The following is a 51,709-nucleotide window of genomic DNA, read 5'->3' as shown; positions in this document are numbered from 1 at the left end:
CATCCATAATACATCCCAAACACCCCCCCCCCCCCCCCCCCCCCGGGGGGGGGGGGCCCCCCCCCCCCCCCCCCCCACCCCCGAAGTGCTTGTATCAGATCATTCGCCGCCGTCTTTCACGCGGAAGCCATTGGTCCAGTGCTCGGAGTCCAGGGTGTACTCGTGGATGGCGAACCCGTCGGGAGCCAGGCTGAATCCGGGAAGTCGCAGCGCGCTCTCGATGCGCTGTTCGGCCAGTTCCCTGCTGGAATAGAGCCCCATAATCATGTAGCTGTCATCGCGGTCGTCCCAGAAGAGCGGTTCCCCGTCCTCCATGAAGTCGGCGGTGACCTGGCCGTCTTCCGAGAGATGATGCCTGTGGACCAGGAGATGTACGGTCTTTTCCATGCCAACCTCTTACCAGCGTGCGGTCCGGACGATTCAGGGGATCAGTCTTCCACCGGGTCACCCGGGCGCTCGGTGAAGTACCCGTCGGTCCACAGGTCCTCATCGATCTCCAGGGGCGCTATGGTGAAACAGTTCGGCTCTTCACAGAACCCCGGAAGCCGCCTCGCTCTTTCAAGGTGGGCCTCGGCCGCCTCCCGGCGTGAATAGATGCCGAGAATCCTCCACTCCTCCTCGTCCAGGTGCAGGCTTCCGTCCGCGTCCCGGTGGATGATCCGGCCGTCCTCCTCCACTGCGAGGTGGCGGGCATGCCACAGGACATGCGTCTCGATTCCGCTCATCAGCTCACGTCCGCTTGTTCTTCTGTTGTGCGTCGGCTTGGTCTTTGAATGCCCAGGGTCTCCGTGCACCCGAAGCCGAATCTTCCCAGGTACCGATCTTCCGGGGCAACCGCGGCCACGCTTTTCACAGAAGCCAGCGGCCGTCGCGCATGAGGTCGCGTCCCCGCAGCTCGTTCGCCTCACGCCAGGCCTGGATGCGCCGCGGCCGGATCAGGAAGTACTGGTAGGGCTCGTCGAGTTCACGCGGGTCGAAACCGGTCTTCGCCGCGAAGGCGTCGCCCGCCTCGGTGCCGAGGCCGGCGATGTCCACCGGCTCGGCGATGCCCTCGACGACAACGACATCGCGGGTCCGCCCGAGGCCGAGCCGCACCCGGCCGTCGGCCAGCAGGTTGCGGCCGGTGACCGAGGCGCGCGGCGTCGAAACGAGGAACGCGGTCCCGTCCCAGAGAAATGAGAGCGGGATGAGGTGGACACCGCCCGGGGAGCCCGACGTCGCCACCCAGAGGTCGACGTCGCTCTCCAGCCTCGCGCGGGTGTCCCGCATCCTCTCCTCAAGTCCACGCGGCGGCGCGCCCGTCATGCCTCCTCCACCGTGGACACCGGCGACATGGCCTCCCACGCGAACCCGTCCGGATCCGTGAACGATCCGGCGTCGCCGCCGATCACGAGCCGGCGCGAACCGGAGCCGTCGGGAGAGACCCCGACGTCCTTGGCCAGGGCACGACGCCGGTACAGGGCCAGCTTGACGGGACCCGGCCCGGCGGCGAACTCGGCGTACACCCGGCCGAAGCTCTTCGTCACGGCAAGGCCCTGGCCGGCGTAGAACCGCTTGCTCGCGGCCACGTCAGCGACTCCCAGCAGCAGCACGATCTCATCGATCTGCCGGCTCGCCGGGCGGGTGTCCTTCTTCGCCGAGGTCGCGACCTTCCAGATCGTCCCGTCCGGGGCCTTGACGACCCCGCCGTAGCCCCAGAGCGACTTCGTGGCGGGCTTCAGCGAGGTGGCGCCCGCGTCGAGGGCGGCCTCGATGAGACTGTCGACGTCGGCCGGCTGGGACACCGTGAGACCCAGGATGAATCCCCGGAAGCCGGTCGTGGGCGCGTTTGAGACCCGCAGCCGTATCTGCGTGTCCAGACCGAAGGCGGCGCTGTGGAACCGGTGGGCGGCCGCGGGGTCGGCCACCTCGAGGGTGACGGATGCGATGGATGCCATGCCCCTCACGCTAGGCGCGGCCCACCGACAGGCGCTTCTCGAATCCTGACCGGTCCTGTCACGCCCGTTGATCACGCCGTGCGCGCGTGCCGGGCGGGGCTTGCGTGGCGGGGGTGGTGGGCGGATAGTCCGATGTATGGACGCGCGTGAGGCTGCGCTGCGGCAGGCGTATGAGCATGCCGTCCGCTGGCTGGCGAGTCTGTCCGAGCGTCGGGTTCCCGCCGGCGCTTCGGTCGACGAGGTCGTGCGTGCGCTCGGCGACGATCTGCCGGACGGGCCGAGTGCGCCCGCCGATGTCGTCGATCTGATGGTCACGGCCTGTGAGCCGGGGCTCACCGCGTTCCCCAGCGGTCGCTTCTACGGGTTCGTGGTCGGTGGCACCGAGCCGGCCGCGCTGGCCGCGGACTGGCTGGTCAGCGCCTGGGACCAGAACTGTGTGATGCGCGCCGTGTCGCCCGCCTACACCGCGGCGGAGGACATCGCGAGCGCCTGGCTGCTCGATCTGCTCGGCCTGCCGGACGGCAGCGCCGTCGGCTTCACCACGGGTGCCACGATGGCGAACTTCACCTGCCTCGCCGCCGGGCGGGACGCGATACTGCGCCGCGCAGGCTGGGACATCGGCCGTGATGGGCTCGCAGGCGGCCCGGCCGTGCGCGTCGTCGTGGGCGAGAACCGACACATGGCCATCGATCTGGCGCTGCGCTACCTGGGGCTCGGCAGACCCGAGCTGGTGAAGGCGGACGACCAGGGACGTATCGTGCCCGAGGCCCTGCGGCACACCCTCGCGGCCGACGGGCAGCAGCCCACGCTCGTGATCCTTCAGGCCGGCGACATCCATTCCGGCGCCTTCGACCCCTTCGTCGAGACGATCCGGGCCGCTCGCGAGGCGGGCGCGTGGGTGCACATCGACGGCGCGTTCGGACTGTGGGCGGCCGTGTCCCCGAAGCACGCACACCTGACGGCGGGCTGCGCGGACGCCGACTCCTGGGCGACGGACGCCCACAAGACCCTGAATGTCCCGTACGACTGCGGCCTCGCCATCGTGCGCGATCCGCTCGCGGTCCGCGCGGCGATGGGCCTGCAGGGCGAGTACCTCATCCACCACGAGCACGGCGACCCCATCGACAAGGTCCCCGAACTCTCCCGGCGCGGCAGGGCCTTCACCGTGTGGGCCGCGCTGAGGTCCCTCGGCCGGTCAGGGGTCGCCGATCTCGTCGAGCGGCTGTGCCGGCATGCTTCCACGTTCGCCGCCGGCATCGCCGGGATCGACGGCGCGAGGGTTCTCAACGACGTGGTGTTCACCCAGGTCTGCGCCGAGTTCGGCGACGACGACCGCACGGAACGGGTCCTCGCGCGGCTTCTCGACGACGGCACGACATGGATCAGCGGCTCCACCTGGCACGGCCGGCGCGTCATGCGGATCTCGGTGAGCAACTGGTCGACGACCGACGAGGACGTGACCCGGGCACTCGACGCGATCCGGCGCGCCTGCAGCAGCGCTTGAGGTCATCACCGCCGAGGCCGAACTCCCAGTCGTGGACCTCGGTCGGCGGTTGCCCTCAAGTGCGCTCCAACTCCTAGGGTCCTGACCATGAGCAACCCGAACGAACGACCCGACGAGCGACCCGACGAGCGACCCGACATGAACGACAGCACCACCCGTGAGGAGCGTTTCGCGCACGGAATGGAGGTCCTGGACAAGGTCGACGGCGAGGCCGGGCGGCGGGTCCTCGACGCGCTGGCCGACATCAACCCCGAACTCGGGCATCAGGTCGTCGCCTGGGCCTTCGGCGAGATCTACGACCGTCCCGGACTCGCCCCGCGCGACCGCCAGTTGGTCACCCTCGGCATGCTCACAGCTCTCGGCGGCTGCGAGGCCCAGCTCGACGTGCATGTGAACGCTGCGCTGAACGTGGGCCTCACCCCCGAGCAGATAGTCGAGGCCCTCACGCACTCCGCGGTGTACTGCGGCATGCCGAGGGCGCTGAACGCCACCCTCGCCGCGAAGAAGGTCTTCGCCGAGCGCCGGCTGCTGCCGCTGGGAGGATAGGTAGGGGCAGGAACCCTGGGCGAGTCGGCCGGCGGCAACCGGTTGCCATGACGGGAGGGACGGAATGGGCGAGTTCTGGCCGGTGCCGGACGTTCTGAAGTACCTCGCCGGCCGGTGGAGCGTGGAGCGCACCGTGCGCGATCGGTCGAGCGGAGACGGAGGCCGTTTCGAGGGGGTCACCGTGTTCCGCGCGCTGGACGGCGGAGGACTGCTCCACCAGGAGTCCGGCACCTTCCTCTGGCAGGGCGTCCCCCGCCCCGCCGAGCGGACACTGCGCTTCCTGCCGGGGAGCTCACCGGGGACGGCGGACGTGCGCTTCGCGGACGGACGGCCCTTCCACGGCCTGGACCTGACCTCCGGGCACCATGTCGCCGCGCATCCCTGCGCGGCGGACCTCTACCGGGGCGAGTTCACCGTCCGGGACCGGGACCACTGGCGGACCGTGTGGCGCGTGGGCGGTCCCGCCAAGGACCTCGTCCTGACCACCGACTACGCCCGCAAGGGCTGAGCGGGTATCCCGTCGCAGCGGAGGTGCCAGCGGCCGCCACGGCCCGAGACGGTGGTCGCCGACAGCGGGCGCACGTCGATGTTCCAGAAGGTCGAGGGCGGCGCCTTCAGGGCGTACACCAGGGCCGCGCGGATCACGGACGGCTCCGCCACGGCGACGACGGTGCATCCGTCCTCGACGGGCCGGGTGTCCAGCCAGCCGCCGACCCGGGAGATGAACGCGAGCAGCGACTCACCGCCGTGCGGTGTGGAACGCGGGTCGGCGAGCCAGGCGTCCACCGCCTGCGGCTCGCGGGCCATCGCCTCCCCGAGGGTCAGCCCGCGCCATCTGCCCATGGCGCAGTCCCGCAGGGCGAGCTGTACGAGCGGCGCATAGCCGAGGGCGTCCCCCGTGGCACGGCTGCGCGGGGTCGGTGAGCAGTAGCGCAACTCGGAGGCCGCGAGCGGCACCAGGTCGTGGGCGGCGCGCAGCGCCTCGTCCCAGCCGGCCTGGTCCAGCGGACGGGCGTCCTCGAAGCGCTCCGCGAGCAGCGAGGAGCTGCGTGCGGCGGCGACGAAAGTGACCCGAAGTGGCATGCCGCGATCGTGGGCGGCAAAAGTTCGCAGGTCAAGGGATGTTGTCTGGGATTTACCCAGGGTGTGCGAAACCTTACGTCAGGGTCAGGATCTGACGGACAACTCACCCGAAATGGAGCGCCATCCACCGATCGGGCTTCGCAAGGGCCGCGAACCCGACCTTCTCGTACACGCCGTGAGCGTCGTGGGTGGCGAGCAGAATGCGTCGCAGCCCGTACGGCCGCAGGTGCTCGCGCACGGCCTCGACCAGCGCCGTACCGATCCCCTTCCCGCGCACGGCCGGATCGACGTACACGTCACACAGCCAGGCGAACGTCGCCCGGTCGGTCACAACCCGGGCATATGCCACCTGCTCCCCCGAAACAGTGTTATACACCCCGAAGTTGAGCGACCCCTCGATCGCCCGCTCCTGCTTCTCCCGGACCCGGTCCATCGCCCAGTACGCGTCGGTCGACAGCCAGCGATGCACCCGCTCGACGTCGATACGACCGGAATCGGCGGATGTCTCATAACCCTCGGGCAGGCGCGCGGTGTCTGTCATGCCGCGAGATTCCCAGCACACAGCCACGCAAGTCGAACGGTTTTCACCACCGGACGGGGGCGTGGTCGGTGGCGGGGGCATTGTCAGTGGCGGGTGCGATGCTGCACACATGACTGGGACGACGACGGCCGCGGACTACGCGTGGCTCGAAGAGCGGTACGAGGACTTCATGGAGGCGTTCTGCGTCACCCTGGTCCGGGGCCTGTCCCCTGAGGAACTGCTCGGGGAACTGGGGGCCGGAGGCTACGTCCGGACAACCGGCGTGGACGGACTGTACGAGCCGTCGTTCGCCGTGAGCGAGCCCAACCGGACGTTCGTCGGGGCCGTATCGCTGGGCGAATGGACGCTGCTGGCCGAGCACAACGGCCTCCTCGGCATCACGCACGAGGCCATGCTCCCCCTCTCGCGCGGCCGCACCGTGGTCTCCCACTTCCGCAACGTCAACGCGGTGGACCACTTCTGCTGGTACGAGGACGGCGAGCTGCGACTCCACTTCGAGCCCCTGTTCGTGTACCACCGCGACGGCACGCATCCCGATGAACTGCTCGTCGAGATGCGTGAGTCGGGCTTCGACCTGAGCAAGGACGACGACCGGGACTACACCCACCACACCGAAGCGGCGTTCGCGCTCGCCCACCGCATCACCGGCGTTCGCCTGACCCCGGAGCTGTTCGCCTCGGGCGAGTTCCTCTGCGGCCTTGCGCGGGAGCCCCGTGACTAGAGCACCTCCTCGCAGGCCGTGCGCAGGCGACGTACGCCCTCCGAGATTTCTCCCGGTCCGGCGACCGCCGCGAAGCTCAGGCGGGTGTGGGGGGCGGGGGGTTCGGCGCTGAAGTAGGGGCGGCCCGGAGTGATGGCGACGCCTGCGCGCAGGGCGGCCACGGTGAGTGTCTGCTCGTCCGTGCCGTCCGGCAGGCGCAGCCACAGGTGGTAGCCGCCGGACGGGATGTGCGGAAGGGTGAGTTCGGGGAGGTCCCTGCTCAGCGCTGCGGTCATGGTGTCCCGGCGGGCCTTCAACTCGGCGGAGATCGTGCGCAGATGGCGCGGCCATGCCGGGGAGCCGACCAGTTCGAGCGCCGCCTCCTGCAGGGGCCGGGGCACGAAGAACGTGTCCACGACCTGGATGGCGCGCAGCCGTTCCAGCACGGGCCCGTGGGCGGCCAGTGCGCTCACCCGGAAGCTGGGCGAGGTCGCCTTGGTGAGCGAGCAGACATGGACGACGACTCCGTCGGGGTCCTCGGCGGCGAGCGGACGCGGCAGCGGCCCGGCGTCCTCGTGCACGAGCCGACGTACGAAGTCGTCCTCCACGACGAACGCACCGGCCCCGCGCGCGATGCTCAGCACCTCGCCCCGGCGTGCGGCGGCGAGCACGGCCCCGGTCGGGTTCTGGAACAGCGGCTGGCAGACGAAGACTCGGGCACCGCTCGCCCGGAAGGCGTCCGCGAGCAGGGCGGGCTTCACGCCGTCCGCGTCCACCGGTACGGGAACCGGGCGCAGGCCCGCGGCCCGGGCGATCGCCAGCATGCCCGGGTAGGTGGGCGACTCCACGAGCACCGGCGCCCCGGGCGGGGCGAGCGCCCGCAGGGCCGTGGTCAGTGCGGACTGGCCGCCCGCCGTGATCAGCACCTCCGCGGCCGTGACGGTCCCGCCGGGTCCGCCGATGCTCCGCGCGAACCACTCCCGCAGCTCGGGCAGTCCCTCCATGGGCGGCCGCCCCCAGGCGCCGGGGCGGCGTCCCGCCCGGGACAGGGCCGCCGCCATCGCCCGCTCCGGCTGCAACGAGGGGTGCAGATAGCCGCCGTTGAACTCGATGACACCGGGCGGCGGAGCCGCGAGCGAGACCAGCACGCCGGAGGCGTCCACGGAGCGCGGTACGAGGTCGGCGGCGCCGTCCGCGCTGAGCGCGACCTCCTGCCAGGAGGTGTCGCCGACGGGAGCGCCCGTGGCACGCGGCTCGGCACGGAACGCGCCGGCGCCGGGCCGGGTCACCACCAGACCCTCGGCGGCCAGCTGCGCGAGGGCCCGTGAGACGGTCACGGGGCTGACCCGGAACCGTTCGACGAGCGCACGGCTCGACGGGAGCTTTCCACCCGGCGAGTAGCGGTCCAGCTCTCTCCGCAGCCTGCCCGCCAGATCGCCTACGCTGCTACTCTCTTGCATGAGAGCACAGAGTAGCGCTACCGCACCAAGCCGGGTAGCGGTGGCCGCCCCCGCCACGACGACCACGACGGCCGCGACGACCAGGACGACCGGCACCCTCCAGGCCGCCCTCGGCGTCACCGCCTTCTCCCTCACCTTCCCCGCCACCGCCTGGGGCCTGGAGGGCTTCGGGCCGTGGTCGCTGGTGGCCGTGCGCAGCGTCCTCGCGGCCCTGATCGCGGGCAGCTGTCTGCTGGCCGTGCGCATCCCGTTCCCCGGCCGCCGCCACTGGCCGGGGCTCGCAGTCGTCGCCGCCGGCGTCGTCGTCGGCTTCCCCCTGCTGACGACCCTCGCCCTGGAGACCTCGACGACCGCGCACGCCGCCGTCGTCGTCGGCCTCCTCCCCCTGACCACCGCGCTGTTCTCCGCCCTGCGCACGGGCACCCGCCCCTCCCGCACCTTCTGGACGGCGGCCCTCGCGGGCGCGGCGGCGGTGCTCGTCTTCACGGCGCAGCAGAGCGGCGGCGCCCTCACCTCCGCCGACCTGTACCTGTTCGCCGCGCTGCTGGTGTGCGCCGCCGGCTACACCGAGGGCGGCCGGCTGGCCCGGGTCATGCCGGGCTGGCAGGTCATCGGCTGGGCGCTGGTGCTGTGTCTGCCGCTGAGCCTGCCGGCCGCCGTGCTCGCGCTGTCGTACGAGCCCGTGCAGCCGACCGCGCACAGCGTGACCGGGCTGCTCTGGGTCGCGGCCGGCTCTCAGTTCCTCGGCCTGGTCGTCTGGTACCGGGGCATGGCCGCCATCGGCATCCCCAGGGCCAGCCAGTTGCAGTTGGCTCAGCCCCTGCTCACACTGGTGTGGTCGGTGCTGCTGCTGGGCGAGCACCTGACGGTGGCCGCTCCGCTGACGGCTGCGGCGGTGCTCGTGTGCATCGCCGTCACACAGCGGGCGCGGGGCTGAGCGGCGTACCCGAGACGGGTTCCAACAAACGTGCGGCGCCGTAGACTCAGAGCCACGGACCGCTGCTCCCGCACTTGGTGAGGAGGCCCAACAGATGCGTGCAACCGTGGGCGACCAGCTTGTCCAGCACGGCAGGGTGGTCGGACAGCACGACAAGGTCGGCGAGATCGTCGAAGTGATGGGGCAGGAGGGCAATCCCCCGTACCGCGTCCGCTTCGAGGACGGGCACGAGGGCGTGTGCTCACCCGGCCCCGACACCGAAATCCGCCACAAGAACGCCGCACACTAGTCCTCGCACAGGGGATCAGCGCGGGGGTTTCGCCGGCTGCCCGTAGTGGTCGGCGACCACCCGCGCCATGCTGCCGATTCGGTCGACGGCCACGTCCTCGGCGGAGAAGAACACGTGCCCGCGCGCCTCGGGGTACTTCCTGGCCCGTGCGAGATGCCGGGACAGCTCGGCCGGGTCCTGCCAGGCGGCGGGCTGCGCCGGATCGCCGGCCTTGTACAGCGCCTCCCCCAGGTACAGCGTCGTCCGCGTGCCCCGCGCCACCTCCGCCCACCACGGCAGCAGTACGGCGTAGTCGGCGGCGGGGAAGCCGATGTTCCAGTAGAGCTGCGGGCAGATGTAGTCGATCCAGTTCTCGCGGACCCAGCGGCGCGTGTCCGCGTGCAGATCGTCGTACGTCTGCACACCCGCCCGGGTCTGCGAGCCGAGCGGGTCGGTGCCCGCGTTGCGCCACACCCCGAAGGGGCTGACACCGAAACGCGCGGCCGGGCGGGTCTGCTTGATACGGGCCGCCATCTCCCGCACCAGCCTGTCGATGTTGTCGCGGCGCCAGGCGGCCCGGTTCGGGAAGGCTGCGCCGTGGCGGTCGTAGGCCGCATCGTCGTCGAAGGTCTGGCCGGCCACCGGATAGGGATAGAAGTAGTCGTCGAAGTGCACGGCGTCGACCGGGTACTTGCGCACCGCGTCGAGCATGGCGTCCTGGACGAAGGCACGGACCTCGGGCAGCCCGGGGTTGTAGTAGAGCTTGCCGCCGTACGTGACCACCCAGTCCGGGTGCCTGCGGGCGGGGTGGGAGGCGACGAGTCTCTTCGGGTCCGCGTGCAGGGCGATCCGGTACGGGTTGAACCAGGCGTGCAGCTGCAGTCCGCGGGCGTGTGCCTCCGTGACGGCCGTGCCCAGCGGGTCCCAGCCCGGCGCCCGGCCCTGGGTGCCGGTGAGGTACTCGGACCACGGCTCGTGGGGCGAGGGCCACAGGGCGTCGGCCGTGGGCCGCACCTGGAAGACGACCGTGTTGAGGCGGTTGCGGACGGCCCCATCGAGGTGGGCGATCAGTTCGGCGCGCTGCTGGGCCGCGGTCAGGCCCGGGCCGGAGGGCCAGTCCCGGTTGGCCACGGTGGCCAGCCACATGCCCCGCATCTCGGAGGTCGCCCGCCGGGGCCCGGGGACGCCCGAGGCGCCGTCACGCGGCGCGGGCCCGGGCGAGGCGCCCGTACGCGGCCCCGGTACGGCCGAGGCTCCCGACCCCGTCGCAAGCGTCGCCAGCGCGGCCGTCGCGAACGCCCGGCGTGTGACCCGGCCCATGCGCACACCCCCCTCGCCCCGGATCCGCGCCCTCACGGATCCTTTTCCGCGCCCAGGATGCCCCACCCCGGCGATCGATCATCGATACTTCGGAGTAACGTGCACGAATGGAGCAGGCACCGAACCACGGCGAACCTGCCACCCAGCCGTACCTGAGCGAAAGGGACGATGTGACGGACATCGCAGCGGGCGAGATCACGCGCGTCGGAGTGGTGGGCTGCGGCCAGATGGGAGCGGGCATCGCCGAGGTGTGCGCCCGCGCCGGTCTGGACGTGAAGGTCGCCGAGACCACCGGCGAAGCCCTGGAGATCGGCCGGACCCGGCTGTTCGGCTCCCTGTCCAAGGCCGCGGGACGCGGCAAGATCACGGAGGAGGAGCTGGCGGCCACACAGGCGCGGCTCGGCTTCACCACCGACCTCGGCGAGTTCGCGGACCGCGATCTGGTGATCGAGGCCGTCGTCGAGAACGAGCAGGTCAAGACCGAGATCTTCCAGGTGCTCGACCAGGTCGTGACGCGCGCCGACGCGATCCTCGCCTCCAACACCTCCTCGATCCCGCTGGTGAGGCTGGCGGTCGCCACCTCGCGGCCCGACCAGGTCATCGGCATCCACTTCTTCAATCCGGCCCCGGTGCAGCAGCTCGTCGAGCTGATCCCGGCGCTCACCACCTCCGAGGGCACGATCGCCCGCGCCCAGTCCTTTGCCGAGAAGCTGCTGGGCAAGCACGCCATCCGCGCCCAGGACCGGTCCGGGTTCGTGGTCAACGCATTGCTGATCCCCTATCTGCTCTCCGCGATCCGGATGTTCGAGTCGGGCATCGCCAGCCGCGAGGACATCGACAACGGCATGGAGATGGGCTGCGCCCACCCCATGGGCCCGCTGAAGCTGTCCGACCTGATCGGCCTGGACACGGTCGCTTCGGTGGCGCACAGCATGTACGACGAGTTCAAGGAGCCGCTGTACGCCGCTCCCCCGCTGCTCCAGCGCATGGTCGACGCGGGCCGGCTCGGCCGGAAGACCGGTTCCGGCTTCTACACCTACGGCTGATGACGAACCGTGAGCGGTACGGGCCCGGCACGCATGCGTGTGCCGGGCCCACCGCATTCACACACCGTGTGCGCACCGGGCTCGCATATGCCCCTCGCACACTCTCCCCACGTGTCAGCCTGGCGAGTTGACTCCTCATGCGTATGCAAGGGATGTGTCGACTACGGAAAGGAGCGACACGTGACCGCCGACCCCGAGCATCCCGTGGTCCATGGAGAACTCGCAGAGTTACGCCGACGCCTCGATGTGGCCTACGCCCGCGTCGAGGGAGGGCTGGCTCTGCTCAGCCATCGCACCGAGGAGACCGACAAGGAAGTGGACGACCTGAGCGCCCGGATCGTCGCGCTGGAGCATTCCCGCTGGCCGCTGCCGGCAGTCGCCGCCCTCACCGCCGTGGGCGCACTCGTCGTGGCCGTCTGGCAGGCCCTGGGGCGCTGAGGCCTCGCCGGGGGGCGCCGTGGGGGATCAGGCGTCCTGACCGAGCCTCAGATGGTGCAGGAGCAGCAGTGCGGCCGCCATGTTGGCGGCCGGGACCTCGCCGCGGGTGACCATGTCGGGGACGAGCTTGAGGGGGACCCATTCCCGGCGGTCCGACTCGAAGTCGTCCACGGGATGTCCGGTGTACTCGCCCTCGTCGGACCAGTAGATGTGGTGCCGGGCGTCGGTGAGCCCGTTGGACGGCTCCACGCTCATGAGGTGGTGCAGGGGCCCTGGCCGCCATCCGGTCTCCTCCTCCAGTTCCCTGGCGGCGGCGGACGCGATGTCCTCGCCGTCCTCGACGATGCCCGCCGCGAGTTCCCACCCCCAGCTGTCGGTGATGAAACGGTGGCGCCACAGGAGGAGGACTTCATTGGCCTCGTTCACCACCGTGGCCACGGCGACGGGCCGCAGCCGTATCAGGAAGTGGTCGAGGTGCCGGCCGTCCGGCAGCTCGACATCCGCGAGATTGACGCTGAACCAGCGGTTTACATAGACAGTTTGTTCGTTCTGTTTCGTCCACTGCACGGTTCTGCCACCTTCCGCCGAGTAAGTGGCAATATCGCAGCAGGAGCGGTGGGACAGCAGGCGCACAGCGATCCACTCGCGGCGCAGCGCAGTGATGTCGACGGGTTCGTGCGCGGGGCCTAGAGCGGTACGCGCAGGGCCCCGTCGATCAGTTCGGCGGCCTCGGCCGTACCGGCACAACCGCTGCGCACCAGATGCTCGCGGACCGCGCGGAGTCTGTCCCGAAGGCGCTGGGACTCCATCCCCCGGGCCTGCTCGGCCATCTGCACCGCTGTGGCCACGGCCTTGTCGGCGTTGCCCTGCCGCAGTTCGATCGTGCTGAGCATGGCGAGCCGGTGCACCCGGCCCCGGTCGTGCGCCGGATTGCCGACGGCGGCCGTCGCGTGCTCCCCGGCCGCCGCCAGCTCGCCGAGGCTGAGCAGCGCCTCCGCCACCTGGACGTTGACCAGTCCCGGCTGGACATAGCCGGTCTCGTCGGGCTCGTATCCGCGCCGGATGCGTTCGGCGGCCTGCTCGGCACGCCGGATGCAGGACAGCGCGCTCGTGCCGTCGCCCAGGTGTGCGTACGCCTTCGCCTGCATCGCGTACAGGTCGGAGGCGAGCGCCGGGGTGATGTGCCGGCCGGCGGCGCGCAGCGCGGCCTCCGCGAACGCGACGGCCTGGCGATGCTCCCGCATGAACAGCGCCTGGTTGACGAGGAGCGCGATCACATAGGCGCCCAGTCCCCGGTCACCGCTGGCCTTGGCGAGCCTGAGGGCCTGGTGGAAGTAGCGCTGGGCGAGGCCGTGTGCGTCGGAGTCGTATGCGCAGATGCCGGCGATCGCCACCAATCCGCCGGTGGCGCGGTGGAGTTGGCGGCCGGTCGCGTCGGTGTAACTGCCCCGCAGCAGCGGGGCGGCCTCGGCGTTGAGGAAGCCCACGATCCGGGTGCGGGTCGCTATGCCGCCGGCCTTGCGGTACATCTGCTCGTAGTGGGTACGCGCCGCACGCAGCATCTCCAGGTCCGCGGCGGTGACCCGGTGCCGCCCACCGCGCGAGACGTCCACGTCCTCCGGCGGGTTCTCCCACTCCCATACGGGCATCACGGCGGGCGTTCCCGTGACGGCGGGCGCGCCCAGGATGTGCGGGCGTTGCTGCTCGTCGGACCGCCACAGGGCGGTGGCACGCTCGACGAAGCCGGACAGTGTCGTACCGTGCGGGGCGGAGGGCTCGCCGGGCACACCGAGCCCGATGTCGTCGAGGGTGACGGGCCGTTGCAGCCGTCCGGCGAGTACCTCGCAGATCAGGTCGGGCACCTGACCGCGGGGCCGCTGCCCCTTCAACCACCGTGCCACGGCGGTGTGTTCGTATCTGAGGGCGAGGCCACGCGCCCGGCCGGCCTGGTTGACGTGCGCGGCCAGCCCCGCGTGTGAGATTCCGGCCTCGTCCAGAATCGCGTCGAGCAGAGTGTTGGGCTGCATGGATGCCCCCCGGGTGGCTCGGTGCCGACAGAGTAGTGCGTCCGCCTTCACACGGGGTGTGAACGAAGTGCTCGAATCCGGGCTGTGTGCGCGCTGTTGCGGAGAGTTTCCAGCCGGTTGACTGAAATGCCTCGTAAGAGGCCGGCCGGGCCGTCGGCTCCCCCTCGTACAGTGCGGCGGCCCGATTCCGCGCCGTCCGCCCAGCTGCCTGCCCGACACTCCGTGGCGGGGCGGACGGCTGCGCCGGCGCTGCGCTTGCAACGCCGGGGACTACAGGTGGTTCGTTGACTGCGGGTGCGTTGTGGCTGAGCGCGCAGTTCCCCGCGCCCCTGAGGTGCGTCTGTCGTTGCGTAGAACCAATAAGGCAACGTCATCCGCAGGTGCCCCGCCCGTGTGGCGCTGAAGGGCGGTGAAGACGGAGCCCAATACCGCCTGGGGTACCAGCGGGTCATCGCGGACGGTCTCTGCCAGCACCTCGCGCAGCGGAAAGAACCTGCCTCGCGCGTCCCTCGCGTCCTCCGCGCCGTCCGTGTGGAGGAACAGGGCCTCGCCCGGCTGCAGGTGGCCGCAGTGCTCGACCGGCAGTTCGGGTGGGAGAGGGAAGGGCCCGAGCGGAGGGAGGGGATCCGCTCGGGCGAGTGGTTCCACGCCCGTCGCGCTCAGCACATACGGCCAGGGATGGCCGCAGTTCAGGGCGCGCACCTCGCCGTCCTGGGGGATCTCCAGCAGCAGTACGGTGACGAAGTCCTCGGCGGCCGGGCCGTCGTCGTGGGTCCGCTCGCGCAGGTGCCGGGCCAGGGCACGGTCCAACCGGCGCAGCACACCGCTGAGTTCGGCCTCGTCGTGCACGGCCTCGCGGAAACTGCCGAGGACGGCGGCGACCGTGGCGACCGCGGTGAGCCCGTGTCCTTTGACGTCGCCCATCACCACGCGTACGCCGTGCTCGGTGGCGATGACCTCGTACAGATCGCCGCCGATCGCGGCGGCGCGGTCGGCGGACAACTGCGCGGCTGCGACGTCCATCCCGTCGATACGCGGGGGCAGCGGCCGCAGCAGCGCGCTCTGGGCGGCGCCCGCGACCCGGCGGACCTGCCGGAGTTCGCTCAGCAGCGCATGGTGGATGTGAAGGATCAGCCCGCTGCCGACGGCGAAGAAGAGGGCTCCGGTCACGGCCCGCGCACCGATGCTCTCCTGCTGGGCCAGCGGGCAGGTCAGTTTGTAGGTGACCCCGACGGCGCCCCAGGCGAGGGGAAGTCCGAGTGAGAGCACTCGACGCAACGGCCGACGGGGAACCCCAGCCTTGATGCGGATCATCCGATGGCCCCCCATTAGGCCCTACAGCGCAATCGGACCGACCCCGAGAGGCCGGTCCGATTCTTTCGACCGCAGGGCCCGGAAGGCCCGGTTCACCAGCAGAACTCACTCCATCGAGTGAGGTGACTGCACGCGGCCCCCAGGGGGCGCGGGGCAGGGGCGCCCTAGCTCCGCAGAACCGCCCCCGTGCGCTCGCCGGCGAGGGCAACCGCCGCGTCCCGGGCCGCCGACGCCTCGTCGACGGTCAGCGTCCGGTCCCCCGCGCGGAAGCGCAGCGCGTACGCCAGCGACTTCTTGCCCTCACCGAGCTGCTCGTCGTTCTCGTACACGTCGAACAGCCGGATGGCCTCCAGCAGGGCACCGGCCCCCTCGCGCAGCGCGGCCTCGACCTCGCTGTGCGGTACGGGCTTGTCGACGACGAGGGCGACGTCCTGTGTGGCGACCGGGAACGTGGAGATGCTCGGCGCCTGCGGGGTGCCGTCGCCGACCTGCTCCAGGACGTCCAGGTTCAGCTCCATCGCGCTGGAGCGCGCGGGCAGCCCCAGGGTCTTCAGGACCCGCGGGTGCAGTTCGCCCGCGTGGCCCACGACCCGCTCGGTGCCGTCGGCGACGACCACGAGCTCGGCGCAGCGGCCCGGGTGCCACGGTCCGTACTGTCCGGCCCGCACGACGAGTTCCGCACCGGTCTCGCGGGCCACGGTCCGCGCGGCCTCGACCGCGTCGGCCCAGTCGGCCGGACGGCCCTTGCCCCACCAGCCGGCCTGCTCGCGGGCCCCCGCGAGGACGACGGCGACATGCCGCGGCTGCTCGGGCAGCGCGGCGTTCAGCCGGGCGATCTCCTCGTCGGTCGGGCGCCGGTCGACCGGCGGCGAGACGGCGACGCGCTGCTCCTCGTGCGGGAGGAAGACGAGGCCGGTCTCGAACAGGGCCAGGTCGTGCGAGCCCCGGCCGTCGTTGCGCCGCAGCGCGCCGAGCAGGCCCGGAAGCAGCGACGTACGCAGCGCCGGCTCCTCGTCGTTGAGCGGGTTGACCAGCTTGACGACGCGGCGGGCCGGGTCGTCGGCCGCGAGGCCGAGCTGGTCGAAGGCATGCTCGCTGATGAAGGGGTAGTTCGGCGCCTCGACGTACCCGGCCCCGGCCAGGGCGCGGCCGACCCGGCGGTGCAGCCGCTGCCGGTGGGTGAGGCCTCGGCCCGAGGGCGGCTTGGGCAGCGTGGAGGGCAGGTTCTCGTAGCCCTCCAGCCGGATGACCTCTTCGGCCAGGTCGTTCGGCTCAAGGAGGTCGGGCCGCCACGACGGCACGGTGACGGTCAGCTCGTCCTGCCCGTAGACGTCGCAGCCGACCTCCTGGAGACGGCGTACGACGGTCTCGCGGCCGTACACGACGCCCGCGACCTTGTCCGGGTGGCCGGCCGGGACGGTGATGGTGTGCGGCGTGGCCGGGGCGCTGGCCTCGGTGACGCCGGCCTCGGCGGTGCCGCCCGCGAGCAGCACCAGCAGGTCGACGGTGCGCTGCGCGGCCGCGGCGGCCGCCTGCGGGTCGACGCCCCGCTCGAAGCGCTTGGACGCCTCGGAGGACAGCTTGTGGCGGCGGGCGGTGCGGGCGATGGTCACCTGGTCGAAGTGGGCCGCCTCGATGACGACGTCCGCGGTCGCGTTCTCGAGATCGTCGTGATCGGCGATCTCGGTGTCGGCGCCGCCCATCACACCGGCGAGGCCGATCGGGCCGCGGTCGTCGGTGATCACCAGGTCCTCGGCGTGCAGCGTGCGCTCCACGCCGTCGAGGGTGACGATCTTCTCGCCCTCCTCGGCCCGGCGCACGCCGATGGTGCCCTGGACCAGCCCGCGGTCGTAGGCGTGCAGCGGCTGGCCGAGCTCCATCATCACGTAGTTGGTGACGTCGACGGCGAGCGAGATCGGGCGCATGCCGACCTTCTGCAGACGGCGCTGGAGCCAGATCGGGGAGCGTGCCTCGGGGCTCAGACCGGTGACGGTGCGCGCGGTGAAGCGGTCGCAGCCGACCGGGTCGGAGACCTGCACCGGGTAGCCGAACTCGTTCGCCGTCGGCACGTCGATCAGGGCGGGGTCGCGCAGCGGCAGGCCGTAGGCGATGGCGGCCTCGCGGGCCACGCCGCGGATCGACAGGCAGTCGCCGCGGTTGGCGGTGACGGCGATGTCGAGGACCTCGTCGACCAGTTCGAGCAGTTCGACGGCGTCCTTGCCGACCTCGGTCTCCGGCGGCAGCACGATGATGCCGTGGGTGCCGTCGTCGCCCATGCCCAGTTCGCCGCTGGAGCAGATCATGCCGTGGGACGTCTTGCCGTAGGTCTTGCGGGCGGAGATCGAGAAACCTCCCGGCAGCGTGGCGCCCGGGAGGACCACGACGACCTTGTCGCCGACGGAGAAGTTGCGGGCGCCGCAGACGATCTCCTGGGGCTCCCCGGTGTCGTTGGCCTGGCCGACGTCGACGGTGCAGAAGCGGATCGGCTTCTTGAACTCCGTCAGCTCCTCGACGGTCAGCACCTGGCCCACGACCAGCGGGCCCTTGAGGTCGGCGCCGAGGTGCTCGACGGTCTCGACCTCAAGGCCGGCGGAAACGAGCTTGGCCTGGACGTCACGGCCGGTTTCGGTCGCCGGCAGGTCGACGTACTCCCGCAGCCAGGAAAGCGGGACCCGCATCAGATCTCCATCCCGAACGGCCGGGTGAACCGGACGTCACCCTCGACCATGTCTCGCATGTCATCGACGTTGTGGCGGAACATCAGCATCCGCTCGATGCCGAACCCGAAGGCGAAGCCGCTGTACTTCTCCGGGTCGACGCCGCAGGCGGTGAGCACCCGCGGGTTGACCATGCCGCAGCCGCCGAGCTCGATCCAGCCCTCGGACGAGCAGGTGCGGCAGGGCCGGTCGGGGTTGCCGACGGACTCGCCGCGGCAGACGTAGCACACCATGTCCATCTCGGCGGACGGCTCGGTGAACGGGAAGAAGTTCGGCCGGAGCCGGGTCTTCATTCCCTCGCCGAACAGCGACTGGACCATGTGGTCGAGGGTTCCCTTGAGGTCGGCCATGGTCAGGCCCTCGTCCACGGCGAGCAGCTCGACCTGGTGGAAGACGGGCGTGTGCGTGGCGTCCAGCTCATCGGTGCGGTACACACGGCCGGGGCAGATCACATACACCGGCAGCTCACGGTCGAGCAGCGAGCGGATCTGCACGGGCGAGGTGTGGGTGCGCAGTACGACGCCGGACTCGGTACCCCCGTCCGGGCCCTGCACGAAGAACGTGTCCGCCTCGCCGCGGGCCGGGTGGTCCGGGCCGATGTTGAGGGCGTCGAAGTTGAACCACTCGGCCTCGACCTGCGGGCCCTCGGCGACCTCGTAGCCCATGGCCACGAAGATGTCCTCGATGCGCTCCGACAGCGTCGTCAGCGGGTGGCGGGCGCCGGCCGGTACCCGGTCGTACGGCAGCGTGACGTCCACCGCCTCCTCGACCAGCACTCGGGTGTCGCGCTCCGCCTCCAGCTCGGCCTGACGGGCGGCGAGGCCCTTGTTCACGGCGCCACGGGCCTGACCGACGCGCTTGCCGGCCTCGGCCTTGGCGTGCGGGGGCAGGGCGCCGATCTCGCGGTTGGCGAGGGCCAGCGGCGAGGTGCCGCCGGTGTGGGCGACCTTGGCCTCCTGGAGCGCGTCGAGGGAGTCCGCGGCGGCGAAGGCGGCGAGCGCCTCGTCCCGCATGCGCTCGATCTCTTCCGGTTTCAACGCCTCGACCTCGACAGGGTCGTACGACTTATTGGGTGCCGACATCTCTTCCCGTGCTTCCGGTTGGCTGGCTGACGTGCCCCGTCTTCGACTCGGAGACGAATCCCTGAGACGGATCGGGAGACGATCCGTCTCTGGTTTTGGGACGCAAAGGTGCCAATGGCCGAGTCTAACGGGGTCGGGGTATGCGAATCGCCCGCGGGCTGCTCAGGCCAGATAGGCGGGAGCGCTCACGGGCAACGTAAATCGGAACTCGGCGCCGCCGACGGGGGCGCGGCCGACCGTGATGGTGCCGCCGTGGGCCTCGACGATGCCCTTGACGATATAGAGCCCGAGGCCCGTGCCACCGCGCTTGCTGCCCCGCCAGAAGCGGGTGAAGACGCGGTTCATGGACTCCTCCGGGATGCCGGGCCCCTCGTCGCTCACCGTGACCGATGTACCGGCGTCGTCCCCTTCGCGCGGGGACGCCGAGGGCGTGATGTCAATCGTGACGGTTCCCTCGCCGTGGCGCACCGCATTTTCCAGCAGGTTGCTCAGCACCTGGTCGACCTTGTCGGGGTCGGCCCACAGGTCGGGCAGCGGCTGCTCGATCCGGAGCAGGAACCGGTCGGCGGGCTGGCCCGCGGCGACGTACGCCTGGATGTGCCGGCCGACGGCCGCGCCGATGTCGACGGGCTGGCGGCGCACCTCCAGCCGCCCGGAGTCGATCCGCGATATGTCGAGCAGCTCGGCGATGAGGCGGGTGACGCGGTCGGCGTCGGCGTCGACCGTCTCCAGCATGAGCCGCTTCTGGTCGTCGGTGAAGCGTTCCCATTTGGCGAGCAGGGTGGCCGTGAAGCCCTTGACCGAGGTGAGCGGCGAGCGCAGCTCGTGGGCGACGGTGGCGATCAGTTCGGCGTGGCTGCGTTCGGTGCGGCGGCGGGCCTCGGTGTCGCGGAGGCAGACGACGACCCGGCGGACGGGTCCGGTGGGTTCGGCGCGGACGTAGCGCGCGGACACGAGGACCTCACGGCCGCCGGGGAGCAGCAGATTGCGCTCGGGCTGGCGGACCCTGATGGCGAGGCCGCCGTACGGGTCGGTCAGCTGCCACCAGCGCCGCCCCTCCAGGTCCTCCAGGGGCAGTGCCTTGTCCAAGTGCCGGCCGAGGGCGTCGGCGGCGGGGACGGCGGTGATGCGCTCGGCGGCGGCGTTGAACGTGACGACCAGGCCGTCCTCGTCGGCGATCACCAGACCGTCGGGCAGTTCGTCGGGGTCGATGCCGCCGGGGTCGCCGTGCCGGGACCGGGCCGGGCCCCGCACGTCCGGTGATCCCGGTGCGCTGCTCGTGCCGACACTCATCCCCGTACCCAACCTCTCAGACGGCGCAGGGCCCCCGAGCTGGTCACCCTACTAGCTCTCGGTGACGGAGCGGCACCCTCCGGAGGCGCGCTGTGCACGGGCTGACGCATAGAGACATACGGCGGCCGCGGTGGCGAGGTTCAGGCTCTCCGCCTTCCCGTGGATCGGGACGCGCACGACGGCGTCCGCGAGTGCGCGCGTCTCCTCCGGGAGCCCCCAGGCCTCGTTCCCGAACACCCAGGCGGTCGGCCCGCCCATGGTGTGCTTGTCGAGCTCGTCGTCGAGGTCGTGCGCGCCGGCTCCGTCGGCGGCGAGGATCCGGACGCCGGCGCCCTTGAGCCCTTCGACGGCCCGCTCGACGGGCACACCGACCGCGACGGGAAGGTGGAAGAGGGAGCCGACGGAGGCCCGTACGGCCTTGGGGTTGTAGAGATCGACGGAGGCATCGGTCAGTACGACGGCCTCGGCGCCGGCGGCGTCGGCGCACCGCAGGACGGTGCCGGCGTTCCCGGGGTCCCGTACATGGGCGAGGACGGCGACGAGCTTGGGCCGCGCCGCGAGGATGTCCTCGAAGGGGGTGTCGAGGAACCGGCACACACCGACGAGGCCCTGCGGGGTGACGGTGGTGGAGATGTCGGCGATGACCTCCTCGGAGGCGAGGTGCACCCGGGCGCCGGCGTCGCGGGCCTCTGCGACGATGTCGGCGTAGCGCTCCGCGGCCTCTACCGTGGCGAACAGCTCGGTCAGCGTGTCCGCGTGCGCGGCGGCCTCCCGCACGGCCTGCGGCCCCTCCGCGAGAAACAGCCGCTCCTTCCCCCGGAAGTTCCGCCTGGCCAGCCGCCGGGCGGCGGAGACGCGGGGGGAACGGGGGGAGATCAGCTCGGGGGTGGCGGGGGGCATGTGCTTCTCACCTTCGGACAGCTTCTCCTGCGCAACGGCGCTCGATCGGTACGGCGGGTTTCGGCGGTCCCGAACCGGGCGGGTCGACGCGCTGTCCTGCTCGCGCCGCAACAGCACGCATGCCCGCAGCCAGGTCGGCTCGACAGCCGCAGCTATGCCGGCGCGACTGCCCGCCGCCGGGAGAACGCGCGCGGACCCGCAGGCTTGCTCAGCCTGCGGGTCCGTTCGGTCACGTCGGCCCGAGGCCGGCGCAGCGTCACGCAGCCTTGGGCGCGTTGACGTCCGCCGGCAGCGCCTTCTGCGCCACCTCGACGAGCGCCGCGAAGGCACCCGCGTCGTTGACGGCCAGCTCGGCCAGGATCTTGCGGTCGACCTCGACGTTCGCGGCCTTCAGACCCTGGATGAAGCGGTTGTAGGTGATGCCGTTGGCGCGGGCAGCGGCGTTGATGCGCTGGATCCACAGCTGGCGGAAGTCACCCTTGCGCTTCTTGCGGTCGTTGTAGTTGTAGACCAGCGAGTGGGTGACCTGCTCCTTGGCCTTGCGGTACAGGCGCGAACGCTGACCGCGGTAGCCGGAGGCCTGCTCGAGGATCGCCCGGCGCTTCTTGTGGGCGTTGACTGCCCGCTTGACGCGTGCCACTTGTTAACTCCTTGTAGCGGGGCCGTGGTTGGACTCACACGGCCCGGAAACGATTGGGTCCCGGTCCTGACTGCGTACGGCGCTCACGCGCCGCCGTGTCACTTGCCGAGAAGCTTCTTGATCTTCGCGGCGTCGCCCGGGGCCATCTCGGCGTTGCCGGTGAGGCGACGCGTCACGCGGGACGACTTGTGCTCGAGCAGGTGGCGCTTGCCGGCGCGCTCACGGAGCACCTTGCCGGAGCCGGTGACCTTGAAGCGCTTGCTGGCACCGCTGTGCGACTTGTTCTTCGGCATAGCGCCGTTCTCTCCTCGTCGGTGGCGCTCCGGTGCCCGGTCGCGAAAACCGGGCACGGTGGAGCGTCGCTCTTGTTTCGGTTACATCCTGGGGACTCGTGTCCCCGGGGATCACGCCTCGGCGGAAGCCTCGGCAGGGGCCTCGGTGTCCACCGCGCTGTCGGCGTCCGCGGCGTTCTGCGAGCGGCCGGGGTTGGCCTTCGCTTCGGCCTTGCGGGCCTCCTGCGCCTGGCGGGCCTCGGCCATCGCCTCGGTCTTCTTCTTGTGCGGACCGAGGACCATGATCATGTTGCGGCCGTCCTGCTTCGGGTTCGATTCGACGAAACCGAGGTCCTGGACGTCTTCCGCAAGGCGCTGCAGCAACCGGTAGCCCAGTTCGGGACGGGACTGCTCGCGACCACGGAACATGATCGTGATCTTGACCTTGTCGCCCTGCTTGAGGAACCGGACGACGTGACCCTTCTTGGTGTCGTAGTCGTGCGGGTCGATCTTCGGCCGGAGCTTCATCTCCTTGATGACCGTGTGCGCCTGGTTCTTGCGCGCCTCACGGGCCTTCATGGCCGACTCGTACTTGAACTTCCCGTAGTCCATGAGCTTGCACACGGGCGGACGGGCGTTCGCCGCGACCTCGACCAGGTCCAGGTCGTACTCCTGCGCAAGCTCCAGGGCCTTGGCAAGCGGCACGATGCCGACCTGCTCGCCGCTGGGACCGACAAGTCGCACCTCGGGAACGCGAATCCGGTCGTTGATGCGGGGCTCGGCGCTGATGGATCCTCCTCGGTAGCACCACACGGCGGTCTGGCGGACAGCCGCGTATGTCTCTGTTCGTAAGACCTAACCGCACCGAAGCACAAAAATGCCCCGGACGATCACAGGCGGGGCTCCCTACACTGCCGGAGCACCGCCGCGATGACCGCGGGGCGCGCTTTCGGGCGACTCCATCGTCCGTACGGAACGATGGTGGCCGCCTGACCGGGGTGACCCGCCGTCCCGGAGGGCGGTCGGGTGGGAGATCGGAGCCTCCACTTGTGGGCCGGGCACTGTGGTCCGGCCGGTCGTCACACAAGGCTAGCAGCTCGGACCGGGAACGGCTAACCGAGGCCGACTGGGGCCGTCCGCCCCGTGGCACCTATCGTGTCCTGCATGAGTGAGACCTCCCCCTCGGGCACCCCCGAGTCTCCCGACTTCGACGACATGACCCGCGACATCGCCGAGGTCCCCGCCGTCGAGGTGATCGTGACGGTCGCCGTCAACCTGATGAGCGCGGCCGCCGTGAAGCTCGGTCTGACGGAGGAGGGCGACAAGTACAAGGACCTGGACGAGGCCCGCAAGCTGGTGCACGCCCTGGCCGGGCTGCTGGACGCGAGCGGGACCGAGATCAGCTCCTTCCACGCGGCGCCCCTGCGCGACGGTCTGAAGTCGCTCCAGCTGGCGTTCCGCGAGGCGTCGCTCGTCCCGGACGAGGCGGGCCAGGGACCGGGCGAGAAGTACACCGGCCCCCTCTACGGCTAGGACTCGGCCAGGACTCCTGGTTCAACCGCGTACGTACAGGGGCTCGCCCGGTGGTGTCGCCTCGGCCGACAGCAGTGCCAGGTCGAGGCCGCGCACCAGGCGGGCCCTCAGTGTGTCGTCGGCGGCCAGGCGCTGCGCCACCGCGCCGGCGGCCTCGGCCGGGGACGCGGCCGGGTCCAGGACGAGGGCGAGGGTCCCGTCGGCCTGTCCGGGCCCGAGATGGGCGCGCAGCACGGCGGGTTCCGCGGCCAGCGCGGCCCGTACGGCGTCGAGCACGGCCGGATCGGCCAGCGGGTCGGTCGTGGTGCGCCCCTCCGCGAGCGCCAGCAGCGCGGGCCCCGTCAGCTCGTAGGGCACCGGCCCGGACATGTCCAGCACGATGGTGTCCGCCTTCTCGTGCGCAGCGGCCCGCAGGGCCTGGTGCAGCGGTACGGCGACGGGGCGGGCCCCCGGGTCCCACAGGGCCAGCGAGTCCGTTGACGTGAACGCGGGCAGAGCGGTGCGGCCGCCGGCCTTCAGGGTGGGGACGGCCATGTCGCTGGTCTTCTCGCGGCGCAGCCCGTTCGCGTCCTCCTCGACCTCGCCGAGCACGGCGACGACGGGGACGAGCAGCCGTGCGTCCCTGAGCGCCTCCAGGACGGGTCCCTCGGCGGTGCGGTCCTCGGCCCAGGCGGCGAGCGCGGCGCTCAGCCGGGGGTCGGCGGAGCCGTCGTCGTCGCGGAAGCCGGGGTCGGGAATGTTCTTGTTCGCCACGGTCACCGACCCTATCGAGGGGATTCCGCCGCCCTTGTGCGGGGGCCGAAACCGGGCCGTCACCGCATTCACGGGTTTCTCAGAGTTTCCTGACGCGGATCTCACGTCCGTGCAACGGCGCGCACAGTCGCCGCCCCGACGATCGCGGGCATGGAGTCGTCCGAGTCGTCCGGAGCCCGCCGCGTCCGCCGTGGCCGTAGCGCGCGCACCGCCCGTCGTCGCGCTCGCCCGGTCTCTCGCGGACGTCCCCTGCTGTGTGCCGCCTTTGCCTCCGTGGCCGTCGTGGGTGCCACGGCCGCGGGGACCGTCTACGTGAAGGCGCAGGCGCACACCGGGAAGGGAGCCCTATCGTCGTCGGCGACGCCGTCGGCGAGCAGGGAGGCATCGGTGGAGACCGTGGCGGAGCCGACGGTGGACTACGACGTCCTGCTGGCCGAGGCCATGCAGTCCATGGGCGTCGAGGACGGTACGGAGGTGTCGGTGTCGGTGCTGGACCCGGCATCCGGCGACAGCGCCTCGTACGGGGAAGGCGCGTTCGTCACGGCGAGCATCGTCAAGGTCGACATCCTGGCGACGCTGCTGCTCCAGGCGCAGGACGCGGACCGGCACCTCACGGCGGCCGAGAAGACGTACGCCACCGCGATGATCGAGAACAGCGACAACGCCTCCGCGTCCGCGCTGTGGCGGATCATCGGCGAGGCGGACGGCCTCGACGCCGCGAACGAGCGCTTCGGGCTCAAGGAGACCGAGGGCGGCGACGGCCTGCTGTGGGGGCTGACCCGGACCACGGCGGCCGACCAGCTCACCCTCCTTCAGCAGGTGTTCGGGGACGACACGGAACTGAGCGAGGCCTCACGGACGTATCTGCGCGGGCTGATGGGGCAGGTCGCCGCTGACCAGCACTGGGGTGTGTCGGCGGCGGCGGACGGCTCCGGGTGGGCCCTGAAGAACGGCTGGCTGCCGCGCAGCACCACCGGGCTGTGGGTCATCAACAGCATCGGGCGCGTGACGGCGGACGGCCACGACTACCTGGCGGCCGTGCTGTCGCACGGCAACTCGACCAAGGCGAAGGGGATTTCGCTGGTCGAGACGGCGGCGCGGGCGGCGGTGTCGGTGTTCGCCGGAGAAACCGTGTCTGCCTCCCGGTCCCCTTCCCTGTCCGCTTCCCAGTCCGCCACCGGCTAGACCGGCCGTCTAGAAGTCTTCGAGGCGTTCGCGGCGGCCCCGCCACAGCACCACCGCCGTGATCACGAGCAGGCCGCCCAGGCCGCCCGCGAGCGGGGCCGCCCAGCTCGCCGTGTCGTCCTCCGACTCGGCGGTGTCGGGGCCGGAGCCGAAGTACTCGTCACGGTACGACGCCGCTCGCAGGCCCTCCGGATCAAGGCGGTCGGCCGCCTTGAGAGCGGCCGCCGGGTCTATGAAGCCGAAGCCCCGGGAGTCGTCACGGCCGCCGGAGGGGGCGTTGCGGGCCGTGTCCTCCAGGAGCTGCTTGATCTGCGCGGGGGTCAGGGACGGGTGGGCGGCCTTGATGAGGGCCACCGCGCCGGAGACGAAGGCGGAGGCCGCGCTGGTGCCCCAGCCCTCGTAGTACTTGTGGTCGGGGTCGGCTATGACGACGTCGACGCCGGGGGCGCTGACCGTGGCGTACCAGCGGCGGGTGGAGAAGGAGGCGCGGGTGCCGTAGCGGTCGACGGCGGTCGCGGCGATCACGCCCGGATAGGCCGCGGGGTAGGAGATGTGGTCGCCCTTCTCGCCGCCGTTGCCGGCCGAGGCGACAACGACGGAGCCCTTCTTCAGCGCGTACTGGACGGCCTCGTCCTCGGTGGGCTCCGGGTGGGCGGAGGCGGAGTCGTCGCCGAGGGAGAGGTTGATGACGTCGGCGCCGTGGTCGGCCGCCCAGCGGATGCCCTGCGCGAGGGCGTTGCCGCGGGTGCTGCGGGCCTTGGCGCGGGCCGCGTCGCCGTCCTCCAGGATCACGCGGACGGGCAGGATCTTCGCCTCGGGGGCGATGCCCATGACGCCGTCCCCGTTGCCGGCGCCGTGTCCGTGGCCGGCGATGATGCCGGCCATCGCGGTGCCGTGACGGGCCCAGGCGCGCTCGCCGCGCTCGGCTCCGAAGCCGATCATGTCCTTGCCGATGAGGACGTTGCCGTCCAGGTCGGGGTGATCGTCCTCGACGCCGGTGTCGAGGACCGCGACGGTGACGCCCTTGCCCTTGGTGGTCTGCCACGCCTCCTGGGTGTGCATGGCCTGAAGCGCCCACTGCCGGGCGCGGATGCCGTCCGCGTACGCGGTGGTGGGCGGGACGAGGGCGACCGCCGCGGCGAGAAGGACGCTCAGGAGGCCGGCCCGGCGGGTCGTGAGGCTCATGAGGGCTGCTCCGTGGGCGAGGCGACGGTCTTGCGCAGGCCGCGCTCGACGCGGTCGGCGAGGCCCTGTGCCTCGTTTCCGAGTCCGGCCTGGGCGGGGGCCCCGGTGGCGCCGGAGGCCAGCGCCTCCTCGGCGGGTTCCGGCTCGTCGACGGTGCGGCCGTCGGCCCAGCCGGAGACGGCGTAGACGACGACGGGCGCCTCGGTGAGGACGGAGACGGTCCAGGAGGCACGCTGCTCGGTGCCGAAGTCCTCGGCGACGGTGTGCTTCGCGGCGTACGGGCGGGGCATCAGGTCGGCGCGGCGGTCGAGGCCCTCCTTGGTGAACCGTGTGTCGAGGGCGCGCATGGCGGCGGTGTCCGCCTTGGTGAACAGCAGGCCGACGGTGGTGACGTAGCTGCGGGTGGCGTCCGTGTAGGTGGCGCGCAGGAGGCGCTTGCAGCCGACGGGCGCGAGCGCCTTGCGCAGCAGCGGATCGAAGGCGCCCCGGCAGCCGCTGTCCGGGGCGACGGCGATCCGCGTCCAGCGCCGGTCGGCGCCGCCGGGACCGGCGCCCTGCCCCTGCACGGTCGGCGGGAACAACTGGTCCACGGGAACGTTGTGCCACAGGCTCCCGGCCGCTGTGAACTTGTCCCGCGCTCCGCTCCCGCCCGGCTCCCCGACGAGCCAGCTCCCGGTCACGGCACCGCCGATGAGACCGAGCCCGAGCACGAGGCAGGCGGCGGCAGCGGCGGTCCGGGGCCGCAGCCGCGTCCCGAGCCGCCGGGGCCGCGCCCGCTCGTCGTACCCCTCGGGCTCCCCGAAGGACACAACAGGCCGGTCGGCCCCGGGCACCAGGGGGGCACTCCAGGAGAGCGCCGGGTCCGGAGACACGGGGGAGGGAGAGGGGGGAGGAGGTACGGGCGAAGGAGATACGGGGGAGGGAGATACGGGGGCGGCAGCCACGCCGGTCGCGAGGGGGGGCGGCGCGGCGGGGGGCGGCGGCGTACGCAGGCCCGCCTCCGACGAGGTCTCGGCCACGTCGGCACGGCTCGGCGGCACCGGGGGACGGTGGTCCGGCCGGCGCGGAACGGTGCCGGGCGCGGGCGTGCTCCCGGTCCGCGCCTCGCCACCTGCCGCCGGGGGCGCGTCCGGAAAGCGGGCCGAGGCCCGCGGCGGAGGCGGGGAGGCGGGAGTGCCCTCCCGGGGGGCCGGAGGCTTCATGCTCGGGAAGCGGGGCCTGCTGCGCGGAAGTGGGACCGGCGCGGGCCGGGGGCCCTTGACGTCCGTACCGGCGGCCCGGGACGACGTTCCGCCGCGGGGGCCCTGGTCCCCGCCGGGCTCCTGTATCCCCGCACGCGAACCGTCCGGCGCAGACGACCGCGCCCCGTCCGCACCCGGCGCACGCGCACCGTCGGAGGCCTGCGTACGAGCACCCCCCGCAGCCGACCCCCCGCCGGATGCCGGTGGTGCGGGCGGCGCCGTCGGCGCAGGGGCGTCCGTGCGCTGTGGGTCTCGTCGTACGAAGGCCTCCCACCTCGCGGGCGGCTGTACAGCGGCGTCGGGGGCCGCATCGTCGCCGGGGGACGTTTCCTCTCCGGCCGTGGGCGGGTGGGACGGCAGCGGTGGCGTGCCGGGGCGTGGGGGAACGGGGGCGCGCCGCGCTTCCGTGCTCATGCACCCCCGCTTCCTCGTGTCCGGGTGGTCACCTCGTTCACGGACCGTCGTGTCCTGTCGCGCGTGCCCGGCGTGGACTCGGCCGTCCCGGACACGCATACCCGCACCGGCCGAGCGCCATCCCCGCGCGGCCTGCGGCCGGGTTCGCTCCTCCGTGCGTGCGCGTCACTCTACGGGCTGCCCCCACTCGAACGGGAACCAGTCCCGCGACCCCGGGGCATCTGCCCCAAACGTCCCCCTACCCTGCGGTAATCCTGTCTGGCAGGCTTCGTTCATGACTGCGCGCGCCGCTGACCGGGCCCGTTACGACCGGGCCGCCGCCCATCTCGACGCCCCGCTCGCGATCGTGGACCTGGACGCCTTCGACGCCAACGCGGACGATCTCGTCCGCCGCGCGGCGGGCAAGCCGGTCCGCGTCGCCAGCAAGTCCCTGCGCTGCCGTGCCCTGCTCGAACGCGTCCTCGCGAAAGACGGCTTCGCGGGCATCATGTCCTTCACCCTCGCCGAGTCCCTGTGGCTGGCGCGCTCCGGGTTCGACGACGTCCTCCTCGCCTACCCGTCGGCGGACCGCGCGGGATTCGCCGAGCTGACGTCGGATCCCAAGCTCGCGGCCGCCGTGACGGTGATGATCGACGATCCGGCCCAGCTCCGGCTGATCGACGCCGCGCGCGAGGGCGGGCGTGAAGTGGTGCGTGTCTGCCTGGAGTTGGACACCTCGCTGAAGCTGCTGGGCGGGCGGGTGCGGGTCGGCGCCCGGCGCTCGCCGCTGCACTCCCCCGCGCAGATGGCCGACGTGGCGCGGGCGGTGGCCCGGCGGCCGGGGTTCAGGGTCGTGGGAATCATGGGGTACGAGGGTCATGTCGCCGGTGTCGGTGACGCGATCGCCGGACGTCCGCTGCGTTCGCGTGCCGTGCGGCTGATGCAGGCCACGGCCCGCCGGGAGCTCGCCGAACGGCGCGCCGAGGCGGTGCGCGCGGTCCGGGCCGTGGTGCCGGACCTGGAGTTCGTGAACGGCGGCGGCACGGGCAGTGTGCAGCACACCGCCGCGGAGGACGCGGTCACCGAGATCGCGGCGGGCTCCGGGTTGTACGTGCCGCGGCTGTTCGACAACTACACGTCGTTCAGCGGTCGTCCGGCGGCCCTGTTCGCCCTGCCCGTCGTACGGCGGCCGGGGGTGGGGGTCGTGACGGTCCTCGGCGGTGGCTATCCGGCCTCCGGCGCGGCCGGTGCCGACCGGCTGCCGGTGCCGTATCTGCCGCAGGGCCTGCGGTACGACCCTCAGGAGGGCCCCGGCGAGGTGCAGACGCCCCTGCTCGGCTCCCCCGCCGACGACCTCCTTCTCGGCGACAAGGTGTGGTTCCGGCACGCGAAGGCGGGCGAGCTGTGCGAGCGGTTCGACACGCTGCACCTGGTCGCGGGGGACGCGGTGACGGCGACCGTCCCGACGTACCGCGGAGAAGGCCGGACTTTCCTGTGACCGCCCGGTCAGCCGGTCGGGCCGATGCTGCTGCCCACTCCGCCGCCTGCATCCGCGTCGCCGAGCACCCGGATCCCCTTGGTGATCTTGTCCATGTCGGCGAGCGGCGGCCCGTCCTTGCCGGCGTCGAAGACGAAGCGCACGACGACCGGCGCTTGGGTGCCGACGCTGGACGGGAAGGCCAGCGACTGCACATAGCCGCCGGGGCCCTCGGCGGTGCGCACCCGCCAGCGCACGTACCAGCCCGCGCGTCCCGCCACCGCGACCTGTCCGGATCCGACGACCTGGTGGGACTCGATGCCGCCGAAGGGGCGTCGGCCGGTCAGGTCGCGGTCGTAGGCGGCGTCGGCCGCGTCGGGGATGTCCTGCTGGGCGAGGGCCCGGGGTGAGGTCTCGTCGGTCGAGGTCCCGGTGCGCGAGATGACGAGCCCGTGCCGGCACAGGCCCACGCCGGCCGGGCAGTCGTACGTACCGTCCGTGGTCATGACGACGTCCTCCACGGCGATGTTCTTCGGCCTGACCCAGCCGTCGGGCAGCGGCAGGGTGATGCCGTTGAGTTCGTCGACGACGACCAACGGATCGTCGGCGGAGAGCGAGGGGGACGGGGTGGCGCTCGTCGGGGCGGCAGCCGAGGTCACCCGGGTCGGCACGGTCTCCGCCTCCGCGCCGCCGCCGTCGTCGTCGCCCTGGCCGAGCACGACCGCGCCCGTGACGACCGCCGCGGCGAGGACGGCGCCCGCGGTCGTGAGGGCGACGACCCTCGCCCGGCCGGTGCCGCCGCTTGCCGACGGAGGCTGCGGCACCGGCTGTCCGGGAGCGGCCGCGGGTGCGCGCCGGTGCTCCGTCCAGGCCGTGCCGTCCCACCAGCGCTCCATGTGAGGGGCCGAGGGATCGCGGTACCAGCCGGGCGGGGTCGTCATGCTCATCCCGGCACTCTAGGCCCCGCCAGGCAGGCGGGCATTTGACGACAGGGCCCAGGACGGACCGCGAGGGCGGGTGCCCGCGTCTCGGCGACCGCTACAGGGGCGTGACGTACGCGCCCGCGATCCCGCCGTCCACCAGGAAGTCGCTCGCGTTCACGAAGGAGGAGTCGTCGCTGGCCAGGAAGGCGACGGCGGCGGCGATCTCCTCGGCCTCGGCGAAACGGCCGAGCGGGATGTGCACGAGCCGGCGGGCGGCCCGCTCCGGGTCCTTGGCGAACAGCTCCTGGAGCAAGGGGGTGTTGACCGGGCCCGGGCACAGGGCGTTGACGCGGATGCCCTCGCGGGCGAACTGCACGCCCAGTTCGCGGGACATGGCGAGCACGCCGCCCTTGGAGGCCGTGTACGAGATCTGCGAGGTCGCCGCGCCCATCCGGGCCACGAACGACGCCGTGTTGATGATGGAGCCCTTGCCCTGGCGCTGCATGTAAGGGATGGCGGCCTTGCAGCACAGGTAGACGGAGGTGAGGTTGACCTCCTGGACGCGCTTCCAGGCCTCCAGGCCGGTCTCCAGGATGGAGTCGTCGTCGGGCGGGGAGATACCGGCGTTGTTGAACGCGATGTCGACGCTGCCGTAGGTGTCGTACGCCGCCTTGAACAGGGCCTCGACCTGCTCGGGGTCGGTGACGTCGACCTTCACGAAGATCCCGCCGACCTCGTCGGCGGCCGCCTTGCCGCGCTGCTCGTCCAGGTCGCCGCACACCACGTGCGCCCCCTCGGAGGCGAGTCGGCGCGCGGTGGCGAGGCCGATGCCGCTGCCGGCTCCGGTGATGACGGCGGTGCGGCCGACGAGGCGGCGGCAGATGATGTCGTCAGTGGATGCGGTCACTGTGCGGGGCCCTCCGTGCTGATGAAGACGTTCTTGGTTTCGGTGAAGGCGGCCAGGGCGTCGGGGCCGAGCTCCCGGCCGATGCCGGACTGCTTGAAGCCGCCGAAGGGCGTCCAGTAGCGGACGCTGGAGTGGGAGTTGACGGACAGATTGCCGGCGCGGACGGCCCCCGAGACGCGCAGGGCGCGGCCGACGTCGCGGGTCCAGATGGAGCCGGAGAGGCCGTAGTCGGTGGCGTTGGCGAGCCGGATCGCGTCCGCCTCGTCCTCGAAGGGCAGGACGACGGCGACGGGGCCGAAGACCTCCTCGACCGCCACGCGCGCGTGCGGGTCGACGTCGGTGAGGACGGTGGGCGGGAACCAGTAGCCGCGTCCCTCGGGTGCCTTGCCGCGGATGCCGGGCGCGGCGGGGTCGACGTACGAACGGACGCGCTCCAGCTGGACCTTGGAGATGAGCGGGCCCATCTGGGTGTTCTCGTCGGCCGGGTCGCCGACGAGGACGGACTCGATCGCGGGGGCGAGAAGGCCGAGGAAGCGGTCGTAGGCGCTGCGCTGGACGAGGATGCGGGTGCGGGCGCAGCAGTCCTGGCCGCAATTGTCGAGGAAGGCCATGGGAGCCGCAGCGGCGGCGGCCTCGAGGTCCGCGTCGGCGAAGACGATATTGGGGCTCTTGCCGCCGAGTTCGAGGGTGACGCGCTTCAGGAGCGCCGAGCCCTTCGCCAGCACCTGCTTGCCGACGGCCGTCGACCCGGTGAAGACGATCTTCGCGACGCCGGGGTGTTCGACGAGCGCGTTGCCCGCGACCGGGCCGTGGCCGGGCAGCACCTGGAACAGCCCTTCCGGCAGCCCCGCCGCGAGGGCGAGTTCGGCCAGCCGCAGGGCGGTCAGCGGGGTCGTCTCGGCGGGCTTGAGGAGGACGGCATTGCCCGCCGCCAGCGCCGGGGCCGTGCCCCAGGCGGCGATCGGCATGGGGAAGTTCCAGGGCGCGATGACGCCGACGACACCGAGCGGTTCGAGGATGGTGACGTCGAGGCCGCCGGGGACGGGGATCTGGCGTCCCGTCAGCCGTTCCACACCGCCGGCCGCGTAGTCGAGCAGATCGCGCACATTGCCCGCCTCCCAACGGGCGTTGCCGATGGTGTGTCCGGCCTCGCGGACCTCCAGCTGAGCGAGTTCCTCGAGGTGCTGATCGACGGTGGCCGCGAACCGGCGCAGCAGCCGGGCGCGGTCGCCGGGCGCGAGGGCGGCCCAGGCGGACTGCGCCTTCGTGGCGCGTACGACCGCCGCGTCCACGTCGGCGGCGGTGGCACCGGGAACGGTCGCGACGACCTCCTCGGTGGCGGGGTTCCGTACTTCCAGCGCGTACTCGGAAGACAACAGGGGCCTCACATGCGTTCGAAGGAGCGGCGCAGCTCCCAGTCGGTGACCGCGGCGTCGAAGGCGTCCAGTTCGACGCGCGCCATGTTGCGGTAGTGCGCGACGACCTCATCGCCGAAGGCGGCCTTGGCGAGCGGGCTGTTCTCCCAGAGTTCGGCGGCCTCGCGCAGCGTGGTCGGGACGTGCTCGTACTCGGAGGTGTAGGCGTTGCCGGCACAGGCATCGGGCAGCTCCAGCTTCTGCTCGATGCCGTACAGGCCGGCCGCCACCAGCCCCGCCACCGCGAGGTGCGGGTTGACATCACCGCCGGGCAGCCGGTTCTCGAAGCGCAGCGAGCGGCCGTGGCCGACCACGCGGAGCGCACAGGTGCGGTTGTCGTGACCCCAGGCGACCGCGGTCGGGGCGAACGAGCCCGGCTGGAACCGCTTGTAGGAGTTGATGTTGGGGGCGTAGAGCAGCGAGAAGTCCCGCAGCGCGGCGAGCTGTCCGGCGAGGAAGTGGCGCATGACCTCCGACATGCCGCCCTCGCCGTCGCCCGCCATGGCGTTGTTGCCGGCGGCGTCCGCGAGGGAGAGGTGGATGTGGCAGGAGTTGCCCTCGCGCTCGTTGTACTTGGCCATGAAGGTGAGCGAGACGCCCTCCTGGGCGGCGATCTCCTTGGCGCCGGTCTTGTAGATCGCGTGCTGGTCGCAGGTGACCAGGGCCTCCTCGTAGCGGAAGGCGATCTCGTGCTGGCCGGGGTTGCACTCGCCCTTGGCGGACTCGACGGTGAGGCCGGCGCCCGCCATCTCGTTGCGGATGCGGCGCAGCAGGGGCTCGATGCGGCCGGTACCGAGCACCGAGTAGTCGATGTTGTACTGGTTGGCCGGGGTCAGCCCCCGGTAGCCCGCGTCCCAGGCCTGTTCGTAGGTGTCCTTGAAGACGATGAACTCCAGCTCCGTGCCGACCTGGGCGGTGAAGCCGTGCTCGGCGAGCCGGTCCAGCTGGCGGCGCAGGATCTGCCGGGGTGCGGCGACGACCGGGGAGCCGTCGTCCCAGGCGAGGTCGGCGACGAGCATCGCCGTGCCCGCGTTCCAGGGGACGCGGCGGAGCGTGGACAGGTCCGGGTGCATGGCGAAGTCGCCGTATCCGCGCTCCCAGGAGGACATCGCATAGCCGTCGACGGTGTTCATGTCGGCGTCGACGGCCAGCAGGTAGTTGCAGCCCTCGGTGCCGTGGTGGAGGACCTCGTCGAGGAAGAAACGGGCGGCGAACCGCTTGCCCTGAAGCCGCCCTTGCATATCGGGGAAGGCCAGGACGACAGTGTCGATCTCACCGCTCGCGACGAGGGCATGCAGCTCCTCGACGCTCAGCGGGGGTGTGCGGTCTGCCACGGGAGAGCCTCCATTCGGCTACTTCGGTCAGCCGGGAGCCCATAAGGTATTGCGTAGGACCATTGATTGGGAAGGGGGTCCGACCAGATGTCGCAGGCGGGCACGGAGCACGGGGCGCCCGGGGCCGACGACCGGCTGACGTCGGTCCTGCGCCCGGTGCGGGCCGGCAACGGTTTCGAGGAGGCCCTGGAGCAGATCCTCCAGGTCGTCCGGCTCGGCCTGGTGCCGGGCGGCGAACGGCTGCCCGCGGAGCGCGAGCTGGCCGACCGGCTGGGGATCAGCCGGGTGACGCTGCGCGAGGTGCTGAAGGTGCTCCAGGACCAGGGCCTGGTCGAGTCGCGGCGCGGGCGCTACGGCGGCACGTTCGTGCGGCCGCGCACCGAGACCCCCGGCGAGGAGGAGCTGCGCCGCCGCCTGTCGGACGTCGACGTCGAGGACACGCTGCGCTTCCGCGAGGTGCTGGAGGTGGGGGCGGCCGGGCTGTGCGCGGCGCACGGGCTGGACGAGGAGCAGGCGGAGCGGCTGCGCGAGGCGCTGGCGCGCACGCACGACGCCCCGCTGGCCGAGTACCGCCGCCTGGACACGCTGCTGCATCTGACGCTCGCCGAGCTGTCGGGCTCCCCCACGCTCACCGCCCAGTACGCGGCCGTACGCGCCACCGTCAACGATCTGCTCGACTGCATCCCGCTGCTCGTGCGCAATCTGGAGCACTCCCAGCGGCAGCACACCGCGCTCGTGGAGGCCGTGATCGAGGGCGACGCAGAGGCGGCGCGGGACATCATGCGCGAGCACTGCGGGGGCACGGCGGCGCTGCTGCGGGGCTTCCTCGGCTGAGCGGCGCCCCGTCCGCGGTGTCCGCGGCGACGGTGGATTTACCGGCGATTGACGCAAGGGTATTGCCATCGGGTGGCCGACACCGCAAAGGTATGGATCCATTCCATTGAACCGGAGTCCGGTCGACCCCATCGTGCCCGGAGATGCCCGGTGTCCGCCGCATGTGGGGAGTTGGCCCATGTCCCTGGAATCCACAAGCACACGACCCGCCACGGAGGCGGACGACTATCTGGAGCGCAGAACCCTGCGCCGCGGCAGCGCCGGCTGGGTGCTGCTGACCGGTCTCGGCGTCGCCTACGTCGTCTCCGGCGACTACTCCGGCTGGAACTTCGGCCTGGCCGAAGGCGGCTTCGGGGGCCTCGCGATCGCCATGGTGCTGATGGGCGCGATGTACGCCTGCATGGTCTTCGCGCTCGCCGAGCTGTCCTCGATCCTGCCGACGGCGGGCGGCGGCTACGGCTTCGCCCGCCGGGCGCTCGGCCCCTGGGGAGGCTTCCTCACCGGTACGGCGATCCTCATCGAGTACGTCCTCGCGCCCGCCGCCATCGTCATCTTCATCGGGGACTACGTCGAGTCGCTCGGCCTGTTCGGCCTGGAGTCCGGCTGGCCGATGTACCTGGTCTGCTTCGCGATCTTCCTCGGCATCCACCTGTGGGGCGTCGGCGAGGCACTGCGCTTCAGCTTCGTCGTCACCGGCATCGCGGTGGTGGCCCTGATCGTGTTCGCGCTGGCGGCGCTGCCCGACTTCTCCTTCGGGTCGCTGGACGACATCCCGGTCGACGCGTCGGCCGCGGGATCGAGTTCGTGGCTGCCCTTCGGGCTGCTCGGCATCTGGGCGGCGTTCCCCTTCGGCATGTGGTTCTTCCTGGGCGTCGAGGGCGTTCCGCTGGCCGCCGAGGAGACCAAGGAACCGGCCCGTACGCTGCCCAAGGCCATCCGCTGGTCGATGGGCATCCTCGTGGTCCTGGCCGTGGTGACCTTCTTCGCGGCCGCCGGGGCGCGCGGCTCGGCCGCGATCCAGGAGGCGGGCAACCCGCTGGTCGAGGCCCTTCAGCCGGACGGCCGGGCCACCACGCTGAGCCGGATCGTGAACTACGCGGGCCTGGCCGGCCTGGTGGCGTCGTTCTTCTCCCTCATCTACGCGGGCTCGCGCCAGCTGTTCGCCCTGTCCCGCGCCGGCTACCTGCCCCGCTTCCTGTCCCTCACCAGCCGTCGCAAGGCGCCGTACCTGGGCCTGCTGGTGCCCGGCACAATCGGCTTCCTGCTGGCGGCGGTGACGGGCGACGGCGCGCGGATGCTGAACATCGCGGTCTTCGGCGCGACCATCTCGTACGCGCTGATGTCCCTGTCGCACATCGTGCTGCGCCGCCGCGAGCCGGAGCTTCCGCGGCCGTACCGGACGCCCGGCGGTGTGCTGACCTCGTCGGTCGCCCTGGTGCTGGCCTGCGCGGCGCTGCTGGCGACGTTCCTGGTGGATGTGACGGCGGCGTTGATCGCGCTCGCGGTGTACGTCGTGGCCCTCGCGTACTTCGGTCTGTACAGCCGTAAGCGGCTGGTGGCGAAGGCGCCGGAGGAGGAGTTCGCGGCGCTGGCGGCCGCCGAGGCAGAGTTGACGAGGGACTGAGTTCTCGACTCGGAGGGAGTTTCTGTGGCCAGGCCGTTGATCGGTGTCAGCACCTATCTGGAGTGCGGTGCGCGCTGGGGCGTGTGGGAGCTGGAGGCGGCACTGCTGCCCGTCGGCTATCCGCGGCTGGTGCAGCGGGCGGGCGGCCTGGCCGCGATGCTCCCGCCGGACGACCCGGAGCACGCGACGGCGGCCGTGGCCCGGCTGGACGGGCTGGTCATCGCGGGCGGACCGGATGTCGAGCCGGTCCGCTACGGCGCGGAGCGCGAGCCGCGCACCGGGCCGCCGGCGCGGGAGCGGGACGCCTGGGAGCTGGCCCTGATCGACGCGGGGCTGGCGGCGGGAGTTCCGCTGCTCGGCATCTGCCGGGGCATGCAACTGCTGAACGTCGCCCTCGGCGGGACGCTCGTGCAGCACATCGAGGGGCACGCGGAGGTCGTGGGCGTCTTCGGCGACCACACCGTCAAGCCGGTGCCGGGGAGTCTGTACGCCGCGGCCGCGCCGGAGGAGACGTCCGTGCCGACGTATCACCACCAGGCCGTGGACCGCCTGGGTGAGGGACTGGTCGCGTCGGCGTACGCGGCCGACGGGACGGTGGAGGCGCTGGAACTCCCGTCCGCCGCCTGGGTGCTGGGCGTGCAGTGGCATCCGGAGATGGGCGAGGACCTGCGGGTGATGCGGGCGCTGGTGCGGGCCGCGGCGGCGCCCTGACCCGCCGTCATCCCCGCGTCAGCGACAGCAGGTCCCTCGCCGGTCCCACCGGCCGGTGACCCGTCGGCCAGACCGCGCGGAGGTCCCTCGCCAGGGAGACGTCCGCCAGGGGGACGCCGACCAGGCGGCGCATCGACAGCTCCTCGCCGACGGCGAGTTCGCTGAGGACCGCGGGGCCCGCCCCGCTCACCGCCGCCGCCTTGACCGCAGTGGTGGAGGACAGCTCGATCAGCGGGCGGGCCAGCCCGCCCAGCGCCGCGTCCAGAACCTGCCGGGTACCCGAGCCCTCCTCCCGCAGGATCAGCGGCGTCGCCGCCAGCTCCGACGCCTCCAGCGGTCGCCGCCGCCGGGACCAGGCGTGCCCCGGCGCAGTCACCACGATCAGGTTGTCATGGGCGATGACCACGGAGTCCAGCCCCGTCGGCACGGTCACCCCCTCCACGAACCCCAGGTCCGCCTCGTCCGCCAGCAGCCGTTCCGCAACGGCCGCCGAGTTGCCGGCGAGCAGCGACACCGCCGTGTCCGGCCGCTGGGCGCGCAGGGCGAGCAGCCAGCCCGGCAGCAGATACTCCGCGATCGTCATGCTCGCCGCCACCCGCAGCCGGGAGTCCCGCCGGTCGCGCAGCGCCTGCGCACCCACGTCGAAGGCCTCCGCCGCCTCCACGATCCGCCGCGCCCAGTCCGTCACCAGCGCACCGGACTCCGTCAGCCGGGAGCCGCGCGGCGAGCGGTCCACCAGCGCCACCCCCAGCTGGCGTTCCATCGAGCGGATCCGGCTGCTCGCCGCCGGCTGGGTGATGCCCAGTTCGCGCGCCGCCGCGCCGAGGCTGCCGAGCCGCGCCACCGCCAGCAGCAGTTCCAGCGCCCCGAGTTCCGGCACCCGGTGCGCCAGCGAGCCGCCGGCGCCGGCCACCGGCCGGGACTGTTCCGGCTCCTCCACCCCACTGCTCCTGCTCATAACCCCAGTTTATGTCCTCATAGAGACATACTCCCTGGTCGTGGACGTCCACCGGCGAGAACGTGGCCGAATGGTCACCGCAGCCCAGCCTCTCCCCCGTGCCACCGCACACCCGCACCCCCGGCGCGCCGCCGGCGTCCGTCACCTCGGACCCCACTGGTACGCCACCGTCATGGGCACCGCCATCGTCGCCACCGCGGGAGCCGCGCTCCCGCTGCGCCCGCCCGGCCTGCGCACCGTCTGCACCGCCGTCTGGGCGCTCTCCCTGGTCCTGCTCCTGGCCCTGCTGGGTGCCCGGGCGCTGCACTGGCGCCACCACCGCGACCAGGCCCGCGCCCACCTTCTCGACCCGGCGACGGCCCCGTTCTACGGCTGCCTCGCCATGGCCCTGCTGGCCGTCGGCGGGGGCGCGCTCACCGTCGGCCGGGACTGGATCGGCATCGAGGCGGCCGTCGCGCTCGACACCGTGCTGTTCACCGCCGGTACGGTCGTCGGACTCGCGGCGGCCGTCGGGGTCCCGTACCTCATGGCCGTACGCCATCGGGTGGAGCCGCGGCAGGCCACTCCCGTGTGGCTGCTGCCCGTCGTCGCGCCCATGGTGTCCGCCGCGCTCGGCCCGCTCCTCGTGCCGCATCTGCCGGCCGGACCGGCGCGGGAGACCCTGCTGTTCGCCTGTCTCGCGCTGTTCGGGCTCAGCCTGCTCGCCACGCTGGTCATGCTGCCGGTGGTCTTCGCCCGGATCCTCACCGCCGGGCCCCTCCCGCTCGCCCTCACCCCGACCCTGTTCCTGGTACTGGGCCCGCTCGGCCAGTCCACCACGGCCGTCGGCATGTTCGCGGACGCCGCCCCCGGTGTCGTACCGGCCCTCTACAGCGAGAGCTTCGGCGTCCTGGCCGTGCTGTACGGCGTGCCCGTCATGGGCTTCGCGCTGTTCTGGTCCGGTCTCGCGACGGCCCACGTCCTGCGCGCCCGCCGCCACGGCATGGGCTTCACGATGACCTGGTGGGCCTTCACCTTCCCGGTGGGCACCTGTGTCACGGGTGCCGAGGCGCTGGCCCGGCTCACCGGACTCGCCGTCTGCGACGATCATCCAGGCCCACAGCCCGCAGCTGCTCGAACTCACCGGCGTCGGCCCGGACAGCGCGGCCATCTTGCTCATAGCCGCCGGCGACAACCACGACCGCCTCCGCGACGAGGCATCCTTCGCCGCATTGTGCGGCGTCAGCCCGGTCGAACGCTCCTCCGGCAAGAGCCAACGCCGACGACTCAACCGCGGCGGGAACCGACAGGCCAACGCCGCCCTCTACCGCATCGTGCTCTCCCGCCTGCGCTGGGAGAACCGCTCCCGCGCCTACCTGCTGCGACGCACCGCAGAGGGCAAGACGAAGCGTGAGGTCATCCGCTGCCTCAAGAGATACGTCGCCCGCGAGATCCACCGGGCTATCGCCTCCGCGCCACTACCTGTTCCCGGCAGCATCGCGGCTTGACATCCATAGGGGCATCGGGCTGGCGGTCGGCCTGTACGGCGTCCTCGTCGCCGCCTGGGTCACCGCCGGCCTGCACACCGCCCGCGGCCTGGTCAGCGGCGAGCTGCTCGCAGGGCCTCCCGCAGCGCCCGCGGCGCCTCGGCCAGCGACGGCCCGTACCAGGTCAGATGCCGTCCGCTGACCAGCGCGCAGGGCAGCCCGGGAAATGCCTCGGGGCCGTCCTCGGCCGTGAAGCGGTACGGCTCGTCCGGGAGGACCACGACATCCGGCCCGGCGGCCCGCAGCTCCTCCACCGGGATCCTCGGGTAGCGCTCCGCGTGACCGGCGTACAGGTGGTCGACGCCCAGACGGGCCAGCACATCGCCCGCGAACGTGTCCCGGCCCAGCACCATCCACGGCCGACGCCAGATCGGCACGACCGCCGTCGTACGGCGTTCCGGTGCCGGCAAGGCCGACCAGGCCGCCTCCGCCTCGTCCAGCCATCGCGGCGCGCCGGCCACACCGCACGCGTCCAGCATGCGCCGGAGCTCGCGGAAGGCCTGCGGTACGTCCCGCACCTCGGTCAGCAGCACCTCGACGCCCGCCTCGCGCAGGGCGGCGAGGTCCGGGGCACGGTTCTCCTCCTCGTTCGCGATCACCAGGTCGGGCGCGAGCGCGAGGATCCGGTCGAGCTTCGGGTTCTTGGTGCCGCCGACACGGGCGACGTCGAGACCGGCCGGATGGGTGCACCAGTCGGTCGCGCCGACCAGGGCGCCGGAGGCCGAGCGGGCCACGGCCTCCGTCAGCGACGGAACCAGCGAGACGACCCTCATCGGCGCGGCCGGTCCCGGACCGCCTCGATGTGTTCGGCCACGGCGACGACGACCACCCGGGTGTCCGCCACCGTCGCCCGCCAGCGGTGACGCACCCCGCCCGTGAGGTACAGGGTGTCGCCGCGCCCGAGCCGGTAGGCGCGGCCCTCCGCCTCGATCTCCACGGCGCCGTCGGCCACGTACATCAACTGATCGTTGCGGTACTGGAATTCGCGGCCCGCGTCATGATCGCCGGTGAACTCGGAAGCATGCATCTGGTGGTGACCGCGCACCAGGGAACGCACCCGCGGTGGGAACGTCGGCTCCGTCTCCTCGGTCTCCTCGGCACGCACGACGTCGACGCTGCACGCCGGGTCGGCAGCAGCGAGAAGTTCGACGGCGGTGGTGCGCAGGGCGTCGGCGACCTTCTCCAGAGAGCTTCTGCTGGGCCGCGCCCGCTCGTTCTCGATCTGGCTCAGGAAGGGGACCGACAGGCCGCTGCGCTCGGCCACTACGGCGAGGGTGAGGTCCAGCGCCCGGCGCCGCCGCCGTACGGCCGCGCCCACCCGAAGGGGCTGTTCTTTGTGGTCGCCCATCGCTCCGGCTCCCTCCTTCGCTCGTCGCTCCGCTGTCTGCGCCGTATCGGCTTCCCCGCGCCGCCGGCGGGCGCGCCTCTTCCGATGAGTTCTCTGCACCCTACGCATGTTCGGCAAACCGTTTCATGCGCCCGTCACATCGACGACACACCGTGTGCGACCGGACCTCATGGATCGCGCCAGTGGATCAGCTCCCCGGACTCGCCGGGCACGAATTCCTCCTTGGGGGCGAACCGGCTGACCAGCAGCCCCGGGCGGGCTGTCCGGGGCCGGTGCGGCGTGACGACCGGACGGCCCCGGGAGCGGGCGGGCGCGGGCGACGCGGTCCGCGCCGACGCGGGATCACAGACGCCCCGACGCCGGCCCCCGCGCTCCCTGCGTCACCGCCGGCCCTCGATCACCACGCGACCGGCCCTCTTCCGTTTCAATGCGTGAGCGGCTCCGGGTGTTCCCGTTCGCGCCCCGCGGCCCACGGTGTCCGATCAGGCCGGTCATCAGCGGTTGCGTGTCGGTCGGTGAAGTCTCCGGGCGCGGCGCGGGGTCGGCGGCAGGTGGCGTGGGCGGCCCGGTGACGGCCGACCGGCCCGCAGCTGTCGCCGCGCACCGGATGATGAGGGGGGCACTCGGCACAGCGGGAGGAGGGGTGCGCCGTACGGCACGTTCGGTCGGCACTTCCGGTGCGGAGACGGCGAGGCGTGGGCAGGGATGTAGCGCTCTGTGGTTGGCCGGATCCTTGTGGTCACCCTGCCGCCCGCACGCACGCGTGCGCACGCCCCGGCCGTCGGCGGGTGACTGTCGGTGCCGTGCGGCATGATGCGTGGCGTGACCGGACGACTGATGCTCCTCGACACCGCCTCGCTCTACTTCCGCGCCTACTTCGGCGTCCCGGATTCCGTGAAGGCCCCGGACGGCACACCGGTGAACGCCGTGCGCGGGCTCCTCGAATTCATCGACCGCCTGGTCAGGGACCACCACCCCGACCGGCTGGTGGCGTGCATGGACGCCGACTGGCGTCCGCAGTGGCGGGTGGAGCTGATCCCGTCCTACAAGGCGCACCGGGTCGCCGAGGCGCACGAGACGGGCCCGGACGAGGAGGTGGTGCCGGACACGCTCTCGCCGCAGGTGCCGGTCATCGAGGCGGTCCTCGACGCGCTCGGCATCGCGCGCGTGGGGGTGGCGGGGTACGAGGCGGACGACGTGATCGGCACGTTCAGCGCGCTCGCCGAGGGCCCGGTCGACATCGTCACCGGCGACCGCGACCTGTACCAGCTGGTCGACGACGCGCGCGGAGTGCGCGTGCTGTACCCGCTCAAGGGCGTGGGCACGCTGCAGCTGACGGACGAGGCGGTGCTGCGCGAGAAGTACGGTGTCGACGGCCGGGGGTACGCGGATCTGGCGCTGCTGCGCGGCGACCCGAGCGACGGCCTGCCGGGCGTGCCCGGCATCGGAGAGAAGACGGCCGCGAAGCTGCTCGCGGAGTTCGGCGACCTGGCGGGCATCATGGCCGCCGTCGACGACCCGAAGGCCGCACTCACGCCTTCGCAGCGCAAGCGGCTCGACGAGTCGCGGCCGTATGTGGCGGTGGCGCCGACGGTCGTCAAGGTCGCGGGCGACGTCCCGCTGCCGGACGTCGACACCGCGCTGCCGCGCGCACCGCGCGATCCGGAGGTGCTGGAGGCACTGGCGGCGCGCTGGGGGCTGGGCGGGTCACTGCAGCGGCTGCTCACTACCCTGAACTCGTGAAGCCGGTTCCCGCATGCTAACTTAGGTAAGCCTAAGCTCGGGAACTGGGAGACCGTCATGGCAGAGCGACCAGGACGCACGCCGCGCAAGCCCCACTTCGCGCAGGTCGTCCGCACCGAACGGCTGAGCCCGCACATGCAGCGCGTCGTGCTCGGCGGTGAGGGTCTGGCCGGCTTCGAGGTCGGCACCTGCACGGACCACTACGTCAAGCTGCTGTTCCCGGCCGACGGCGTGACCTATCCCGAGCCCTTCGACGTGGAGCGGATCCGCGAGGAGTTCCCGCGGGCGCAGTGGCCGGTGACACGGACGTACACCGTGCGCGCCTGGGACCCCGAACACCGTGAGCTGACCCTGGACTTCGTGATCCACGGCGACGAGGGGCTGGCCGGCCCCTGGTCGGTGCGGGCCCGGCCCGGGGAGACCGTGCACTTCGTGGGACCCGGTGGCGCCTACGCTCCCGACGCGGGCGCCGACTGGCATCTGCTCGTCGGTGACGAGAGTGCGCTGCCCGCGATCGCCTGTTCCCTGGAGGCCCTGCCCGAGGGTGCCGAGGCGTACGCCTTCGTCGAGGTGGCGGGACCCGAGGAGGAGCAGAAGATCGACTCCGATGTGGAGGTCGTCTGGCTGCACCGCGGGGACCGCCCTGTCGGCGCGGCGCTTGTCGAGGCGGTGCGGGCGCTGCAGTTCCCCGAGGGCCGGGTGCATGCGTTCGTGCACGGCGAGGCGGCCTTCGTGAAGGAGCTGCGCCGGCTGCTGCGGGTCGAGCGGCAGATCCCCCGCGAGGACCTGTCGATCTCCGGCTACTGGCGGCTCGGCCACAACGAGGACGGCTGGCAGGCCTCCAAGCGGGAGTGGAACGCGCGTATCGAGGCGGAGCAGGAGGGCGCGACCGCCGCGTGACCGGTACGGAGAGGGGCGGCACCGTGCGGGATCCCGCACGGTGCCGCCCCTTTCCGTGTGCTCACACCGCCCGCTGGTAGGACCGGAAGGTGTGGATCGACAGCCACACCGCCGCCACCGCCGGCCCCGGCAGCGCGCCGCTCCGGCCGAGCACGTCGGCCGGGTCGGGATGGCCGGACAGCCCATGGCCCGGTCGAGCGGGTTGAGTTCGGCGATGTGCCGCATCCACGGGGGCATCTGCGCCGGTGCCACCGGCGCCGCCGAGCAGCCCCAGCAGCACGATGACGACCGACTGTGCGGCGGTGACCGGCGGGCGGGCCTCGTACGCTTGCTCCGATGAGACGCAAGACCCGGATTCCGCCCTCTCCCCTGCCCCAGCGCGAGGGGGTGGACCCGGTGCGGGTGCGGCTGCCCGCCGAGGGGTCCTGGGCGACCGTGCGTGAGCACCTCGTGGAGCGGCTGTCGGGGGCGGGCGCCGGGGTCGTCGACCGGATGTTCGCCGCCGGGCAGGTCGTCGGGGCGGACGGACGGACGGTGGCGCCGGACGCGGCCTATGTGCCGGGGATGTTCGTGTGGTTCCACCGGGAGCTGCCCGCCGAGGTGCGGGTGCCGTTCCCGCTGGAGGTCGTGTACCGCGACGAGCACATCGTCGTCGCCGACAAGCCGCACTTCCTGGCCACCACACCCCGCGGCGGGCATGTCACGCAGACCGCGCTGGCACGGCTGCGCCACGACCTCGGCCTCCCCTCGCTGGGCGCCGCCCACCGTCTGGACCGGCTCACGGCCGGGCTCGTGCTGTTCACGGTCCGGCCCGAGGAGCGCGGCGCCTACCAGTCACTGTTCCGCGACCGGCGGGTGCGCAAGGTGTACGAGGCCGTGGCCCCGTACGATCCCGCGCTCGCCCTGCCGCTGACCGTGCACAGCCGGATCGTCAAGGAGCGCGGAGTGCTGGCCGCCCGTGAGGTCGCGGGCGAGCCGAACGCGGTCACCCGGGTCGAGCCGGCCGGCCGTACGGACGTGGGCGCGGTCGGCACGCTCGGCCGCTACCGCCTGGTGCCCGCGACCGGTCAGACCCACCAGCTGCGCGTGCACATGAACGCGCTGGGCGTGCCGATCCTCGGCGACCCGCTGTATCCGGTGGTGACCGGCCCCGTGCCGGCCGGTGACTTCCGGCGTCCGCTCCAACTGCTGGCGCGGGAGCTGGAGTTCACCGATCCGGTCACGGGGGTGGAGCACCGGTTCCGCAGCGGCCGGGTGCTCGGGGCCTGGGCGTCGTACGAGCGTTGGGCGGCCGGTCAGTAGCCGCGCCACCAAAGGAGGAAGCGCCGCCAGGCGCCCTGCGGGCGGGCCGGTTCGGGCGCGGGCGCATCCGGCGGAGCGGCCGCGTCGGGCAGGGGCGATACGGGGGTGGCCGCGGCCTGCGCCGGGGCGGCCGGAGCGGGGTCGGGAGCCGGTGCCGGCTGCGGTGCGGGGGTACTGATCTCCCAGGAGGTGCGCTGGGCCGGGACCGGGGTGATGCTCGGTTTCTGGTTCTCGTCCTGCTGCGGCCTCGGTTCGAAGCGCACCGGGAGTTCCACCAGGTGGCGTGAGGCCAGTGACTCGGTCCAGCTCAACTCGTCCTCGTCGATGTCGAGTCGGATGTCGGGCAGGCGCATCAGCAGGGCGTCCACGCCGGTGTCGGCGATGGCGCGGCCGATCTCCTGGCCCGGGCACTCGTGGGGGCCGCCGCCGAAGGCGAGATGGGAGCGGTTGCCCTGCATGTTGGCGGACAGGTCGGGTCGTACCCGCGGGTCGACGTTGCCCGGCGCGATACCGAAGAGCAGCCCGTCGCCCTGGCGGATGCGCCGGCCGCCGAGCTCGGTGTCCTGTTTGGCGAAGTAGGCGAAGACCGTGCTGAACGGCGGCTCGTTCCACAGGGACTGCTCGACGGCCTCCGGCACCGTCATCTGGCCTCCGCTGAGCTGGGCGCGGAAGCGCGGGTCGGTGACGACCATGCGCAGCACATTGGCGATGAGGTTGGCCGTGGCCTCGTAGGCCGCCATGAGGACGACCCACAGGTGCTTGGTGACCTCGTCGTCGGTGAGCTTCGCGGGGTGGTTGACGAGCTGGCTCGCGAAGTCCTGCTGGGGGTCGGCTCTGCGGCGGGCGGTATGCCGTTGCAGCGCCTCCATGACGTAGGCGTGGCTGGCGATGGCGGTCTCGGTGCCCCGGAGCATGTCACGGGCCGCCTGCACCATGCGGTCGTTGTACTCCTCGGGCATGCCGAGGATCTCGCACAGCACGGCCATCGGCAGATGCTCGGCGAACTGGCTGACCAGTTCGGCCGTGCCCTCCTCGCAGAACGCGTTGACGAGGCGCTGGGTGGCGCGGTTGATGTAGCGGCGGATGCCGCGGTGGTCGATGGTCGAGATGGCGCCGTTGACCGCGCCGCGCAGCCGCAGGTGCTCGTCGCCCTCGGCGTAGGAGCAGATGGGTTCCCAGGCGATGTGCGGCATCAGCGGGTGGTCGGGTTTGACCAGGCCGTCCAGGAGGGGCGTCCAGATGCGGCTGTCCCGGCAGAACTGCGAGGGCGTACGCACCAAGTGCAGGTTCTCGGCGTGCCCGAGGACCACCCACACCGGCACGTCGTCGTGGAGCAGCGCGGGCGCCACCGGGCCGTGTTCCTCGCGGAGTTGCTCGTACAGCGCGCTCAGGTTCTCCGCGCCCGGGCCGTACAGCCGGTGCAGTCCTCCGGGACCGCTGCCGTGGGCGGGGCATCCGGGCGGCGGGCTCAGCGTGGGGTCGTCCCTGCCGGTGAGGGAGTGGGGTTCAGGCGTCACAGTGATCGCTCCGAAGTGGATCCGGTGTCGGGGGAGTGTGGGGGGTGGAAGCGGGGGTCAGGTGAGCGCACCCGTCGTCGCGAGCGAGTGCAGGAATCGCATCAGGGTCATCAGGACGTCGCGGCTTGAGGCACGGCGGCGCGCGTCGCACTCGACGACGGGGATGTCCGGGCCGAGGTCGAGCGCGGAGCGGAGGTCGTCGAGGGGGTAACGGGGCCCGTCCGGGAAGGTGTTGACGGCGACGATGAACGGCACACCGCGTTCCTCCAGCCGGTCCATGACCTCGAAGCTGACCTCGAGCCGGCGGGTGTCGACCAGGACGACCGCGCCCAGCGCGCCCTCGAACAGGCCGTTCCACAGAAACCAGAAGCGTTCCTGGCCGGGGGTGCCGAAGAGGTACAGCACCAGCTGGTCGGTGATGCTGATGCGGCCGAAGTCCATCGCCACGGTGGTGGCCGTCTTGGACCGGGAGCCGTAGTCGTCGTCGACCCCGACGCCGGCCTGCGTCATGGTTTCCTCGGTGGTCAGCGGCCTGATCTCGCTGACCGAGCCGACCATGGTCGTCTTGCCGACCCCGAAGCCGCCCACGACCACGATCTTCACCGCGGCCTGGGCCGTGTGCGGGAGATGGTCCTCGGTCCGTGGACCCGTGATGGTGTCAGAGCCTTTGAAGTCCATGCATCACCGCTTCGAGAAGGGAACGGTCGGGGAGCGCCTGGCGGACGATCGGGGCGCGTGCCTGCACCAGTCCGGCCGTCAGCAGCTCGGTGAGCAGGACGGTCACCACGCTGTACGGCAGGTTGAGATAGGCCGACAGCTCGGCCACGGACAGGGGGTTGGCGCACAGTCTCAGCACCGCCGCCTGCTCGGGCTGCGCGGCGGCGGGCGGGTCGGCGCGCGCCACGATCAGCGTGACGAGGTCGAGTTCCGCGCGCTCGCCGTGGTCGGCGGCGCCGGTGAGGACGTACAGCCGCTGGGGGTTCTTGCCGCACGGTTCGGGCGGCGGGTCCTCCTCGGGCCCGGCCGGTCGCCGCCGGCGTTGCGGAGGGATCATAGGGTCTGGCCGTTGCGCCGGGGCGGAGTGGTGAGGTGGGCGCCGATCCGGACGACGAGGTCGCGCATGCGGTTGCTCATCATGCCGGGTTCGGCGACCACGTCGGACAGGACCGCGAGGTAGGCGTTGGCGCCGGCGGCCATCAGATAGAAGTAGCCGCCGTTGACCTCGATGATGACCATGCGCATGCGGCCGTCGCTGGCCGGGATCTCCTGCGCGACGGCACCGGCCAGGCTCTGCAGGCCCGCGCAGGCCGCGGCGACACGGTCGGCGGCGTCCGGGTCGCCGCCGTGGCGGGCGATGCGCAGGCCGTCGGCGGAGAGCACCACGATCATCTCGATGCCGGGTACGCCGTCGGCGAGATCCTTGAGCATCCAGTCGAAGTTGGCACGCTGCTGGATCACTTGAGGTCCCCCTCGTCGTCGGCCTCGACGCGGGCCGGCTCGGTTGTCGGCTGGGTGAGTGCGGCCGGGTCCGGGTTGCCCTTGAGTCCGTTCATGAACGCCTCGACCCACAGCCCCGGTTCGGGTTCCTTGTCGGGTTCGGGCTCGGGTTCGGGCCGGGGGGCCGACCAGACGGTCGGCCTGCCCTCCCGTTCGGCCCGTTCGATGGCGGTCTGCTCGGCGATCCGCTGGCTGAGCGGCACCTTGACCCGGCTGCGGCGCTGCGGCAGGCCGCCCGCCGTCCACTCGGTGACCTCGCGGACGTCGTCCTCCAGGGACAGCGGCGCGGTGATACGGGGGCTGGTGGGGCGGCGCTTCTTGGGCGTGCGCTTGGGCCCTTCGAGCGCGCCGAGGTCGGCCCTGGGCGAGGCGGTGGCGCCGATGCCGTGGGCGAATGAGGATGCGGGCTCGTCGGTCGTCATCGCGCTGGGCACCACGAGCACGGCACGAACACCGCCGTACGCGGAGGCCCGCAGGCTGACCTGCATCTTGTACGTCGTGCAGAGCCGGCCCACGACCGCGAGGCCAAGGCGCGGGGACTCGCCGAGGTCGCCCACGTCGCCGCCGTTCATGGCGCGCTCCAGCATGCCCTCGGCCCGGGCGCGGGCCTCCGGGATGAGGCCGGCGCCGGCGTCCTCGATCTCGATGGCGACGCCGGTCTGCACCTCGACGGCGGTGACATGCACCTTGGTCTGCGGCGGCGAGTAGCGGGTGGCGTTGTCGAGGAGTTCGGCCGCGGCGTGGATGATCGGCTCGACGGAGTTGCCGTCGATGTTGACCTGGGCGATGGAGTGCAGCTCGATGCGCCGGTACTCCAGGATCCGGGACATGGCGCCGCGCAGCACGCTGAACAGCGGTACCGGCTCGGGCCAGTTGCGGCTCGGCCGGCCGCCGCCGAGGACGGAGATGGAGTCGGCGAGCCGGCCGATCAGCGCGGTGCCGTGGTCGATGCGCAGCAGGTCGTCGAAGACCTCGGGGTTGCGCCCGTGGTCCTCCTCCATCTCCTGCAGCTCGTTGGCCTGCTGGTGGACGATCGCCTGCACGCGGCGGGCGATGTTGACGAAGGAGCGCTGCGCGGCGTCACGCTTCGCCTCCTCACGGTCGACGATGTCGAGCACCGTCCCCAGCAGCGACAGCTGCGCTTCGGGGAGTTCGTCGCAGGAGGGGTGGATCTCGCCGAGGCGGTGCATCACCTCACCGGGTGAATTGCCGCACTGCACCCGGTACACCGCGTGGGGCATGATCTCGTCGGCGAGGCGTTCCATCTCCTCGTCATGGGCGGCGATACGGCGTTCCAGGTACGCGGTGCGACGCCGGTGCTCGGCGCGCAGGTCCCGCAGCGCGCGGCCGCGGCGCACGGCTTCGGCGGTCGTCGCGACGACCAGCAGGGTGGCGACGGCTCCGCACCAGCCGACGGCCGCCCTGGCCGGCTCCGCCACCAGGGCCGCGGCGGCCCCGGTCGCCGCGGCCATCACCAGGGCGGGCAGCAACAGCACACGTGCGTAGGGGAGTTCGCGGCGATCTGGAGGGGATTGAACACTCACCATGTGGGCCCTCTGAAGCAAATCGGCTGGGAGTGGGAACAAGCGCCCGAATCCATCTCAACTCGGCGCGCCGCGGGCGAGCTTAGTCCGACCGGATCATCGCCATGTCATATTCAGCAAGCATCTGAAATGACCACCGCAGCAGGAGTACCCTCAGCCACATTTACACGCTCAGACACCGTTCGAACACATGAAGTAACAGCGAACGGGCACACAAAAGCGGACGGCAGCGAAAAAAGGGGCGCGGGGAACCGCGCGACCAGCCACGGTCCACCCGCACCCACCGACCAGCAGCTACCCCACCGACGAGTAGGCCACAACTCCCCGCAGCAACAGGTCGACCGCCTTGCGCGCGTTCTTCGGCACCGTCGAGCCCTGCGCAGGAGTACCCGCCGCGGAGATCTGACCGAGAACGTCGATCACCTGCTTGCACCACCGCACAAAGTCCCCCGCCGGCATCTCCGCCTCACGCAGCACCTCGTCGAGCCCCTTCCCCGAGGCCCATGTGTACGCGGCCCAGGCGAAGCCGAGATCCGGCTCACGCTGCCCGACGCCTTCGGTCTGGGTGATCCGGAACTCCTCCTCCAGCCCGTCCAGCCGCCCCCAGATCCGCACCATCTCCCCCAGCGCGGCCTTCGCCCTGCCGGACGGCAGCTTGGGCGCCATCGCGTCGTCGCCGACCCGCGCCTCGTACACCAACGCCGAGACACAGGCGGCCAGTTCGGCGGGGGCCAGGCCCTCCCACACCCCCGCGCGCAGGCATTCGCTGGCGAGCAGGTCGAGTTCGCCGTACAGCCGGGCCAGCCGCTTGCCGTGCTCGGTGACCTCGTCGCCGCGCAGGTAGTCCAGCTCGGTCAGCAGCGCGACGATCCGGTCGAAGGTGCGCGCGATGGTGTTCGTGCGCCCCTCGATGCGCCGCTCCAGCTGCGAGGTGTCGCGCAGCAGCCGGTGGTAGCGCTCGGCCCAACGGGCGTGGTCCTCACGGTCGTTGCAGCCGTGGCAGGGATGCGCCCGGATCGCGGTGCGAAGCCGGGCGATCTCCCGGTCGGCGGCGGCCTGCGACCGCTTCTTGCGGGCCCGCTCCGGCGGGATGTGCCCGGCCTTGGTGCGCAGCGCGGACGCGAGGTCCCGACGGGACTGCGGGGACCGCGGGTTGAAGGACTTCGGGATCCGCATCCGCTCCAGCGCCTCGACCGGCACCGGGAAGTCCATCGACGCGAGCCGCTTGACCTGCCGCTCGGCGGTCAGGACCAGCGGGCGCGGACCGTCGTGCTGCTCGAAGCCGCGGTGGCCGTTGGAGCGCCCGGCGGGCAGGCCCGGGTCCAGCACCAGCGCCAGGCCGGCGTACTTGCCGGTGGGGACGTGGATGACGTCACCGGGCTTGAGCTTCTCCAGCGCGACGGCCGCTTCGGCGCGCCGCTGGCTGGCGCCCTGCCGGGCCAGTTCGGTCTCACGGTCCTTGAGCTGGCGGCGCAGCAGCGCGTACTCCTCGAAGTCGCCGAGATGGCAGGTCATGGAGGCCTTGTAGCCCTCCAGCCCCTCCTCGTTGCGCTGCACCTGCCGGGAGATCCCGACCACCGACTTGTCCGCCTGGAACTGCGCGAACGACGTCTCCAGCAGTTCGCGCGAGCGGTGCCGCCCGAACTGCTCGACCAGGTTGACCGCCATGTTGTACGACGGCTTGAAGCTGGAGCGCAGCGGGTACGTGCGTGTGCCGGCCAGACCCGCGAGGTGCTCGGGGCTCATCCCGCGCTGCCACAGCACGACCGCGTGGCCCTCGACGTCGATGCCGCGCCGGCCCGCACGGCCCGTCAGCTGGGTGTACTCGCCGGGG

At 72.0% G+C, this 51,709-nt stretch carries 53 protein-coding genes and 1 pseudogene (1 of these 54 only partly in view); 19 read left to right on the top strand and 35 right to left on the bottom strand.

Annotated features, from left to right (window positions below):
• Positions 1-99: 99 nt before the first annotated feature.
• The 4 genes from F7R91_RS01315 to F7R91_RS01300 form a co-directional block, all read right to left on the bottom strand.
• Positions 100-387 (bottom strand): hypothetical protein, encoded by a 288-nt coding sequence (locus F7R91_RS01315; RefSeq protein WP_225320486.1) that lies wholly within the window; start codon positions 385-387, stop codon positions 100-102.
• Positions 388-428: 41 nt separating this feature from the next.
• Complete coding sequence (locus F7R91_RS01310) at positions 429-725, bottom strand: hypothetical protein (protein ID WP_150943514.1); 297 nt, start codon at positions 723-725, stop codon at positions 429-431.
• Positions 726-849: 124 nt separating this feature from the next.
• Positions 850-1,305: a pyridoxamine 5'-phosphate oxidase family protein gene (locus tag F7R91_RS01305; protein WP_150943512.1), complete on the bottom strand. Its 456-nt coding sequence runs from the start codon at positions 1,303-1,305 to the stop codon at positions 850-852.
• A complete protein-coding gene (locus F7R91_RS01300) occupies positions 1,302-1,937 on the bottom strand; it encodes a VOC family protein (RefSeq protein WP_150943510.1) in 636 nt (211 codons plus the stop codon). The genes F7R91_RS01305 and F7R91_RS01300 overlap by 4 nt, the downstream gene beginning before the upstream one ends.
• A 136-nt stretch (positions 1,938-2,073) precedes the next feature.
• Between F7R91_RS01300 and F7R91_RS01295 the strand changes: the two genes are divergently transcribed.
• The 3 genes from F7R91_RS01295 (at position 2,074) to F7R91_RS01285 (ending at position 4,495) form a co-directional block, all read left to right on the top strand.
• Complete coding sequence (locus F7R91_RS01295; RefSeq protein WP_150943508.1) at positions 2,074-3,441, top strand: pyridoxal phosphate-dependent decarboxylase family protein; 1,368 nt, start codon at positions 2,074-2,076, stop codon at positions 3,439-3,441.
• A gap of 138 nt (positions 3,442-3,579) precedes the next feature.
• The gene (locus tag F7R91_RS01290) at positions 3,580-3,987 is read left to right on the top strand and encodes a carboxymuconolactone decarboxylase family protein (protein WP_150943935.1); all 408 of its coding nucleotides are present in this window, start codon (positions 3,580-3,582) and stop codon (positions 3,985-3,987) included.
• Between the two features lie 64 nt (positions 3,988-4,051).
• Complete coding sequence (locus tag F7R91_RS01285; RefSeq protein WP_150943506.1) at positions 4,052-4,495, top strand: DUF6314 family protein; 444 nt, start codon at positions 4,052-4,054, stop codon at positions 4,493-4,495.
• Here the strand turns inward: F7R91_RS01285 and F7R91_RS01280 are convergent.
• Both F7R91_RS01280 and F7R91_RS01275 read right to left on the bottom strand, forming a co-directional pair.
• Entirely contained in the window at positions 4,477-5,070 is a 594-nt protein-coding gene (locus F7R91_RS01280; RefSeq protein ID WP_150943504.1) for a histidine phosphatase family protein, read from the bottom strand. The genes F7R91_RS01285 and F7R91_RS01280 overlap by 19 nt on opposite strands.
• A gap of 103 nt (positions 5,071-5,173) precedes the next feature.
• Positions 5,174-5,611 (bottom strand): GNAT family N-acetyltransferase, encoded by a 438-nt coding sequence (locus F7R91_RS01275; protein ID WP_150943502.1) that lies wholly within the window; start codon positions 5,609-5,611, stop codon positions 5,174-5,176.
• Positions 5,612-5,720: 109 nt separating this feature from the next.
• On the opposite strand from F7R91_RS01275, the gene F7R91_RS01270 reads away from it, so the two are divergent.
• Entirely contained in the window at positions 5,721-6,332 is a 612-nt protein-coding gene (locus tag F7R91_RS01270; RefSeq protein ID WP_150943500.1) for a DUF6461 domain-containing protein, read from the top strand.
• On the opposite strand, the gene F7R91_RS01265 is transcribed toward F7R91_RS01270, so the two are convergent.
• Positions 6,329-7,771: an aminotransferase-like domain-containing protein gene (locus F7R91_RS01265; protein ID WP_150943498.1), complete on the bottom strand. Its 1,443-nt coding sequence runs from the start codon at positions 7,769-7,771 to the stop codon at positions 6,329-6,331. The genes F7R91_RS01270 and F7R91_RS01265 overlap by 4 nt on opposite strands.
• Here F7R91_RS01265 and F7R91_RS01260 point away from each other — a divergent pair.
• Together F7R91_RS01260 and F7R91_RS01255 are read left to right on the top strand one after the other, a co-directional pair.
• On the top strand, positions 7,770-8,708 hold the full coding sequence (locus F7R91_RS01260; RefSeq protein WP_150943496.1) for a DMT family transporter: 939 nt from the start codon (positions 7,770-7,772) through the stop codon (positions 8,706-8,708). The genes F7R91_RS01265 and F7R91_RS01260 overlap by 2 nt on opposite strands.
• A gap of 94 nt (positions 8,709-8,802) precedes the next feature.
• Entirely contained in the window at positions 8,803-8,997 is a 195-nt protein-coding gene (locus F7R91_RS01255; RefSeq protein ID WP_150943494.1) for a DUF1918 domain-containing protein, read from the top strand.
• 15 nt (positions 8,998-9,012) lie between these two features.
• Here the strand turns inward: F7R91_RS01255 and F7R91_RS01250 are convergent, their stop codons facing one another.
• Positions 9,013-10,296, bottom strand: a complete 1,284-nt coding sequence (locus tag F7R91_RS01250; protein ID WP_150943492.1) for a glycoside hydrolase family 10 protein — start codon at positions 10,294-10,296, stop codon at positions 9,013-9,015.
• Positions 10,297-10,466: 170 nt separating this feature from the next.
• Between F7R91_RS01250 and F7R91_RS01245 the strand changes: the two genes are divergently transcribed.
• Together F7R91_RS01245 and F7R91_RS01240 are read left to right on the top strand one after the other, a co-directional pair.
• Positions 10,467-11,342 carry a 3-hydroxybutyryl-CoA dehydrogenase gene (locus tag F7R91_RS01245; RefSeq protein WP_191971314.1) on the top strand — a complete coding sequence of 292 codons (876 nt, stop codon included), beginning with the start codon at positions 10,467-10,469 and terminating at the stop codon, positions 11,340-11,342.
• A gap of 180 nt (positions 11,343-11,522) precedes the next feature.
• The gene (locus F7R91_RS01240) at positions 11,523-11,780 is read left to right on the top strand and encodes a hypothetical protein (protein WP_150943488.1); all 258 of its coding nucleotides are present in this window, start codon (positions 11,523-11,525) and stop codon (positions 11,778-11,780) included.
• 27 nt (positions 11,781-11,807) lie between these two features.
• Here F7R91_RS01240 and F7R91_RS01235 read toward each other — a convergent pair whose 3' ends face one another.
• The 10 genes from F7R91_RS01235 to infC form a co-directional block, all read right to left on the bottom strand.
• A complete protein-coding gene (locus tag F7R91_RS01235) occupies positions 11,808-12,347 on the bottom strand; it encodes an NUDIX hydrolase (protein ID WP_150943486.1) in 540 nt (179 codons plus the stop codon).
• A 119-nt stretch (positions 12,348-12,466) separates the two neighbouring features.
• Positions 12,467-13,807, bottom strand: coding sequence for a transcriptional regulator (locus F7R91_RS01230; protein WP_150943484.1), 1,341 nt, complete (start codon positions 13,805-13,807; stop codon positions 12,467-12,469).
• A 270-nt stretch (positions 13,808-14,077) separates the two neighbouring features.
• Positions 14,078-15,121 carry a PP2C family protein-serine/threonine phosphatase gene (locus tag F7R91_RS01225; RefSeq protein ID WP_150943483.1) on the bottom strand — a complete coding sequence of 348 codons (1,044 nt, stop codon included), beginning with the start codon at positions 15,119-15,121 and terminating at the stop codon, positions 14,078-14,080.
• Between the two features lie 164 nt (positions 15,122-15,285).
• The gene (gene pheT / locus F7R91_RS01220) at positions 15,286-17,799 is read right to left on the bottom strand and encodes a phenylalanine--tRNA ligase subunit beta (RefSeq protein WP_150943482.1); all 2,514 of its coding nucleotides are present in this window, start codon (positions 17,797-17,799) and stop codon (positions 15,286-15,288) included.
• Positions 17,799-18,920: a phenylalanine--tRNA ligase subunit alpha gene (gene pheS / locus F7R91_RS01215; RefSeq protein WP_150943480.1), complete on the bottom strand. Its 1,122-nt coding sequence runs from the start codon at positions 18,918-18,920 to the stop codon at positions 17,799-17,801. The genes pheT and pheS overlap by 1 nt, the downstream gene beginning before the upstream one ends.
• A gap of 162 nt (positions 18,921-19,082) precedes the next feature.
• Positions 19,083-20,213, bottom strand: coding sequence for a sensor histidine kinase (locus F7R91_RS01210; protein ID WP_150943479.1), 1,131 nt, complete (start codon positions 20,211-20,213; stop codon positions 19,083-19,085).
• Between the two features lie 51 nt (positions 20,214-20,264).
• Positions 20,265-21,113 (bottom strand): TrmH family RNA methyltransferase, encoded by an 849-nt coding sequence (locus F7R91_RS01205; RefSeq protein ID WP_150943477.1) that lies wholly within the window; start codon positions 21,111-21,113, stop codon positions 20,265-20,267.
• A 256-nt stretch (positions 21,114-21,369) separates the two neighbouring features.
• A complete protein-coding gene (rplT, locus tag F7R91_RS01200; protein ID WP_055492778.1) occupies positions 21,370-21,753 on the bottom strand; it encodes a 50S ribosomal protein L20 in 384 nt (127 codons plus the stop codon).
• A gap of 98 nt (positions 21,754-21,851) precedes the next feature.
• On the bottom strand, positions 21,852-22,046 hold the full coding sequence (gene rpmI, locus F7R91_RS01195; protein ID WP_004933563.1) for a 50S ribosomal protein L35: 195 nt from the start codon (positions 22,044-22,046) through the stop codon (positions 21,852-21,854).
• 111 nt (positions 22,047-22,157) lie between these two features.
• Positions 22,158-22,838 carry a translation initiation factor IF-3 gene (gene infC, locus F7R91_RS01190; protein WP_161064806.1) on the bottom strand — a complete coding sequence of 227 codons (681 nt, stop codon included), beginning with the start codon at positions 22,836-22,838 and terminating at the stop codon, positions 22,158-22,160.
• Between the two features lie 351 nt (positions 22,839-23,189).
• On the opposite strand from infC, the gene F7R91_RS01180 reads away from it, so the two are divergent.
• Complete coding sequence (locus tag F7R91_RS01180; protein WP_150943475.1) at positions 23,190-23,558, top strand: DUF1844 domain-containing protein; 369 nt, start codon at positions 23,190-23,192, stop codon at positions 23,556-23,558.
• 21 nt (positions 23,559-23,579) lie between these two features.
• Here the strand turns inward: F7R91_RS01180 and F7R91_RS01175 are convergent, their stop codons facing one another.
• Positions 23,580-24,311 carry an SseB family protein gene (locus tag F7R91_RS01175; RefSeq protein WP_150943473.1) on the bottom strand — a complete coding sequence of 244 codons (732 nt, stop codon included), beginning with the start codon at positions 24,309-24,311 and terminating at the stop codon, positions 23,580-23,582.
• A gap of 150 nt (positions 24,312-24,461) precedes the next feature.
• Here F7R91_RS01175 and F7R91_RS01170 point away from each other — a divergent pair, with 150 nt between their 5' ends.
• Positions 24,462-25,496, top strand: coding sequence for a serine hydrolase (locus F7R91_RS01170; protein ID WP_150943471.1), 1,035 nt, complete (start codon positions 24,462-24,464; stop codon positions 25,494-25,496).
• A 9-nt stretch (positions 25,497-25,505) separates the two neighbouring features.
• On the opposite strand, the gene mycP is transcribed toward F7R91_RS01170, so the two are convergent.
• Entirely contained in the window at positions 25,506-26,681 is a 1,176-nt protein-coding gene (gene mycP / locus F7R91_RS01165) for a type VII secretion-associated serine protease mycosin (protein ID WP_150943469.1), read from the bottom strand.
• The gene (locus F7R91_RS01160) at positions 26,678-27,514 is read right to left on the bottom strand and encodes a hypothetical protein (protein WP_331000521.1); all 837 of its coding nucleotides are present in this window, start codon (positions 27,512-27,514) and stop codon (positions 26,678-26,680) included. The genes mycP and F7R91_RS01160 overlap by 4 nt, the downstream gene beginning before the upstream one ends.
• A 1,096-nt stretch (positions 27,515-28,610) precedes the next feature.
• Here F7R91_RS01160 and F7R91_RS01155 point away from each other — a divergent pair.
• On the top strand, positions 28,611-29,813 hold the full coding sequence (locus F7R91_RS01155; protein ID WP_150943467.1) for an amino acid deaminase/aldolase: 1,203 nt from the start codon (positions 28,611-28,613) through the stop codon (positions 29,811-29,813).
• 8 nt (positions 29,814-29,821) lie between these two features.
• On the opposite strand, the gene F7R91_RS01150 is transcribed toward F7R91_RS01155, so the two are convergent.
• The 4 genes from F7R91_RS01150 to F7R91_RS01135 form a co-directional block, all read right to left on the bottom strand.
• The gene (locus F7R91_RS01150) at positions 29,822-30,733 is read right to left on the bottom strand and encodes a DUF2510 domain-containing protein (RefSeq protein ID WP_150943929.1); all 912 of its coding nucleotides are present in this window, start codon (positions 30,731-30,733) and stop codon (positions 29,822-29,824) included.
• A gap of 97 nt (positions 30,734-30,830) precedes the next feature.
• Positions 30,831-31,622, bottom strand: coding sequence for a 3-oxoacyl-ACP reductase (locus F7R91_RS01145; protein ID WP_150943465.1), 792 nt, complete (start codon positions 31,620-31,622; stop codon positions 30,831-30,833).
• Positions 31,619-32,998 (bottom strand): aldehyde dehydrogenase family protein, encoded by a 1,380-nt coding sequence (locus F7R91_RS01140; protein ID WP_150943463.1) that lies wholly within the window; start codon positions 32,996-32,998, stop codon positions 31,619-31,621. The genes F7R91_RS01145 and F7R91_RS01140 overlap by 4 nt, the downstream gene beginning before the upstream one ends.
• 8 nt (positions 32,999-33,006) lie before the next feature.
• Positions 33,007-34,371, bottom strand: coding sequence for a glutamine synthetase family protein (locus tag F7R91_RS01135; RefSeq protein WP_150943461.1), 1,365 nt, complete (start codon positions 34,369-34,371; stop codon positions 33,007-33,009).
• An 87-nt stretch (positions 34,372-34,458) separates the two neighbouring features.
• Between F7R91_RS01135 and F7R91_RS01130 the strand changes: the two genes are divergently transcribed.
• From F7R91_RS01130 to F7R91_RS01120, 3 genes are all read left to right on the top strand, one after another.
• Positions 34,459-35,205 (top strand): FadR/GntR family transcriptional regulator, encoded by a 747-nt coding sequence (locus F7R91_RS01130; protein WP_150943459.1) that lies wholly within the window; start codon positions 34,459-34,461, stop codon positions 35,203-35,205.
• Between the two features lie 178 nt (positions 35,206-35,383).
• Positions 35,384-36,829 carry an ethanolamine permease gene (gene eat, locus F7R91_RS01125; protein ID WP_150943457.1) on the top strand — a complete coding sequence of 482 codons (1,446 nt, stop codon included), beginning with the start codon at positions 35,384-35,386 and terminating at the stop codon, positions 36,827-36,829.
• Between the two features lie 36 nt (positions 36,830-36,865).
• Positions 36,866-37,540 (top strand): gamma-glutamyl-gamma-aminobutyrate hydrolase family protein, encoded by a 675-nt coding sequence (locus tag F7R91_RS01120; protein ID WP_191971313.1) that lies wholly within the window; start codon positions 36,866-36,868, stop codon positions 37,538-37,540.
• 7 nt (positions 37,541-37,547) lie between these two features.
• Here the strand turns inward: F7R91_RS01120 and F7R91_RS01115 are convergent, their stop codons facing one another.
• On the bottom strand, positions 37,548-38,498 hold the full coding sequence (locus tag F7R91_RS01115) for a LysR family transcriptional regulator (protein ID WP_150943452.1): 951 nt from the start codon (positions 38,496-38,498) through the stop codon (positions 37,548-37,550).
• A gap of 70 nt (positions 38,499-38,568) precedes the next feature.
• Here F7R91_RS01115 and F7R91_RS01110 point away from each other — a divergent pair.
• Together F7R91_RS01110 and F7R91_RS01105 are read left to right on the top strand one after the other, a co-directional pair.
• Positions 38,569-39,582, top strand: a pseudogene (locus F7R91_RS01110) (TDT family transporter); the annotation flags it as partial.
• Positions 39,530-39,985 carry a transposase gene (locus F7R91_RS01105; RefSeq protein ID WP_331000524.1) on the top strand — a complete coding sequence of 152 codons (456 nt, stop codon included), beginning with the start codon at positions 39,530-39,532 and terminating at the stop codon, positions 39,983-39,985. The pseudogene F7R91_RS01110 and the gene F7R91_RS01105, both read left to right, overlap by 53 nt.
• A 92-nt stretch (positions 39,986-40,077) precedes the next feature.
• On the opposite strand, the gene F7R91_RS01095 is transcribed toward F7R91_RS01105, so the two are convergent.
• Both F7R91_RS01095 and F7R91_RS01090 read right to left on the bottom strand, forming a co-directional pair.
• Entirely contained in the window at positions 40,078-40,797 is a 720-nt protein-coding gene (locus F7R91_RS01095; protein WP_150943450.1) for a helical backbone metal receptor, read from the bottom strand.
• Positions 40,794-41,372 (bottom strand): helix-turn-helix domain-containing protein, encoded by a 579-nt coding sequence (locus F7R91_RS01090; RefSeq protein ID WP_150943448.1) that lies wholly within the window; start codon positions 41,370-41,372, stop codon positions 40,794-40,796. Before F7R91_RS01090 ends, F7R91_RS01095 begins: the two co-directional genes overlap by 4 nt.
• Before the next feature lie 813 nt (positions 41,373-42,185).
• Between F7R91_RS01090 and F7R91_RS01085 the strand changes: the two genes are divergently transcribed.
• Both F7R91_RS01085 and F7R91_RS01080 read left to right on the top strand, forming a co-directional pair.
• The gene (locus F7R91_RS01085; protein ID WP_225320498.1) at positions 42,186-43,115 is read left to right on the top strand and encodes a 5'-3' exonuclease; all 930 of its coding nucleotides are present in this window, start codon (positions 42,186-42,188) and stop codon (positions 43,113-43,115) included.
• A 57-nt stretch (positions 43,116-43,172) separates the two neighbouring features.
• Complete coding sequence (locus F7R91_RS01080; RefSeq protein WP_150943445.1) at positions 43,173-44,015, top strand: siderophore-interacting protein; 843 nt, start codon at positions 43,173-43,175, stop codon at positions 44,013-44,015.
• A gap of 61 nt (positions 44,016-44,076) precedes the next feature.
• Here F7R91_RS01080 and F7R91_RS01075 read toward each other — a convergent pair whose 3' ends face one another.
• Complete coding sequence (locus F7R91_RS01075) at positions 44,077-44,295, bottom strand: hypothetical protein (RefSeq protein ID WP_150943443.1); 219 nt, start codon at positions 44,293-44,295, stop codon at positions 44,077-44,079.
• Between the two features lie 56 nt (positions 44,296-44,351).
• Here F7R91_RS01075 and F7R91_RS01070 point away from each other — a divergent pair, with 56 nt between their 5' ends.
• Positions 44,352-45,317, top strand: a complete 966-nt coding sequence (locus tag F7R91_RS01070) for an RluA family pseudouridine synthase (protein ID WP_150943441.1) — start codon at positions 44,352-44,354, stop codon at positions 45,315-45,317.
• On the opposite strand, the gene F7R91_RS01065 is transcribed toward F7R91_RS01070, so the two are convergent.
• From F7R91_RS01065 to F7R91_RS01040, 6 genes are all read right to left on the bottom strand, one after another.
• The gene (locus F7R91_RS01065) at positions 45,311-46,834 is read right to left on the bottom strand and encodes a cytochrome P450 (protein WP_150943439.1); all 1,524 of its coding nucleotides are present in this window, start codon (positions 46,832-46,834) and stop codon (positions 45,311-45,313) included. The two genes, F7R91_RS01070 and F7R91_RS01065, sit on opposite strands and share 7 nt — an antisense overlap.
• A 57-nt stretch (positions 46,835-46,891) precedes the next feature.
• Complete coding sequence (locus F7R91_RS01060; RefSeq protein WP_150943437.1) at positions 46,892-47,512, bottom strand: GTP-binding protein; 621 nt, start codon at positions 47,510-47,512, stop codon at positions 46,892-46,894.
• A complete protein-coding gene (locus F7R91_RS01055; RefSeq protein ID WP_150943434.1) occupies positions 47,493-47,888 on the bottom strand; it encodes a DUF742 domain-containing protein in 396 nt (131 codons plus the stop codon). Before F7R91_RS01055 ends, F7R91_RS01060 begins: the two co-directional genes overlap by 20 nt.
• Positions 47,885-48,292 (bottom strand): roadblock/LC7 domain-containing protein, encoded by a 408-nt coding sequence (locus F7R91_RS01050; protein WP_150943432.1) that lies wholly within the window; start codon positions 48,290-48,292, stop codon positions 47,885-47,887. The genes F7R91_RS01055 and F7R91_RS01050 overlap by 4 nt, the downstream gene beginning before the upstream one ends.
• Positions 48,289-49,878 carry a sensor histidine kinase gene (locus F7R91_RS01045; RefSeq protein ID WP_191971297.1) on the bottom strand — a complete coding sequence of 530 codons (1,590 nt, stop codon included), beginning with the start codon at positions 49,876-49,878 and terminating at the stop codon, positions 48,289-48,291. The genes F7R91_RS01050 and F7R91_RS01045 overlap by 4 nt, the downstream gene beginning before the upstream one ends.
• 291 nt (positions 49,879-50,169) lie before the next feature.
• Positions 50,170-51,709 carry the 3' portion of a DEAD/DEAH box helicase gene (locus tag F7R91_RS01040; protein ID WP_150943430.1) on the bottom strand. The gene runs 1,316 nt beyond the window's last position, so 1,540 of the gene's 2,856 nt are visible here — the last part of the coding sequence; the start codon falls outside the window, past its right edge; it ends in the stop codon at positions 50,170-50,172.

Source organism: Streptomyces luteolifulvus, assembly GCF_008806595.1.
Taxonomy (GTDB): Bacteria; Actinomycetota; Actinomycetes; order Streptomycetales; family Streptomycetaceae; genus Streptomyces; species Streptomyces luteolifulvus.
Note: the sequence above shows the minus strand (reverse complement) of the source record. Positions and strands in the feature narration are given on the sequence as shown.

Bases quoted from the DNA above. Each gene is read 5' to 3' on its own strand.
- F7R91_RS01270 (WP_150943500.1), top strand. From the start codon at position 5,721: ATGACTGGGACGACGACGGCCGCGGACTACGCGTGGCTCGAAGAGCGG.
- F7R91_RS01115 (WP_150943452.1), bottom strand. From the start codon at position 38,498: ATGAGCAGGAGCAGTGGGGTGGAGGAGCCGGAACAGTCCCGGCCGGTG.
- F7R91_RS01055 (WP_150943434.1), bottom strand. From the start codon at position 47,888: ATGATCCCTCCGCAACGCCGGCGGCGACCGGCCGGGCCCGAGGAGGAC.
- F7R91_RS01225 (WP_150943483.1), bottom strand. From the start codon at position 15,121: ATGATCCGCATCAAGGCTGGGGTTCCCCGTCGGCCGTTGCGTCGAGTG.
- F7R91_RS01085 (WP_225320498.1), top strand. From the start codon at position 42,186: ATGCGTGGCGTGACCGGACGACTGATGCTCCTCGACACCGCCTCGCTC.
- F7R91_RS01130 (WP_150943459.1), top strand. From the start codon at position 34,459: ATGTCGCAGGCGGGCACGGAGCACGGGGCGCCCGGGGCCGACGACCGG.
- F7R91_RS01090 (WP_150943448.1), bottom strand. From the start codon at position 41,372: ATGGGCGACCACAAAGAACAGCCCCTTCGGGTGGGCGCGGCCGTACGG.
- eat (WP_150943457.1), top strand. From the start codon at position 35,384: ATGTCCCTGGAATCCACAAGCACACGACCCGCCACGGAGGCGGACGAC.
- F7R91_RS01310 (WP_150943514.1), bottom strand. From the start codon at position 725: ATGAGCGGAATCGAGACGCATGTCCTGTGGCATGCCCGCCACCTCGCA.
- F7R91_RS01095 (WP_150943450.1), bottom strand. From the start codon at position 40,797: ATGAGGGTCGTCTCGCTGGTTCCGTCGCTGACGGAGGCCGTGGCCCGC.
- F7R91_RS01180 (WP_150943475.1), top strand. From the start codon at position 23,190: ATGAGTGAGACCTCCCCCTCGGGCACCCCCGAGTCTCCCGACTTCGAC.
- F7R91_RS01315 (WP_225320486.1), bottom strand. From the start codon at position 387: ATGGAAAAGACCGTACATCTCCTGGTCCACAGGCATCATCTCTCGGAA.
- pheT (WP_150943482.1), bottom strand. From the start codon at position 17,799: ATGCGGGTCCCGCTTTCCTGGCTGCGGGAGTACGTCGACCTGCCGGCG.
- F7R91_RS01275 (WP_150943502.1), bottom strand. From the start codon at position 5,611: ATGACAGACACCGCGCGCCTGCCCGAGGGTTATGAGACATCCGCCGAT.
- F7R91_RS01080 (WP_150943445.1), top strand. From the start codon at position 43,173: ATGGCAGAGCGACCAGGACGCACGCCGCGCAAGCCCCACTTCGCGCAG.
- F7R91_RS01155 (WP_150943467.1), top strand. From the start codon at position 28,611: ATGACTGCGCGCGCCGCTGACCGGGCCCGTTACGACCGGGCCGCCGCC.
- F7R91_RS01045 (WP_191971297.1), bottom strand. From the start codon at position 49,878: ATGGTGAGTGTTCAATCCCCTCCAGATCGCCGCGAACTCCCCTACGCA.
- F7R91_RS01295 (WP_150943508.1), top strand. From the start codon at position 2,074: ATGGACGCGCGTGAGGCTGCGCTGCGGCAGGCGTATGAGCATGCCGTC.
- rpmI (WP_004933563.1), bottom strand. From the start codon at position 22,046: ATGCCGAAGAACAAGTCGCACAGCGGTGCCAGCAAGCGCTTCAAGGTC.
- F7R91_RS01260 (WP_150943496.1), top strand. From the start codon at position 7,770: ATGAGAGCACAGAGTAGCGCTACCGCACCAAGCCGGGTAGCGGTGGCC.
- F7R91_RS01290 (WP_150943935.1), top strand. From the start codon at position 3,580: ATGAACGACAGCACCACCCGTGAGGAGCGTTTCGCGCACGGAATGGAG.
- F7R91_RS01150 (WP_150943929.1), bottom strand. From the start codon at position 30,733: ATGACGACCCCGCCCGGCTGGTACCGCGATCCCTCGGCCCCTCACATG.
- F7R91_RS01265 (WP_150943498.1), bottom strand. From the start codon at position 7,771: ATGCAAGAGAGTAGCAGCGTAGGCGATCTGGCGGGCAGGCTGCGGAGA.
- F7R91_RS01300 (WP_150943510.1), bottom strand. From the start codon at position 1,937: ATGGCATCCATCGCATCCGTCACCCTCGAGGTGGCCGACCCCGCGGCC.
- pheS (WP_150943480.1), bottom strand. From the start codon at position 18,920: ATGTCGGCACCCAATAAGTCGTACGACCCTGTCGAGGTCGAGGCGTTG.
- F7R91_RS01255 (WP_150943494.1), top strand. From the start codon at position 8,803: ATGCGTGCAACCGTGGGCGACCAGCTTGTCCAGCACGGCAGGGTGGTC.
- F7R91_RS01060 (WP_150943437.1), bottom strand. From the start codon at position 47,512: ATGGACTTCAAAGGCTCTGACACCATCACGGGTCCACGGACCGAGGAC.
- F7R91_RS01250 (WP_150943492.1), bottom strand. From the start codon at position 10,296: ATGGGCCGGGTCACACGCCGGGCGTTCGCGACGGCCGCGCTGGCGACG.
- F7R91_RS01205 (WP_150943477.1), bottom strand. From the start codon at position 21,113: ATGCCCCCCGCCACCCCCGAGCTGATCTCCCCCCGTTCCCCCCGCGTC.
- F7R91_RS01070 (WP_150943441.1), top strand. From the start codon at position 44,352: ATGAGACGCAAGACCCGGATTCCGCCCTCTCCCCTGCCCCAGCGCGAG.
- F7R91_RS01230 (WP_150943484.1), bottom strand. From the start codon at position 13,807: ATGCAGCCCAACACTCTGCTCGACGCGATTCTGGACGAGGCCGGAATC.
- F7R91_RS01280 (WP_150943504.1), bottom strand. From the start codon at position 5,070: ATGCCACTTCGGGTCACTTTCGTCGCCGCCGCACGCAGCTCCTCGCTG.
- F7R91_RS01285 (WP_150943506.1), top strand. From the start codon at position 4,052: ATGGGCGAGTTCTGGCCGGTGCCGGACGTTCTGAAGTACCTCGCCGGC.
- F7R91_RS01170 (WP_150943471.1), top strand. From the start codon at position 24,462: ATGGAGTCGTCCGAGTCGTCCGGAGCCCGCCGCGTCCGCCGTGGCCGT.
- F7R91_RS01305 (WP_150943512.1), bottom strand. From the start codon at position 1,305: ATGACGGGCGCGCCGCCGCGTGGACTTGAGGAGAGGATGCGGGACACC.
- mycP (WP_150943469.1), bottom strand. From the start codon at position 26,681: ATGAGCCTCACGACCCGCCGGGCCGGCCTCCTGAGCGTCCTTCTCGCC.
- F7R91_RS01210 (WP_150943479.1), bottom strand. From the start codon at position 20,213: ATGAGTGTCGGCACGAGCAGCGCACCGGGATCACCGGACGTGCGGGGC.